Raw genomic sequence first — 57,671 nt, 5'->3', positions numbered from 1 at the left:
CAAGAATAATAATGACAATTCCCCAAATTCGCTTAATATGTAAACGCTGCAGGAGATTTACAATTGGATTTAACAAATAGTAAGCTATAAAGGCTAATATAACTGGCGGTAAAACAGTTGAGAAAACGATAAGTATTGGATTAAAAATGAATGAAACTTTGGTATAAATTAATATTGCAATACCTATCAGAATCAGCAGAATTAATCCGAAAAAAAGATCCCGTCCACCAATAAAATTCATAAATCGACTTTCTGACTTCATAGCACCCCTCCTTGATATACAAATTATAGATTATATTGTAGAAAAATTCCATATTGAGGGGCTATTAAACTTGCGACAACATATTTTTGAAACTTTTTTTAACGCTAATTGCTCTAACGTGTGAAAGGAGGTTACAACTTGGAAAACTTGGACCTTGTTGACAAAGCAATAAATGGGGACGGACAAGCATTTGAAACCCTAGTAAAAAATGAAAGTGAGAAATTGTACAAAACGGCTTTTCTTTATGTACGAAACAAAGAAGATGCATTAGATGTTCTGCAAGAGACGATTTATAAAGCTTTTGTATCTATAAAACAGGTAAAACAACCCCAGTATTTTCACACATGGCTAACTAAAATATTAATTCGTACAGCATACGACATAATAAGAAAGCGAAAAAAAGTTGTATTAGATGAAAATATTATTGATAATATGCCGGCCGAACCCAGTACAAATATTGAGGACAAACTGGACACATTAAACGCAGTAACCAGATTGAATAAGGACTATCAAACAGTAATCATCCTATTTTATTATCATGATCTCAATATATATCAAATATCGGAAATACTGGAAAAACCAGAAAACACCATTAAGACTTATCTGCGCCGGGCAAAGATTGAATTAAAAAAGATAATTGGGGGAGTGGATAACAATGTTCAAAGAGCAATTCAATAAAGAAATTAATGAAATAAATGTTGAAAAGAGTGAAATATTCGATGCAATTGACAAAGGAATAGAAAAGGGACGAAATGAAAAAACGCCAAAAAGAAAGTCAAAGGCTAAAATTTTCGGAACTATTGCATCAGTTGCTGCCAGTACATTCTTAGCATCCGGTTTGGTTTTTGCACCAATTACAAATGTATTAGCATCTGTACCTTTACTAGGCTCTATCTATGAGAACTTCAGCATGCAGATTGGATCGCAATTATCAAAAAGCGGTTTAGTCACAGAACTACACCAAGATGCAACAAGTAATAATGTAGATATTACAATCACAAGTGCTTACTATGATGGAAATGTTATTGGCATTACATTTAAGGCTCAAGGTGATCGTTTATCTTTAGATAATGTTGGTGGAGATAAAGGACCTGAAACTGGATATGGTTTCCACCTGTTTGGTGGCGATGAACAGGAACAATGGTCCTCATCTATGACTGGATTGGAAGAAACTGAAGATGGTTACGTTGCTGCTATGGAGTTTGAAAGTCCTGATGCTAAGTTACCTGAAGATTATAATCTCCCATTAACATTCACCTCCATAGCAGGAGTAAAGGGAAATTGGACATTCAATATACCGGTTCAGCAAATTCCTTCAGAAACAATTTATACTCAAGTAGAAAGTACATTTAAAGACTATTCGATTAAAATGGAGTCAGTTGAAAAAGGGAAAGCAACAACAATGTTGAATTATAAGGCCTCATTTCCTTTAGCTGGTAAAAATGACGATATAAGATTGACGGTTGTGGATAACGAGAAAAATGAATTATCAACTAGGCATGCAGCAGTCTTAGAAACCGAACAGAATGGTGAATTAGTTGAGAAAGAAACACGAGAGTTATTTGACAGCAAGATTAGTGACAAAGCAGAATACCTAACTGTTTACCCTGAAATAGTACAAAACGAAGAAGACACCGTTACATCAGTCGATCAGACTACCCCATTTATGGTGGAAAGTGAGAGATTTGATTATAGTATCAGAGTTAATAAAGTAGAACTAAACAAGGATAAACTTATATTGGATTACAATGTACAAAACATAGACACGGATACTATTAGAAAGGATATTGTTCAAGGCTTTGCTAATTTTATTATGTTAATTAAGTCCGACAATATCTATAGAGATGAAAATGGTGATCTGGAGATGGTAAAGATGCTCGAAAACAGGATTAGGAGTAAAACGGCGAAAATAATAGCCGAGAAAAAATTACATTTTAAATCAACTTATACAATAGAGAATCCTGATGAATTTAATATCAGAGACTTCTCAATAATGGTTCCATTTGGTACGCTAAGCGCAAATGATGAACCTATTAAAATGGACCCAATAAAAATCGACTTAAAGAAATAATAATTGTTCGTTCAGCAAAAGGCTTTGGGGATATTTTCCTCAAAGCCCTCTTAAGTCTATTTAAGCTAGTCCTCCCACTCCAGAAACTCCAGCCTATTTCCAAATGGATCAAACACATAAAAACGGTTTGCTCCAGGAAGCCGTTCATCTGTTTTAAATGCAACATCCTTCTCATCCAAATACTGTTTCATTGCTCCTATATTTTTTACTTGAAAAGCTGGGTGCGCTTTTTTAGCTGGAACAAATGGTTCTTCAATTCCAATATGTATATGAACATTCCCTGCCTGGAACCAAACACCACCATTCTTCTTTAATAGTGCTGGCTTTTCAACCTCTTCAAAGCCTAATTTATTCTGATAAAATTCACGCGCCTGATTTTCGCCGTCCCTAGGAGCTGCTAATTGGATATGATCAATTTTTTCATATATAAAAGACATGTAATCCCTCCTTACTAGTATTATACCGTCCCTCCTTTATTAAAGATAATACAATTTAGATATCACCCTTATAAAGTTTTACTTATCGTATAGAATCGTTAGGAAAAATGGTAATCGCCAAGCCCTAATGACGATTACCTTCGTTGCACTGATTTCAGTAAGAAATTATCTATACTTTTGTATGAAAATAACTCTGGTAAATAATTTTCACGATAGATGGTGGCTGCGCATTTGGCAGCCATGGTGGTTTCTTAACTGCCAAAAAAGGACCAGCTCCAATAGTAACTGATCCCACATTGTTACTCTATTAACTTTTCATCAAACGCCAACTCAACTGCATCATAGGCATTTACATAACCTGCTCCAACTTCCCAAGCTTTGTAGTCTGATATCGGTGTTGCTGACTGTTGGATGATATCTTTCACCTCTTCAGGCGTCAATTGCTGATTAGCATCAAGCATTAAAGCAACTATTCCAGCAACGTGTGGTGTAGCCATCGATGTTCCGCTCATTGTTGTGTAATATGGTAGATATTCCGTCTCAATATATTGGAGATCTTTATCCAATGCTAATGATGATACCGGTGCGATAACTCTTGAAGAAATAATATCAACTCCCGGTGCGGTAATCGATGGTTGGTCTTTCCATGTCCATGTTTCGCCATCAATCTCAATTGTTCCGCCTCCATCAGTAGTCCCACGCGACGAAAAGTCTGCTAGTTGACCGTCTTTTGTACCCGCTGCAACAGAAATGACCCATGGTGCTTTTGCATATGGGTTATGTGTATCTTCAGCGGGTCCTTCATTTCCAGCTGCGAATAATACCGTAATGCCACTATCATACGCTTCCTTACTAGCGATATTTATTGGATCATTCGGATCGAAATCTCCTGTTGATCCCCAGGAATTTGTAATTACACGAACTCCATATTCTTCCTGATGTTCGATTGCATAATCGAACCCACCAAGAGCATCTAAGATAGATAATGCCGCACCTGACCCATAGCCAATCAGATCGGCACCTGGAGCAACGCCTTCATGTTTTCCATCAGACATTTCCCCAGTACCGCCGACGGTTCCAGCTACGTGAGTTCCATGACCTGAGTTACTATCGGTATTTGGTACATTTTCCAGATAAGTGGCAGGCAATAACCCTGGTGCCAAATTACTTAAGTTTAAACTTCCCATAACGTTTTGTACTAAATTTTCACCAAACAGTAAATCCTGATGTGTTCCATCAACTCCACTATCATTAACAACAACACCTACCCCTTCACCGGTGACAGGTATTCCGCCATTCTGTACTGTCATTTGTTCATCAGAATGAACTTGATCAACACCCGTTAATTCCGTAGAGTCAGCATTGAAATATTCTAGATTTTGATTTAAATAAACAGAACGAACATCTTCCTTATTTTTCAAGTCCTCTACTTGATCTGCAGTAGCAATTGCAGCTATCATTGGCAGAGACTTAAGAGAAATTCCATCTGTAATTCCTATTCTTTCTAATAGATTCAAATTGGATGATGTAGGTTCTTTACCACCATCGAAGGTAACAATAACCTGAAAACTCCCTATACCGTCTGCAATTTCCTCTTCCAAAATTGGTCCAATCGCAACTGAATTCGTTGCAGCATCTGCTTTAGATTGCCCAATAATCAGTAGTGGGAAAAGTAAAAATGATAATAATGTAAAATAAATAAACTTTTTCATGAGCTTCTCTCCCTATTTTAATAGAATTTTCTTCCAATTATATTATCTATTAAAAGAGAATTGCTTACATCGTACAAATGGCATGAAAAAATTGGGAAAGTACAAGTTGATTCACACAAAAGTCCTGCGTCATAATCTGTAATCGTGTACATACTACTATTAATGTGAAAAAACCAGCCCCCTCTAAGAAAGCTGGTCTTAGTGACTCATATAATTGTAGATAGTAAAACTTAAATACACCTTCAATTATTTTGCTTAGTTAAAAAAAGCATTATAATAACGAGTCATTGCTACCGCAAAATCACCCCGTAATACATCTTGGTTTGGTGAGAAGCTGGCAGTTATAGTTGGTTCATGGTCATATGAACCCTGAACAACTGAGAAGTCTGCATTAATAATATTTAAATCCAGCGCCAATTGAACATAACCTTTTAATTCATCAGGTATATCTTCCGCATCTTCAATGGCAATGCGTTCATCCTTATACTGTACAGTCACATCTCCCGAAAATTCCTTAGCCTTCTCTTGAAGACCTAAACTTTGCACAAGTGAGTAAGCAAGATTGGCTCTAGTTACACTATTTTTTGCTTGAAAATCACCGTTAGTAGCTAACATTACACCATTCTGTATTTGTTGCTTATCCTTTAAGGTAGCCCCTTTTTGAAGAACAGCAGAAACAAAAGGAGATAAATCTGTTGCAGAACTAGATTGTCGGATTCCAGCACCCATCACTAAATATTGTGCTAGCTCATCTCTTGTTAAAGCATTATCCGGCTTGAACTTATCACTGGTATACCCGTCAAGTAACCTTTCTTTAACACCCATTTGGATAGCTGCTCCAGCGGGATGGCCATTAATATCATTTAATCCCGAAAAGCCGCTCACCTCCGTAAAGGCTAACGTTCCTTGTACAGTTTCAGGTAAAGCAGTTCCAACGGAATTCTCTTCAACACCACGAAGCCCACGAATTTCCGCCTTCCATGTTCCAGACATAGGAGCATTTACAGATACGGTTCTGTCCCAATATAAGGTAAATAAAACACTGATTCCTGAACTATACTCTGTACCATCTGGGGCAATGAGGACCAAATTAATTGGGTTCCCGGTTTCTTCCATTAACCCCTTACCGTTCACTTGTGCCACTAGGCTTCCTACTCCTTCTTCCACTTCAAAAGAATATTGATTGTCAGAAACAGCAGTTACCGGATTATAGTCCACTTCAAATTCTTTTCTGGTAGTAGTTGATTCCACATTGCTATTAAATGTTTGGTTCATATTTACGGTACTTCCATATTCCTTAGTTACATCAAAAGCTAAATCAACTGCCGCAAAAGCATTTACATACCCTGCTCCGACTTCCCATGCTTCATAACCTGGCATATTTGTAGCTGTCTGTTGTAAATAATTTTTTACTTCTGTCGGTGACAATTCCGGATTTGCTTCTAGCATTAATGCCACAATTCCCGCTACGTGCGGAGTCGCCATAGAAGTTCCACTCATCGTTGTATAATATGGCAAATAAGCAGGCTCTATTAACTCTGCATCCTTGTCTGCCGCTAACGAAGAAACAGGTGCAATTACCCGTGTTGAAATAATATCAACACCCGGTGCAGTAATAGTAGGCTCATCTTTCCATGTCCATGATTCCCCATCAACTTCAAATGTGCTGCCTGCACCTTTAGTTCCGCGAGATGAGAAATCTGCTAAAGTGCCGTCTTTTTCCCCTGCCGCGACAGAAATGACCCAAGGAGCTTTAGCATAAGGATTATGCGTATTTTCTCCAGGACCTGAATTCCCAGCAGCAAATAATACTGTTATTCCACGATCAAAAGCTTTCTTACTTGCTATATTAACTGGGTCATTTGGATCAAAATCACCCGAAGAACCCCATGAATTTGTAATGACTCGTATGTCATATTCAGTTTGATGTGTAATCGCATAGTCAAATCCACCTATAGCATCTAGTATAAATAATCCAGCACCAGATCCGTAACCAATCAAGTCTGCACCTGGGGCAACTCCTTCATGCTTTCCGCTAGACATTTCACCAGTACCTCCGACGGTCCCTGCCACATGTGTTCCATGACCTGAGTTTGTGTCTGTATTAATCACACCTTCTGCATAAGTAATTGGTAGTAGTTCTGGTGCCAAACTATTTAAATTGGCATTTGCCATTACATTTTGTACTAAATGATCTCCAAACTCGATATCCTGGTGGGTGCCATCCACACCACTATCGTTGACAACAACACCAATTCCATCACCAGTAACAGGAAACCCACCATTCTGTTTCCTCATTTGATCATCTGTACGCACTTTATTGACGCCTGTTAAGGCAGTAGAGTCTGCGTTAAAATACTCAAGTTTACGATTTAGATAAACTGAACGAACAGTGTCTTCCTTCTTTAATGCATCAATTTGTCCTTTAGTAGTAACTGTAGCTACCATTGGCAAAGATTTTAATGATAGTCCTTTGTTAATGCCAATATGTTCTAGTAGGTTTAGATTGTCTGAGGTAGGTTTTTTATCACCATAAAAAGTAATAATAACTTCAAATTCACTCTCACCTGAAGCAATTGCATTTTCAAGCTGTGGGCCAATTGCAACTTTTTTTGTAGCATCTACTGTAGTCAAACCCAAAAACAAAAGTGAAAGTAATAGCCCGGACACTAACGTTAAAGCAGTCAATTTCTTCATTTAATCTCCTCCTAATTTTTAAAAGAATTTTCATTCAATTCAATTATGAATTAGAGAAGACTTTATTTCTATCAAACATAGGTAATAAAACCAACTATAGACGAACTATTTACAGCTAGTACAAAAGTAGTATCCGTTTAATACTTTATATGTGGTGTTTAATAATTCTTATTCTTCTCCTTTACGAATGTGTGATATAGGTACAAGTTGATTTTGGACTGCATGAATAATAACTTGGGATCTACTCTTAACGTTAAATTTCTTAAATATTTTACTTACGTGTATTTTAACAGTTTTATCACTTATAAAAAGTTTTGTAGCAATCTCTTTATTACTTAATCCCTCAAGTAAACACATTAAAACTTCTTTTTCGCGTTCACTAAGTTCATTTGATTTATCGGGTTCTGCCTCGTTTTTTTGTTGGTGAAAAGATAGCAATTTTTTCGTCATAGAAGGCTGAATTACAGATTCACCGTTTGCAATTGTTTTTATCGCTTGAATTACTTGTTCAGATGGGGAATCCTTCAATAAATAACCGTCCGCACCTTCACGAATAGCTGCCATAAAGTACTCATCGTGACTATACATCGTTAAGATACAAACTTTTATAGATGGATAATTCTTTTTTATAATTCTAGTTACTTCAATCCCACTATGGCCTGGCAAATTAATATCCATTAAAACAATATCCGGATCTATTTGTTCAATTTTGTGTAGCGCATCTTCTTCAGAAATTGCCTCACCAACTACTTTTATATCACTTTCCAAGTCAATTATATTTTTTAATCCGTCACGCAAAACCGCATGGTCATCAACTAACATTATTTTTATCACACTGTTCTTCCCCCTTCTAAGTCCATTTTAGGTATTATAATCGATATTTCAGTTCCAGTTCCTTTTTTACTATTAATTTGCAATGATCCATTAATCTTTTCTATGGACTCATTCATATTTAAAATACCAAAATGAGAAGTGTTTTCAGCTTTAATCATTTCATCAAATAATGAGAATCCAACACCAAAGTCCTTAATACGCAACAATATTTGCTGCGACTGATAACTCAGTAAAACATCGATTTTTTCTGTTTTACTATGCTTTATACAATTTGTAATAGATTCTCGTAAAACATCAAACAGTACCTTTTCAGTCATAGAACTCAACCGTTCTTCTACACCCCTGACTTCAAAATTTATATCCATCTTGTATTCACTGCTAACCTCTTCTACCTTCTTTGTTATAGCTGACATTAAGCCTATTTTTTCTGTTGGGTATGGCCGTAACGCATAAATGGATTCTCGGACTTCTTTTAAGCTATTGCGTAACTTTAAAATACTGCCCGATATCATTGATAACGTCTCCTGTGGCTTGTTTGTGAACTTTCGCTCTGCTGTTTCCAAATTCATAATGGCTCCAGCAAGTGATTGAGCAACCCCATCATGGATTTCTCTAGCAATACGATTTCTTTCTTCAAGAAGTAACCGCTTTTCCTGCTCTTTAATAAGTGTTCTTGTTTTCATAACAATGGCCAATTGATTGGCAAAAGATGTTATCGAGCTTATATCATCTTCCACAAAGCTTTTTGTTCTGCTCCTAGCAACAATAAGAATACCAAAGACTTCCCTTTCAATTATAAGTGGAGCGTAGACAAATGACTTAAGGTTTTGATCAAAACAAGTAGATGCAATTCCAATATCATGTTTTCGGTTGTCATAAAGAACCGGTTTTTCCATATTCGCCATTATCCGGAAGTCCTCTTTGTTAAGGTCAATATTGCCTTTCACCGCCCCTTGCTCAAACCTTTTGCACCAACCATCACCTTCCTTAAACCATAATACACTTGCATCTACATCGATGAAGGCCTTAAAACTTGCCTTTAGTCCATCAAGCCAGTCTTCTGTTGGAACCATCGTATTTAACTCTGAAGTAATTGAAAATAATGCTTTCAACCTGCTTTTTTCCGTTCTTAAGCGAAAGATGACAGCACTTAATAGTGATAGTCCAACAAGGGGTGAAAAAAAGAAGAAGAATGAAAAGAAGTCAATTTCGCCTCTATTTTGGCTGCCAAGTAAAAACAACATAAAGCCATAGCCTAATGAAATAATAAAACTGGTACCCTCTGATAACGTTTTTTGTTTCCAGGAATTCAATGAATAGGTTTGTGGGCGTAACCACAACACAATATCAACTAATATATTATTTATTAGATGAAATAGAAGTAAAATCAATCCGTATTTAATAAATTCATCAATAAAGGAAGAATTAAGAAAAATAATATCATCAAAAAACTCAGTTAACTTCACAGCGATGTAAAAGCTTAAAATTAGTTGTGCGGGGTTAAAAAAAACAATACGAATTGGACGGCGACTAATCAGATTCACCAAAAGTACAACACTCGCTAAAACAATAACTGTATAACCTAGACCAAAAACCAGGTAAAGTGTAAACATGATTGGGAAATTGATTGCTGTATTTCCTTTCCAAACAGGTATAGGGTAATATTCACAAATCGCTAGAAACACTGCAAATAAAAGTAGAATGATTGGTTCTTTTGGGGATCCTTGCAACTGAAATATATGTATTAAAGCTAGTCCAAATCCTAAAACTGATATTCCAATCATAAATATTTTTGCATTTGCTTCCTTATTTTGTAATAGTTGCCGGAATTTCATTTTAGCCCCCCTCACGTACCAAAGTTTATTCAATTTTATACGATGTTACTACTTATGCCAAACTTAAAAATAATTAAAAAAGTCCAGACTAGTCTAATGAGTAACTCACTAACCAATCTAGACCCAAACCGCATTGGTTTGTATTGCTATTCTCCCAAATACTCAAATAAATTCCAATTCACTAAACGAAGTATTTAACTAATATTAAAGAACAATATTTTATTGAAGAAAAGTTAGAAAACTTGGCTAATCGTTAAAGGGACTCTTAGAAAACGTTTTTTGCTATCATAGAGTTCCTTATACTTTGGAGTGCAAGCCTTAGTTGCACTTATACAGTAAGCAAGTAATTATCCTTTCTAATATATCAAAAAGGCCAGCTCTCCATCTAGGAAACTGGCCTGTCATTTAAAAAGTTATCAGCCACAATTGCCGTATTTTCATAAAAAGTTTAAACCACCACTTCGCAAAGTGGGTGTTTGCAGAAACCTTCCTGTCTTCCACACGATCGAGGCACGACATTAGAGTTTCAATGTAAAACTCCCTATTCATATGTTAGAGGTTAAACTAAAATTAATACGCACATTGCAGCTTATAAATATATATTACACGATTACCCACCCAGATTCAATGGGAATTTTAACCTATTTTGAAAACGGTTTCAAAACAATAACTCATATACTTCTGTTAATTCCTTTACGCGAATATCGTTTTCTACATTCCTGGCATAGGCTAATTCCCTTTCCAATACGGAATCCAGATAGGCCATTTCTTCTTCATCCAGGTTTCTGACAAACTCTCCTTCATTCTTATAACCTTCCGTTTCAAGCTTTTTATCAATCTTTTGACACATATCATTTTCACTATAATTCGCTAATGACTCACGCAGATAATTCAATGTATTATCGATAACCCTCACCCTTTATTTCGTGTTCTTTTTCTTGGCACGTTGTTCGAGCTGCGATTTTGGCCGCTGATCAGCAGCATCTTCGGTTAACCCCTGTTGATTAACACTTGAATTCACTCTGCGCTTGCTTCTGTTATCCTCTTTTTCACTCATAACATAAACACCTCCACTTAATAGTGTTTCAAATTGTAGGGCTTTTATGCTTAAATAAGGTGCCCTGAAACCAGGACACATTTAGACTTTATCGTTTATTTATCAATACCGCATCGAACTTTATCGATTCGACAGTTTTGTCCGGCTAATCCTCCCTAAAGTCAGGCCATCCCAAGCACTACTTTTCCCCAAGCTTTTCATATTTATCACGTAATGACCGTTTCAGTACCTTTCCACTTGGGTTCTTTGGCAATTCGTCAGCGAAATCTACATACTTTGGAACCTTGAATTTTGAAAGTCTCTCCCTGCAAAATTCAGCAACACCTTCTTTTGTAAGATGAGCACCCTCTTTTGCCACAATTATTGCCGCTACAGCTTCAATCCAATAGGCATCAGGGATTCCAACTATAGCAACTTCGGAAACACCGTCCATTTGATAAATAGTCTCCTCCACTTCCCGGCTCGAGACGTTGACACCGCCTGTATTAATCATATCTTTCTTGCGATCAACAATCGTAATGTAGCCTTCCTCGTCCATTACACCTAAATCTCCACTGTGAAACCAGCCACCCCGAAATGCCTCGGCTGTTTTTTCCGGATCATGTAAATATCCCTTCATCGTATGTGGTGTCCGGTGAACAATCTCGCCTGTTTCACCGCGAGCAACTTCCTTGTCATTATCATCAACGATTTTTGTTTGTACATTTAAGGTTGCCACACCAGCTGATCCTAATTTCCGCAATTGATCTTCTGGCTGCAATGCTGTTGCAAGTGGCGCCACCTCAGTTTGTCCGTAAAAGTTCCAAAACTTCGCATTCGGTAAACGCTCGGCAAGCTCTTTTAAAATTTCCCGTGGCATAATTGCTGCACCATAGTAGCATTTTTCCAGCGTCGATAAATCACGTTTATCAAAATCCGGATGCCGCAGTAATGCAATCCAGACGGTTGGTGGCGCAAATAGCTGTGTTGCACCTTCCTCTTCAATTGTTTGTAAAATAACCTCAGGACTTGCCGCACCAAGGATTATTCCACTTGATCCAACATAAACACTCGGTCCTAAAAATACATGTAACTGTGCACTATGATATAACGGTAATGCATGAATCGCCACATCTTCAGCTGCCATTTTCCCATCTACAATGGAGCTTACATACTCACTAATTAAGCTCTTATGGGAAAGCATAACTCCTTTAGGCCGTGATTCCGTCCCACTTGTATACAATACATGAGCGAGATCATCATCATCAATATCAACATCTACAATATCATTAGGACGACCATCACGTGCATCGGACAACGATACCCAAGAGGAGAGTTCTCCTTCATATGTTCCTAAGGTATCCATCAAATAGCGCTGCCTGATATCCAGCCTTCCAGCAGATTTATTCAAAACCGGTGCATATTCCTCTGAGGCAATAAATGCACTAACCTCCGCATGTTCCAAAATATATGCCACATCTTCAGTTGAAAGCATATAGTTAATCGGAATCATAACTGCCCCAATTCTGGCTAAAGCAAAGTTTGCTATCACAAAGTCCAAACTATTTTTGGACATTACCGTCACCATATCACCTTTTTTCATTCCGTCAGCCAAAAAGGCATGCGCCGTTTGGTTCACTAAGTTATCCAGTTCCGCATAATTCAACCGTTGTCCCTCGTACGTAATTGCTAACTTCTCGGGCATTCGGTCACGCGTCCGAGCTAACAAATCTCCAAGCGTATTTCGTCTTGCCCGCTGCAACATCTTGCCAAGATCACCATGTACATTTGTTTCTGTGTTCATATTCCCACTCCTCAAATGATTTTTTCGATGACTTATGTGCTGAATATTCTTTGTTTTAGTTTAATTCAGATAAATATAAAGTGCAATAGGAAACTGTAGTTGCAACGCTCAGTAAGCTTATAACTTTACAATTGATCACCATTACGCAAAACAAAAAATCCACCTCTACATGAAGATGGATTTTTTCAGACGATTTAATTTCCTGCTTGCCAGGGTCTTGATGCGGTTGGTCTTCTATTCATGCTTTTAGGCAGACTATTTTTATTTACTATTCTAGGTTCCATTCCATTCTCAATCCGTCTCTTTATTAGGCCATCCATTTTAAAAGTTATCGGAGGTTTAAAAACCCGTTTTGCAATCCCACCGCATACAGGACATTCCGCCTGCTGTTTGTTCCCCTCCATGTGCTGATTCCACAATGTAAAATGACCACATGTTTCGCAACTAAATGAATAACTCGGCATGCCAGCTCCCCTCCGTTTAATTCGGCAAAATATTCTTATTGAAAATATCCTTTGGCAATGCAAGTGTACAGCATGTATTTGGAATATCTACTACCCCTGCCAAATTTCCTTGTACAGGTGCTGTACCAAGTAACATATAGGCTTGTTCACCTGTGAAACCATGTGTCTTTAAAAACTCAATTGCGTTCAAGCATGCGTTACGGTAAGCAACATTTGCATCTAAATACGTTTGCTTTCCGGTAAATTCATTAACAGATACGCCTTCAAATACTAGATATTCATTGTAATGCGGCATAACAGGACCTGGGCGAAATGCTGGATTCCTCTTAATTTGATATTTTTCCATACCACCTTTAATAACATCAACATGTAAATCAATCCAGCCTGGTATTTCGATTCCTCCACAAAATGTGATTTCGCCATCCCCCTGTGAAAAGTGCAAATCACCAACAGATAGTTTTGCACCATCAACGAACACTGGGAAGTATACTTTTGAACCTTTTGATAGGTTTTTAATATCACAGTTCCCACCATTTTCCCTTGGTGGCACCGTGCGCGCACCTTCTTTCGCAACCTTATCAAACTCTTCACCAGTCAACCCACCAAGTACAGCGCTATCTTTTGTTGGAAGATTTGCTAATGGAGGAACACGATTCGGATTCTTATCTACCAATTCTTTCTCCCGTTTATTCCATTCGCCAAGCATTTCTTCTGATGGAGCAACACCGATCAAACCAGGATGAATAATTCCTGCAAATTTAACATTCGGTACATGTCTTGAAGTTGCATATATCCCTTCAAAGTCCCAAATCGATTTTGCAGCTTCTGGATAGTGTTCGGTTAAAAAGCTCCCCCCATTTTCTTTTGCAAAAATACCATTAAAACCCCATTCATGTGCACTAAATGTACCAATATCCAGAATATCAACAACGAGTAAATCACCGGGCTCAACACCGTTGACATACACAGGTCCACTTAGTACGTGAACTCGATTCAAGTTGACGTCGCGTATATCAGAAGAATCATCATTATTACTTACTTGCCCATCTGTCCAGTCTAAACATTCCATTCTGAACGTCTCCCCAGAATCGACTGAAAATGCTGCTGGAATTTCCGGATGCCAGCGGTTGTGACCAGGAACATCCTGCTCATCCATTTTCTTGTTCAAATCTACCTTAAACAACTTTTTCGGCACAGCCTCATCCCCCTTTTTTAAAATAAATTGGACATGTCTTTATAATATATTTGTTTAAAAGAAGGCTTATGATAGTTCTTTAGAAAACTTCAAGTAATAGCTGATCCTTTAATTCCGAAATCCTTGGCTGAGGCAGTAAGAAAACATTTATACTTTCTGACTGCAAAAAAAATCAGGCCACCCAGCGATGACCTGATTCCTCCAAAATTTATTCTGCTGTTACCAATTGTAATTCTACTGGAATAAACTCATCCACTGATTCACCTGAAGCTACTTTTCCTGCAGCATCAATGGCTTTTTGTCCGATTAATTCTGGCTGTTGAGCAACTGTTGCATCCATACGGCCTTCTTTTACTGCTGCACGGGCATCATCGGTTGCGTCGAAGCCTACAACGACAACATCTTCCAACATGCCGTTTGATTCAAGTGCCTGTACTGCACCTAGTGCCATTTCGTCATTGTGAGCAAATACAGCATCAATCTGATCACTGCTTTGAATAATGTTTTCCATTACCGTTAAGCCTTCTGCACGGTCAAAGTTTGCTGATTGATTTGCAATAACCTCCAAGCCATCAATACCATCTACAATATTATGGAAGCCTTCACCACGCTCACGTGTAGCTGATGCACCCGGGATACCTTCAAGTTCTACAAGTTTACCGCTTTCACCTAACTGCTCAGCAATAAACTTACCAGCCATTTCACCACCTGCTACGTTATCAGAAGCAATATGTGTGACAACTTCACCACCATCAGCACTACGGTCAACGGTTATAACCGGAACACCTGAGTCATTGGCTGATTCAATAGCTGAAACAACTGCCTCTGAATCGGTTGGGTTTACTAAAAGAACATCAATATCCTGCTGCAATAAATCTTCAATATCACTTAACTGTGTTGATGCATCATTCTGCGCATCCGCTGTTACGATTTCATACCCAGCTTCTTCTGCAGCAGCTTCAGCACCATCACGTAATGATACGAAGAAAGGGTTGTTCAATGTTGAAACAGATAGTCCAATTTTAATGGAATCATCTGATCTGCCTTCTGAAGAATCACCTTCATTTTCATCTGATGAACCAGGTTTTTCAGTAGAACATGCACTAATTACAACCAACAATAATGTTAATAGTCCTAATCTTTTAATCCATTTACTCATTTTAATTCCTCCCAAAATTTTTTAATTATTTAGACCTTCTATCAAGTAATACGGCGAGTAATATAACACCACCTTTAACTATTTGCTGATAGAATGATGAAACATTCAATAAGTTCAAGCCGTTATCGATAACACCAATAATTAATGCACCAACCAATGTTCCAAAAATACGGCCGCGTCCACCCATAAGGCTTGTACCACCGATAACAACTGCAGCAATTGCATCCAGTTCAAACATCGAACCTGCTGTTGGCTGTGCTGAATTTAATCGGCTTGTTAAAATAATTCCAGCTAATACCGATAACATCCCAGTTAACGCGTAAACCCAAATCTTCACGCGATCCGCTTTAATTCCTGATAATGTAGAGGCTTCTTCATTTCCGCCCACAGCATATACTTGCCGGCCAAAAACTGTTTTACGAAGCACAAAGTATAAGATAAGGAATACGCCAAGCATCAGAATAACTGGAAATGGAATACCAAATACATACCCTCGACCAATCATCTCAAATGTGAAACTGTCAGAAAGCCCTGTAACTGGTTTACCGTCTGTATAAACGAGCGTTGCACCACGGAAAATGGTCATGGTTGCAAGTGTTGCAATAAACGGAGCCACTTTGCCTTTCGTAATAATAAGCCCATTCATTGCACCCAATGCCAACCCGATTAATAAACCAACCAATACAGCTAGTAACGGATCCATTCCGGTTGTTAACATCCCGGCTGTCAATACACTGCCTAATGCAAGCATCGACCCTACAGATAAGTCAATACCAGCAGTCAGGATAACAAATGTCATCCCAAACGCGATTAGCGCATTCACGGAAATTTGGCGAAGCAGATTAAGAATGTTATCTAATGTGAAGAAATTTTCACTCATAATCCCAAGTATTATCATTATTAGAATAAGCCCAATCAATGGACCAATCTTTGCAAAATTAGTAACTAATAATTTTTTCATCATGACTCCCCTCCTGTAGCTGCCGTCATTATTTTTTCCTGATCGGCTTCATGCCTGTCCATGGTTTGTGTGATCTTACCTTCGTGAATAACCATAATACGATCGCTTACACCTAAAATTTCCGGCAGTTCAGACGAAATCATGATAATTGCAACACCATTTTTGGTAAGTTCATTCATAATGTTATAGATTTCTTTTTTCGCTCCTACGTCCACACCGCGTGTTGGTTCATCCAAGATAAGCAGCTTCGGATTGATTCCAAGCCATTTCGCGATAACAATCTTTTGCTGATTACCGCCACTTAATGACTTGACTTCCTGTTCTCCACCAGTCGTTTTCACATGCAGGCGTTTTATTAAATCCGTCACAAGATCGCGTTCTTTTTTGGCTGAAACAATTCCATTTTTTGATACTGCTTTCATGTTGGGAAGGGAAATATTTTCGCGAATTGATGTATTAATCACCAACCCTTTCACTTTACGATCCTCTGATATAAAACCAATTCCAGCCCTCACAGCATCACGTGGGTGTTTTATTGCCAGCTTCTTTCCATCCAGAAAGACAGTCCCATTATTTTTCTTTTCGTAGCCAAATATAGCTTCCATAATTTCGGTTCTGCCTGCTCCCATTAATCCTGACACACCAAGAATTTCACCCTTATTTACATGAAAGCTAATATCGCTAAATAACCCTTTTCGCTCAAGATTCTTTACTTCAAAAATAACATCACCAACCGCGTTTGGACGTTCCGGAAAACGCTCACCAAGCTCACGTCCTACCATCATTTTTACAATTGCTTCAAAACTGGTATCCGAAATATTCTCCGTTCCGATATACGTCCCATCACGCAATATAGTGACCCTGTCACAAATCTTAAAAATTTCCTCCATCCGGTGTGAAATATAAATGATTGCAACGCCACGATTTTGCAGTGATTCGACAACTCGAAATAGATTATCAATCTCACGTTCAGTCAAAGCAGCGGTCGGCTCATCCATCACAATCAGCTCTGCATTAGTTGATAATGCCCGTGCAATCTCCACCATCTGCTGTTTACCAACTGACAAATCACCTGCTGTATCATCCGGATGAATGTTTGTTACACCCAATGCTTGTAAACTTGCTTCGGTTTGTTTTTTCATTTCTTTTGTATTTAAAATACCTGTCTTCGGATAAGTGATGTCTTTACCAAGAAACATGTTTTCTGTAACGGTAAGGTGTGGGATAATGTTAAGCTCCTGGTGGATAACAAGGATCCCTTCCTTCTCTGCCTGTTTCGGGTTTGAGAAATCCACTTCTTTACCATTCACTTTAATAACACCATTATCACGTTTATGAATTCCCGTTAACACTTTTATCAGCGTAGACTTTCCTGCACCATTCTCTCCCATTAATGCGTGAACTTCACCCTTCTGGACGTTAAAGTTGACTCCATTCAACACTTGGTTACCAGAGAAAGATTTATCGATTCCATTCATTTCCACTAAAGGTGTTTTTACCATGATTTTCACCTCCTTCGATTAAAAAATGACGCCTGACTTCAATATTACATTTGCAAAAGGGGTAGCTTCTCCTGTACGGATAATCACCCGTGTATTGCCAGTTTCCTTCTTTAAATTCTCATGCGTTATATAGTTCTTAGGGATGTCTTTATATTCCTCAGAAATTTCATCATGTAAAGCTTTATTATTATCTATTATTTCATTTGCGAACGTCATTTCCTCAATCATCATATCTGCTGACACAGCTTTAAATACTGTTGTGAATTTCGGTGTGCCAATCTCTAGCGATAAATCGATACATGGGACTTCGTTTGGAATTGGTAGCCCACAATCTCCGATAACGATTGTATCGGTGTGCCCTAACTTCGCAAGTACGGTTGCAATATCTCGATTTAAAATGCCTGCCTTTTTCATTCAGAACTCTTCCTTTCTAGCAAAAACTTTTCAACCTCATCTTTTGCTGGCATACCTCCTTGTGCACCAACTTTAGTAACAGATAATGCAGCAGCTGCATTCGCCAGCTGAATAGCTTTGCCGACAGCTGAGCCTCGTGCAAGCTCTGTTGCAAGCACACCATTAAATGTATCTCCGGCACCAGTTGTATCCTGAACATCAACAGAGTAGCTCTGCATATGCTTTTTCACACTATTTTCGAAAAATTGAACGCCCTGGTTGCCTTGTGTAACGATCACTTTTTCCTGAATCTTTTCAAATAAAGGATCTTTTTTCATCGATTCAACTTCCAATTCATTCGGTGTTAAATAGGATGCCTTCTCCAGCAGTGCATCTGGCAATGGCTGATATGGAGCGGGATTCACGATTACCGGAATGTTATACGTACTTGCTGCTTCCAGCGTATAGAGAACCGTTTCCATAGGGACTTCCAATTGAAGCAGAACCATGTCACTTTGTTTTATTTGATTAAGATTTCGCTCTACTAACTCCGGTGTAACAAGCAGATTTGCTCCAGAAGCCACAATAATTCGGTTATCATTTTCGGATAAAATTATGTTTGCAATGCCTGTTGCTGCACTATAAACGGTTGCAACACCATCTACGTTAATGCTTTCATTTTCAAGATGCTCTAATAGTGTTTTACCAAATGGGTCATCCCCAACTGCGCCTACAAAATTAACATTTGATCCAATTCTTGCCGCAGCAACTGCCTGATTTGCACCTTTTCCACCAGGATAGGTGAAGAAATTATCACCTAGTACGGTCTCGCCCTGCATCGGCATCGTTTTTGTCGTCACGGTTAGATCCATGTTAATACTTCCAACAACACAAACACTCGGTTGTTTAGCCATCTCATTACCTCCTTGCTCTTGTTGATTGTCTTTCTTTTAATACAACTTTAAATTCCTCTGATTTTATTATGGATTGGTTGTCGGTAATTTGTTGAATGAGCATTTCCGCAGCTTTCGATCCAATCTCATAAATAGGCTGCGCCATCGTTGTAAGTGCTGGTGTTGTTGTCTCACCTATAGCAATTCCATCAAATCCAATAATCGACAAATCTGCTGGAACATTGATTCCAAGATTAGCCGCTGCACTCAATGCCCCAGCACCCATCAAGTCATTCCCGGCAAATATCGCATCTATTTCAGGATGATCAGTAAGTAATTTAATCGTGGATTGTTTGGCGATTTCAAAGTTATATTCGCCGGGTACAATGTAGCTGGATAAAAACCATTTATCGTTCTTAACTTCATCAAGATAACCCTGCAAGCGTGTTTTCGTATTACCTGCATGATCTGGTCCACAAATATGAGCGATTCGCTTAGCTCCAGTTGACTTTAAATACTGTACAGCCTGTCTTGCACCCTCACGATTATTCACTGTTACCGAAGAAAGTTTAGAGCTCAAAATACGGTCCAATGCTACAATTGGAGCATTAATCTTATTTATGTGCTCTTCAGAAATTGTACTCGACACAATAATAAAGCCATCCACCGATTTTTGCTGTAAAGCGTTCAAATAGGTTAATTCTTTTTCAATGTCATCATCTGTATTACAAAGAACAAATGTATATTCATGATGATTCGTTACATCCTCAACAGCTCGTGCCAGCTCCGGAAAGTAAGGGTTCATAATATCCGGCACAAATAAGGCAATCATTTTCGAGCGTCCTTTAAAAAGGCTTCGCGCCACATCATTCGGTAAATAATTCAGTTGCTCAATCGCCTGCTTTACCCGCTCTTTTGTGGTTGGATTCACGTATCCATTACTATTCAGAACACGTGATACAGTAGCGGTCGACACATCCGCAAGCTTAGCAACATCCTTGATAGTTGTCATACACAATAACCACTCTCGTAATTTAGATTTTTTATACTTTTGTTGATACTGGTGTAGCTTCTGTCGATTCCGGCGTCTCTTCTGGTGATTCCGGCACTTCTTCTGGTCACATGCCTCACATGTAACCCGTTACATAAACGCAAAAATAAAAAACAGCTTTCATGTAACCCGTTACATATTATATTAAAACGTTTTCATTTACATGTCAATGCCAAATTATAAAAATCCTTCAATAACCCTTGCTGTTAGAAAACTTGTCTTATGAAAGCATATTATGAATTATTAGAGGCCCTTATACTCTGGAGCACAAGCCTTAATACACTCATCCAGTAAATACCAAAACAAACGAGCAGTGCACCCGGCACTGCTCGCATCCATCCTATTATTTTTTTCGAAGCTTTCTTATTTCATCTGCAACAAATTGTACTTGTGTCCCAACAACTACCTGTATATTATGCTTGCCGACAATATTGATGCCCGGCACTCCTGTTGCTTTAATTTTATCCTGATCGACTTTATCCATATCATTTACTTCAAGTCTTAAGCGGGATACGCAGTTATCAACCGTTGTAACGTTCTCATCTCCACCTAAACCTTCATAAATCTTTTCAGCCATTTCAGCTGTTTCGTCTTTCTTAGCTCCTTCTTGTCCATTAACATTTTCCATATCGTCCGCTTCATCACCTTGTACGTCATCATCGTCTTCACGACCTGGCGTTTTCAAGTCTAACTTAACGATTAGGAAACGGAATAGGAAGTAATAAATTACGGCAAAGACAAGACCTTGCACTATCAGCATAAGTGGCTGACTGGCAATTGGTACACCTAAACTCAGCGTATAGTCAACAAGACCAGCACTGAAACTGAATCCGGCTGTCCATTCAAACATTGCCGCAATAGCTAGCGATAGACCTGTTAATGCTGCGTGAACAACATATAGCAACGGTGCTAAGAACATGAATGAGAATTCAAGTGGCTCGGTAACACCGGTAAAGAATGAAGCAAACCCAGCAGCCATCATTAGTGATGCTGTCTGTTTTTTACGTTTCGTTTTTGCTGTATGATACATAGCTAATGCTGCTGCAGGCAGTCCGAACATCATGATTGGGAAAAATCCTCCAAGGTAGCGTCCGGTAACGCCTTTTTCACCTTCACTTGCCCAGAAATTAGCGATATCATTAATCCCAGCAACATCAAACCAGAAAACCGAGTTCAGCGCGTGATGTAATCCGGTTGGAATAAGTAATCTGTTAAAGAACCCGTATAAACCAGCACCAAATGCTCCCAATTCACTTATACCTGTACCGAATGAAACAAGTCCTGAATACACAACTGGCCATACGAAAAAGAGAATAGCTGATACAACCATCATAGCAGCCGCACTCATGATTGGAACAAGCCGCTTACCACTGAAGAAGGCAAGTGCGTCCGGTAGCCGAACCTCGCTAAATCGGTTATACATAACAGAGGCAACAATACCGGATAAAATACCAATAAACACATTCTCAATATTTCCAAAAGCTGCATTGACAGACCCTTCCTCAATACCCTGAAGGCCAGCAACACCGCTTACATTTAAAAGGTTTGTTACAACCAAATAAGCTACAAGGCCACTCAATCCGGCGGCACCATCTTGTTCTTTCGACATCCCTATTGCGACACCTACTGCAAACAAAATACCAAGACTGCCGATAATAGCTATACCGCCATTGGTAAGATATGTGGCAACAACACTACCTTCAGCGAAGTTTAAAATCCAATTTCCAATACCAATCAGAATCGCCGCAGCCGGTAATACCGCAACCGGAAGCATTAATGAGCGACCAAGATTCTGTAAATACTTCATCATGATAAATTCCTCCTTACATAGATTAATATTTCATAAATGTGAATTCTGATACATCTGCTTAAAATATGAATTCGTTTTCAAAGAATGAGTTCAGTTTCTTTCAATAAGCTGTTCAATTAATGTGTTCGTAACCGTTCAATATGGAGCGTGATGTATCCCAATTCTTCTTCAGGAAGCTCAATTTGATAGGTAGTATATAAATCCTGAGCAACTTTTTGTGCACATTGAAATGAATAACTGTACTTTTTCTTGATCATTTCAAACATCTCTTCGTCCATCACATGACTCTCATACCATTTCGCTCTGCTTAACGCAAACTGCAAATGTGTCACTAACCGTTCATAGGATATGTCAGCTTCATGAATCTCAATATTTAAATACTTTTTAATTGTCTGCACCATATCCTGAATTATAGTCGTTTGCTTAACCGTTTCGTGAATATCACCCCCTTGAAGTTTCATCGTATGAATATAGAGCGCAATAAACGCTGCTTCATCGGCAGGCATCTCTATGTGAAACTTTTCCTTAATGCGCTCAATTGCCCATAAACCGATTTCAAATTCTTCCCTGTACAAAATCTTAATTTCCTGCAACAACTTGTTTTTTAAATTGATGCCAGTCTGTTCCCGTTCAATTGCAAATGAAATATGGTCTGCCAGTTGCACACGGATATGCTCGCTTAACTCTATTCCCAAGCGCTTTTCCGTATAGTTAATTATTTCCTCTGATATGGTGAAATGCTCTTCTGGTATCCTAAGTAAGAGCTGCTGCAGCTTTTCATTCTCCTTTAGGACAAACAACTTCTCTACCTTGTTAGGAATTACAATGTCATTTTTTTGCTTACCAAAAGCCACACCAGCTCCAATAGCAATCTTTTCTTCTTGCTCATCGATAACAATTGCCGCATTGTTATTTAAGATTTTTCTTATTTTCACCTGAGTCCACATCCTTCATAGCAAGTTTTTCATTCAAAGATTACTGCTCAGAAGTTGTGATTATTACCGTTTCTCCAGCCGTACTTTCTTTTTCTTCAGTCATACTGAATGATTTACCAGTATCCTTTCCATTTGTAATCACAATTGGAGATATATCACTTGAAGCATTATTCCGAACATATTCCAGATCAAATTCCATCAGCGAATCACCAACTGACACTTTATCGCCAGTACTGACATTAATGGTGAAACCTTTCCCTTCCAGCGAGACTGTCTCTAGCCCTATATGAATAAGAATTTCGATTCCGTCCCCTGTCCGCAGTCCAATTGCATGCTTTGTTTCGGGTATCTGAACGACTTCACCTTCAACCGGAGAATAAACCTGTCCTTTATTTGGCTTAATCGCAATTCCTTCTCCCATCATCTTCTGACTGAAAACCGGATCTGGAACTTCCTCTAAAGATACAATTTCGCCGTTAATTGGTGCATATATTTTCGTGTTTGAACTTTCCTTCTTAAACAGATTTTTAAACATAACAACATTCCTCCTTTTAAGTTAAGTATGTGCAAAAGTCGCCTAAATTAAAAAGACATGGCGGTTTAGAGAGAGACCTATGTCCCTCTCAAAATACCACCATGCCTAATCAAGTCAGTAACATGTGATTCCTAATTATTTTTTCTAAGTCTATCGTATCATCATTCAAAAGGAAAAATCAATCATTCACTTTTAAAAATTATTTCGTCCTCCTTATCAATTGGTTCTCTATTTCTAAATAAAAAGAACTGAATTGGCATCGTAATCATAAATGTAACAATTACTAATACAAGTTGAAGCGTTTCATTTTTAGAATATCTTTTAATGATAAAGTAAAACCCATAAACTAATAGAATGTTTGAGGCAAGACCAACAAACGGTATAAACCAGGACAGGAAAAATGCACATGCCATCGTTACGCCATAAACCAATGTAAATTTACCACGCAGCGATTCATGTACATCATTCTCAACAAGCTGCGTAATTAAAAAGGTATTAACAATCGGTATCCATGCCATCCATGCCAGATCACTTTTGCCTTCCCGTTTAGCCATTTTAAATAGTCCAATCGCCATTAAAATATGAAATACAATTGCTACTACTAATAAAAAAAGAATCAAAAGCAAAAATCCGGCAAGGAACATTAATAAACCTTCATCACTATTCATATAAACCCTCCATTTTTAGTAAACTTGGCTTATCGCAAGCCTTATCTTCCTAAAAGTCCAGGCACTATCGCACCCGGACTTATTATTACTTATCAAACACAACCCGCGTATTGCCAATCATGTCATGTATTCCCTGTTTTTCCTGAGTAAAAGCAACGACAACATATAATACACCCGTAAGTAAAAATACACGATGAATAAACCTGCCGACAACTTCTCTAAACAGAAGATCCTTCCACATTAGCGACTGTGAATCTTCCCGAATAACGCGCAGGCCAAATATCATTTTGCCTAACGTCTGACCAAAATATTTCGTCATCAAAAGAAAGTACAAATACAGTACAATACCACTAGCGATACCAGCCATTGTCCAAAAACCTACGTCAATACCAGCCCCATCATTGATAAATTTAAACGGAGTAAGTAGGATGCCGTTAATGCTAAATACAATAATTAAATCAGCTAGATATGCCCAGAACCGCATCCAGAATCCAGCATATCTGTAATCAACACTCTCAGTATATTCCACTTCATTTTCACTCATGACGGCACCCCCTTATTTAGAATATAAGTACATAGCGCGTGGCCCATTGGATTCACGCAACAATTCCTTAATACCGAATAATTCTGTTTGTCCTTTAAACATTCCTTGTAATGTTCCACCTAAAAATTCGTTGATTTCAAGGCCTTTTTTATATTCAATCACTTTTGCATTACCCCAGCCATTATCTTCTTTCATCATGGCAATCGTATCGGTAAGCGATCCTAGCGCATCAACAAGGCCATTATTCTTAGCCTGTTCACCGGTATACACACGTCCATCACCCAATTTACGCACTTTTGATTCTGACATATCACGGCCATCCACAATCACTTCCACGAAATCACCGTATAAATTATCAATCATCGTCTGTAAAATTTTTCGTTCCTCATCAGTCATTTTACGTGACTGTGACATTATGTCTTTAAACTCACCGCTTTTGATCGTATTAAATTTAATACCATGTTTATCAGCAAATTCGGCAAAATTAAAGCTCTCCATAATAACACCAATCGAACCTGTTAATGTTGCAGAATGCGCAACGATTTTATCGGCAGGAGCAGAGACATAATAGCCGCCTGATGCCGCTGTATTCCCCATTGATACATAAACAGGCTTATCATGTTCTTCTTTTATCTGAACAATTTTGTCATGTATCTCATCGCTTTCTACAACACCCCCGCCAGGTGTATTCACACGTAGAATAATACCGTCAACAGTTGAGTCTTCTCCAGCTGCTTCAAGCATCTCCAGGAATCGCTCATGATTATATCCACCTGTATTAAGCAAGGAAGCTGTAGATGTATTTTGGATTACTCCATCCAATTCAAGTACTGCAATCTTGTTGCCTGTTCCTTCCTCAATTACCTCTTCCTGAAATTTCTGCGAATAATCTGGTAAGTTAAACATTTTTTCAAAATCAGCCGTAACTACACTTGTTACAGCCTGAAAACCTAGTGAAACGACAAATAAAACAACCGCTACACCAAGCGCAATCCAACGTTTTGTATTCAATTTCATGTCCTCCAATTCGTTCCTATTTTATGTATTACCGCTATTTTACATTATTGTTAACATTTATGCAGAAAACTTGTACGTTTGTTACGCAAATTAGCGAGTCCAAAACAAGAAGATTGCTTTGGACCCAGTGCCATACACAATATTGCGTGAAATCAATCGAGTTCAGATAATGCAGCTTTCAATTTGTATAATTCGTCTTCCGTCAATGTAACCCCTTTTCCCATTTTCTCTTTGTCTGGTGACCAATCCCTCAGGTCATACTTGGGATCACGCCCATTCCAGCTTACTAAGTTAAGCTCTTTTGTCCATCCTTTTGGCGACTCTGATAGAACAGCTACTGTTTCGATTACCTCATATTTAAGATCTGCCACATTGATTCCTCCTAATAGACTTCATAATTATTACCGGTTTGCATACCATCAACACTTTTAACAAATGCACGAGCCACACGACCTGCAGGAACTGGATCAAACCCTGCAAAGAATTTACCAAGCTTTTCCCATGATTCCTGCACAATATTAGGACTTACACTATTTATGCGAATTTCTCTAGGCATTTCAATTGATGATGCTTTAACGAACGCCTTGACACCACCATTTGCCATTGCTGCAGACGCACCCAGTGGAATCGGATCATCCATCATCACACCTGTTGTTAGCGTAAAACTGCCACCGTCATTCACATATTCCATACCTAGCAGGACAAGATTTATTTGCCCTTTAAGTTTACTTTCAATTCCTTTTTCATTTAATTCCGGTGTTAATTCAGAAACAGCTGTAAAATTTGCACCACCAGATGCATTGACTACAGCATCCACTTTACCAATCTGTTTATACATTTCTCTGATGCTATCCTCGGAAGTAATATCAACAGAAACATCTGCCCCATTTCGTCCAGCACGAATTATTGAGTGATTCTCTCCTAGTTCTCTTACAATCTCTTTGCCAATTGTCCCAGCTGCACCTACAACAAGTATCTTCATATGCAATCCAACTCCCCTTGATATATTTTAGAAATAAAGCTTTCTACTCTTTTTCGTCCGCTTCACTTTCGGCGGAAAGTAACCCCGTTCATAAATTCTCCCTTTCGAAATACTGCACCTCTTAAGAAATATATCCATTTCATCTGTCTCGTATGTCTCAAAAGCCTTCATTAAAATTTTGGCAGCAACTCTAGCATCCTCAAGTGCATGGTGATGCTCAAAAGTAATGCCGTGATAACCAGCTACCGTATTTAACTTATGATTCTTTAACTCGGGCCAAATTCTTTTTGAAATATTCACCGTACAAAGATAATCCATTTCAGGATATGTAAGGTTAAAGTAATCCAATGTATTTCGAATGACACTCATATCAAAACTGGCGTTATGCGCAATAACTATGTTATGAGATAAATAATCACTGAGCGTCGGCCACAATTCTGCGAACGTCGGCGCATCTGCCACATCTTCCTCTCGTATCCCATGAATACGCGTATTAAACGAACTAAAATGCATCATTGGATTTATTAAACTATAAAATTCATCAACAATTCCATTTTCATTGGCGACAACAACACCGATCGCACAGGGACTGTTTCTTTTTTCATTCGCCGTCTCAAAGTCAATGGATACGACATTCATGGATTGGCCTCCTCTACAACAACTCTCTAACGCAATTTTAACATATACCACGTTCAAACAACCCTGAAAAAGGATTTAAATTTTGATGGTGTTTATTTTCGCTGATCCTGAGGCGAATTCTACTGATTTCGAGCTCTCATCTAGTCCAATCCAATTCCGATCCTATTATGTTGATTATTAGAGAGGTAGTGGCAGAAATGAGAAGAAAGGTTATCGGAATGTGAATCTCAAAGTAATGAAGCGGATCGTGGTTCCGTTAAATGGGTGAAAAACCGTCCTGTTAGGCTTGAAGCGGATCCTCGTTCCGTTATTTACCCAATATCAGTTAAAAATATGGCTAAAAAGGGTAAATAGCGGAATGAGGATCCGGCAAATCCGTGGGCACAATTGTGTTTAGTGTTATACATTTAAACGACCGGAAGCTTTAGTTAGAGAAGTTGAAAATATATAAGCTTGGACAAATGTGTTTTATCAAAAGGAAAATCGCTCATTCAAAGTACTTTTATCATTGATTGAAACGGAGGGCGGCAACTCCTGCGGGAATAGCAAATGTATTTGCGATTGAACCAAGCGGAATGAGCATGAGCCTTGAGACCCCGCAGTGCGACTAAATGAAAAACCGTCCTTTGCGGACGACGCCGGCATACCTCTTGCCGGGGCAAGGAGGCTCAAGCCATGCCCATGGAAAGCGTCCGCCTGCAGTGGAAATCAACAGGGATAGCAAATTACAAATAGTTTGGATTTACTGTTTTATTATTGAATGATGAAATTAATTCAAATGCTAAAAATATTCTTGACATTCATTTGCAAGAGTTGTATTGTATTCAATAATACAAAATTGAATAATTTTCTTATCCAGAGAGGTGGAGGGACTGGCCCGTTGAAACCTCAGCAACAGATTTTAAATACTGTGCTAATTCCAGAAGCTGAAATGCTTAAAGCTTGAAGATAAGGAGAGTGATACTTAACGGTAACAAACCCTCTTCTATTTTCAGAAGTGGGCTTTTTTATTTTATTTAAGAGGAGGAAAACGATTGAAGCGTAATTTAGAAGAACGTTTAAAAGATGGAACTGTTATTGTTGGAGAAGGGTATTTATTTGAATTAGAACGTAGAGGGTATTTGCAAGCAGGATCATTTGTTCCAGAGGTTGCACTTGATAACCCAGAAGCGCTTAAACAGGCATATAGAGATTATATGTACGCAGGCTCAGACGTTGTATTAGCCTTTACGTATAATGCACACAGGGAAAAAATGCGTATTATTGGCAAAGAAGATCTACTAGAGCCATTAAACCGAAATGCTGTCCGCTTAGCAAAAGAGGTTGCTAAAGAACATCCCAGCGAAGAAGCGTTGGTGGCTGGAAATATCTCAAATACCAATATTTTCGATCCCGAAGACCCTGAATCCAAGACTAAAGTCAGAGGTATTTTTGCCGAAATGATAAAATGGTGCAAGGAAGAGGGCGTCGATTTCATTAATGGGGAAACATTCTATTACCATGAAGAGGCACAAATAGCCCTGGAAGAAATTTTGAAACAGGACCTACCAGCAGTCATCACGTTCGGACTAATGGGAGAAAATGTATTAAGGGATGGCTACACTGTAGAAGAATCATGTAAAATTCTTTCTGAAAATGGCGCACTGGTTGTGGGCATGAATTGTTTCCGGGGTCCTGAAACAATGCAGCCTTACCTTGCTGACATACGTAACAATGTAGATGGCTATGTGGGTGGACTTCCTATCCCATACCGCACTACTGATGAAAACCCGACATTCTTTAATTTACCGGATGGAGGATGCAGCTGCCATCTGCCTTTAGAAACAACTTTTCCGACTGCACTTGACCCGCTTTACCATAACCGATACGAACTGGCAGCCTGGGCAAAAGAGGCAAACGACATCGGGATAAATTATATTGGCCTTTGTTGCGGTGCCTCACCAGCAATGCTGCGTTCAGTAGCTGAAGCTGTAGGAGTTAAAACAGTAAACTCGAAATATTCCCCAGACATGGAAAAGCATTTCTTGTTCGGGACAGATAAAACACTCCAAGAACATAATCAGAACTACCGGTTAAAAGCGTAAAGATTTTAACTAATACAAATTAATTTTTAAAATCAGAAAGAAGGAATTTGCATGTCAGTATCATTAACAAAAGCACCACCATTCAGAGCAGAGCACGTCGGAAGCTTACTACGCCCGGATAATTTACACAAAGCAAGACTAGAATACAAGGAAGGCAAACTTACAGCAGAACAATTACGAGAGGTCGAGACAAAAGAAATCAAGCGTGTTGTTGATAAGCAAATTGAACTTGGCTTAGAAGTTGTTACAGACGGGGAGTTTCGCCGTACATGGTTTCACTTGGACTTTCTAGAGCATCTAAACGGAATTGAAGGATATGTACCTGAGCAAGGATACCAATTCGAGGGATTGGAAACAGAGAAATATGACGTACGGAATACTGGTAAGGTTTCATTTAATCCGGACCACCCATTCCTAAAAGATTTCACTGATTTAAACGAAATTGTTGATGGACGGGCACTCGTAAAGCAAGCTATTCCTAGTCCTAACCAGCTCTTTAACGCTCGCATTCATAATACAGATATCTATCCAAACATCGAAGACTATGCAAGTGATATTATTAAAACCTACCAGGATGCGATCAAAGCATTTTACGATGCCGGTGTACGATACCTGCAATTAGATGATGTATACATCGCTGGACTATCCGCTCCAGATATCCCATTTAATGAGGGGAAATATTCAAGAGAAGATTTAATTGACCTGGCGTTACGAGTAGTTAATGGCGCTTTAGAGAATAAGCCTGAGGACTTAATTGTCACAACACACTTATGCCGAGGAAACTACCAATCTACCTGGGCATTTGAAGGAAGTTATTCCCTAATCGCTCCTACATTATTGGCAAAAGAAAAAGTAGACGGCTTCTTCCTGGAATATGATGACGATCGCTCAGGTGACTTCAAACCACTAGAACATATTCCAAACGGCGGTGCGCAAGTCGTATTAGGTCTTGTAACATCAAAGAACGGAGAACTTGAAGACAAAGAAACAATTAAAGCACGAATCAAGGAAGCATCACAATATGTACCACTCGAGCAACTATCTTTAAGCCCACAATGCGGCTTTGCTTCAACACATCACGGCAATAAGTTAACGGAAGAGCAGCAATGGAATAAACTGAAATATATTGTTAATCTGAGTGAAGAAGTCTGGGGAACTTATAACAAGTAATAAATAAAGAAGCTTGCAGAGAATCGATTTCTCTGCAAGCTTCTTTTGATCTAATGACAATTTTTTGCTGGACTTTTCTCCGTATACTTAAATGTATAGGTGAACAGACTAACCAAAAATAGTAATTCAACTACCCTAGTTAATAGACTAATCGTAATCTGCACATCCCTACCTAACAATACTAATGATTGGTTCGTATTTAAATCAAATAAAATATGACAAAAACAATAAATGCCAGTAATCCAAATAATTGTAATTAACGTATTTTTCATCACTCTGTCCCCCCACTTTTGATTGCGTCATTCCACTTAGCATATACTAACAGAAAAAGTCATAAAAAGGGAGACTTTTATATAAAATTTTTTTGCGCTATTCATTTACTTCCATTACATACGATGTTAACTCCTTTACTTTTGGATCTTTGAACCTATTAAGCCGATAAATATCACAAAAGGCATATAGCTTAAGACTGCCAGATTCATCAATAACTCTTACTGTGCCTTCCACAGCAGCAGTAATCCCATGTGTAATAATATTGCTTATTTTTAACTCCTGTGTTCCACCTGGTTACATCATCTCAAAAGCCTTCGTGAAATCACTTTTCCCCTGTATTGGTGACTCTCCTACAATAGTCCATTGAATATCATCTGTAATATTCGCAACAACATAATCCATATTGCCATTTAAGAATGCTTCATTGAATTCTTCCAGAAACTTTCCTTTTTTTGTGGATATTATAAAATCTCCTCTTATTTAGATATATTTAAATGTTGGTTACCATGAAAATTTTTGAGAATATCATCTCCAGCTGGAACATTCAACTTTTCATATCCAAGTAAAAATTCCTTGTTATCATAGGATACTTCAATAAAAGAAACATTAATTTGACCAAATTCCCCAACCTGCAATTTAGCATATGGTGCAAGGGGTTTAGGGGTACAACCTAATGAACTCGGGTTAAGGTAAAGTCTTTCTTTAGACTTAAAATGATGAACTGTATGATGGTGTCCAAAACAAATAACATCCGCATCAGTTAATTCATAAATATCATCAAGTCTTTTTGAAGTTGGCTGATTATCAATTGGCAAAAATTCATCTTGTGCATTCAAGTGATAATGTATAAACAAAAAGTTCTCTCCGTTTATTCTTGCATTTTGTCTCATTGGAATACTTTTGAGCCTAGAGATAAGTTTCTCATCCAGCCCTGAGGCAATCCATTTATGATGCTCCCTCTCATCTCCAACACTCCCTGGCTCATTTCCATCAAGTATTTTTAAAACTGCTTCATCATGATTTCCCATCACAAAAGATATATCGTTACGGGAAAATAACAACTCAAGAACTTCATTTGTTTCATGACCAATACCGATTAAATCCCCAAGACAATAAATGTGTTTAATTTGTTCATCTTTATCAATATCATCCAAAACAGCCTTCAAAGCCGCACTATTTCCATGAATATCCGCAACGATTGCTACTTTCTCTCCTGCATTCATTATATCCCCCGCTTAATCTGGTTAATTTCAAGAAGAAGTACTTTAAATAAAGGAACCTGGATGAACCATTTCTTTCCCCTCATTAGTAAAAGAAATGGCTGATGAATTCCCTATTACTTTTATACCTTCATCACTAACAGCGACACCAGTTCCATCTCTTAATGCAATAACAGACTTCTTATAATCTTTGATAAAGCTCGATATCAAACTTTCATTTCCAGCTTCATAGTGACACCAAATGGAATAGTCACTTATAAGATTAAGCCCATTAATGCTTTGTAAATCTGTGTTGTTTGGATCCATATGAGCACAGGTCATAATGTTTGAACCCAATATTATCGCTCCAGCACTCCCTCCATAGACAATACCCTCAGTCACTATGTATTCCTTTAAAAGGATATCAAATTGAGATATCCTAAACTCCCTTAATAAGTTAAACGTATTTCCGCCACCGATATAAATTGCCGAGAACTGTTTAAGATCATCAAAAGATTTATTATCTACATTGGTCCACATAGTGATATCTATTCCTAGTGGGTTAAAAACACTATACGCCCATTTGAAACATTCTTCATAAGGGATAACACCATTCATTGCGATAGGAATATATAACATTGGTTTTTTCGGATTAATGTGTTTTATAAAATACAAATCAATTTCCTTCGATTGCTCCTTATCTCCACCACCAGAAAGAATTAAATGTCCCATTAAATCCCACCCCTACAATTAAATTAACTCAAGTGCCTTTCTAACATCCAAATCCACGTCTATATGTTCAGGTGTCCAGGGAATATAAATATCAGGTTGGATTCCAACGCCTCTCATACCCTTTCCTTTATCAACGGTGGATAATTTTGACGTAGGATACGATAGTTTGAATTTGTTCTCCCAACTCATAATGGCAAGATTAGAATAATCATTTAAACCTAATGTTGGTCTTCCAATTACAGTGACCTTTGAAGAATTTTTGCAAAGCTCAACAAATGAATCGCCTGAACTTCCGCAATAGACATCAGTCAAAAGAATAACTTGTTCTGGACCAGATTTGGTTTTAATTGAAAAACTACCATCCATTTCTCCAAAATCAAGTTCAACAAAGCCCTTATCCTTGTTCTCCTCTAATTGTTTAATGAAAGCATTTATTTGATTTCGTGTTACCTCGTCTTCAATAGAAGAAAAAGCACTTTTAAGCAAATGTGTTCTCAGTTCTACATTTCGACTTGTACAGTTGGTTAACATAGAACCCTCATCAAATCCATTTAAATCTATTTCTTTTCCTTCTCCTTCAAAAAGAAAAGGAAGTAAATCAAAATAAGCTAAGTCACTTCCACCTCTGTTTACACGAACATCAATGATCAGGTTTTTACGAGAAGTTAAAAGTGAACGATTTTCATCGATTAACTTTGAGATAGCATTATGATTCATAAAGTCTGTTAATGTTAAAAATAATGTATCCTCCGAGATTTCTTTTATTGAATACTCTGGCTGGAAGCTTTCTTTTGGAGACTTCTTGAGTTCAAAAGTAAAAGATTTCCCTGATTCACTTATAACCTCAGCATTTTTGTATTGCGGAAGAATCGCACTCCAATTTTCCCGTTCTGCCTCCGTTTCCATCAATCTTCTTTTATGAATATTTACTAATTCTGGAACTGTTGAGCCATCTAACGCTGTTATAGCATAACCTTTTTTCACTCTATCTTCCTTTGCACTAGACACAACATAAAGTAAATCGTCATACCTTCTAACGGCAAACCTAACTTCATCTTCCATTTCAGTTGATTGTGCGGTATATTTAAACGCCATATGTAAATCTTTAAAATCCAGTAAATAATCTTGAACAATTCCCTCAAACTTTTCATCATTCATATTGCCTGATCCCCGTATTTTGTCACGGTAAAAATCTGGATTATCCCAACCCCTCTTATCCAAACAACCCGCATAATCGTTTTGTAAAATACTAATAATGTCCTCAAATATTTTTAAGTACATTTTGACCTCCCTTTTCCTACTAAGAATTCGTTAGACGTCTATAATAAACATCTTCAGGTTGCTAAATATGACTGATCCCGAACAACAACAGTTTCAGGTGTGAAACGAATCAAGACGTTACTTTTATTTAAATTTTTAAAACGTGGATCCCAATTGTTTTCATCCTGCCCCAAATAACGTGAAAGCAGCCGATTTGCAATTATATTATCAAACGGCATAACTGCTGCAGTTCCTCTAAACCCAGCATGTAAAACCAATCCCGTTTCAGGGTCAAAGTCGACAATCCCTATCGCGCATTTTGGATTATTCTTTATCCGCTTTGGGAAGGTATCTGAAGGTGTACCAATTATCCAAAGCTGCTGTTTCTCCCAGTGAAACCAAACTGGTGTATCTCTCGGGGCATCCTTATCGACCGTGGCTAAATGAGCAAATAGAGGTTTAGCGAGTAACTTTTCTAAATCAAAACTTCTATCTCCATTAGTAATAATCTTCATAATACGACCTCCATTTTATTGTTCACCATTACAAAGATGCTGTTATTTTTTAATATCTTTTAGTAGAGAAATAACCTCTTCATTCTGTTCAATTATCGTCTGATTTTGCTTTCTTAGTTTCGTGAAATCAAATAAATATATTAACAAGATTGCAACTATCAAAAAACTCATATGTACTTTTCCCTCTATTTTAAATAACTTCGATGGACAGCCTATCCTTTATAATATCTATAATATTGGAGACCTCAACATTCTCAGTATCGATGTACTCCTCAAAATTGTTTTCCTTAAAAGATTTTAAACATTGATCAGTTTGCCGGAAACACCAATTCCCATCTTCCTCTCCCCAATCCCGTAGCCTTTCAAAAATAGTACCCTTACTTGCTGTCAAACAAAAATGGTACGTTTGTTGATCGATACCTTTAAATCCATTTATAATGTAATCCAAGTATTCTGGTTTTTGAATCGTCATAGGCACTATAAGGTTAACTTTACATTTGGTTATTAATGATTCTGCTACATTAACAGTTAACTCCTTCCATAAAAGCAAGTCTTGAAAATCACCTGTCTTAGCCTCAAGTTGCTTTACATCCTCGGGGATGACATTTCGTAACATAAACCCAACCTCTTCAGGGTCAAAAATCATACTACCTTCGACATCTTTAACAAGTTCATTAGAGATAGTGGTTTTCCCTACACCAAATGCTCCGTTTATCATTATAATCAATAGAATTTATTCCCCATTTCCAATCTTTGAAGCAAAAATTAATTTAAAGGTATATCTACATACTTTATATATTTATTTGGTTCAATTTCTTGATAAACCCTTACAAATCTAACCTCAAAGGTTGGAAATGGACTAAGTTCAGTTTCTGCCGTGCTTTTCATATTTCTAAGTTCCATTTGTGATAAACCATGATTCGTTTTACCTAAGGTCATATGTGGTACAAAGTCCTTAAGTTCAAAGTATTTCTTTATTAAATCACTGGAAGGTGAAATCACTCGAACTATACTGTTATGTAATTTATATAACTCACAGGAAGCAGCACTTAAGTAAAGAATTTCATCACCAAAAAACATTGGTTTATCAATTGTTATTTCAAAAGGGTGAAAGTTATAACATACTTCTTTAACCTTCTGTAACCACTTTTCATCTGAGGTTAATCCACCTTGTGCCTTCAGAGTTATATGTGGTTCAACAACATCAGGTAGCCGATTATTTTTCCATTTATGCTGAAAATCTATTAATTTCATTTTGTATTCATCTGAAGGTACAATTCCAATAAAAAATTGCAATTAATAACCCCCACCCGTCTATTTAATATTAATTATTAATAAAAGACTAATCTTTCTAAGAATTAGCCCTTTCCACCTAAACTTTAGCCTTCCTGATTTCTCTTCATATGCTGACGAATTAGCCTGATTTGTCCGCGATGATTCAGTTCATCCTCAAATACATGAAACCAGCGGAAATAGTTATTAGCTACATTATTAGGGCCGAAGGGTGATACTTCATCTAACCAACTGTCCTCTTTTTCCCTGAACCTTTCTAACGTGTGTTCCCGGACGCGGTTTAACTGCTCTCTGTAGAATTCAATTTCTTTATTATGAATTATTTGATGGGCCTTATCACCAAGATTCAAGCCTACCTCAAGCTTTTGTAATTCCTTTTCAGTAGGATCCCTTTCCTCAAATGTGATAATTTGATAAACTTCTTCTACACATGCCATATGGTATAAAAGACAACCTATTGAATTTCCTTTCACATCTATACGATAATCAAGCTCTTTAGCTGTTAAATTATTTACTGCTTCTAGCGTAGTCATTCGTGTGTAATCCATCATGGATAATAATCTTCCTATTATTGAGTTATAGCCTGATTTTTCCTCAATGATAAATCTTTTGTCTTCTGTTGTTTTCATTTTTAATCTCCCTTTTACCCAGCTAATCCAATTAATTCAAATTAACTGGAAAATTATCAATTACTATTTCAAATAATTGCTTCAATAAAGGCGTCTTGTTTAACCAAGTACCTGTTAGTTCAATAAATTTATTACCTTTTCTATCACCTTAAGTTGTTTACTAATTAAATTATGAAAATTAAGTAGAAGTAAACCACTAACTCCACAACGCTGTCACTGATAATGGATAAGGTTTCTAACATACTCATTCTCCCAACATTTATCAATTCATTTTGACTTCTATTTAAGCTAAATAGTTACTTCTAAAAATAAGAGAATCATGTAACAGCTACTTAAAGTTCTTCTTGTACCTGCTAATTTAGTAAGATTTCTTAAATAAACTGGGCAGATTGGCTAATCGCACCAATAGATAACTAATCAAATAAGCAATGCTTGTGATTCCAAACAAGGCAAAAATTCCAGGTGAAAAGACTACGTATAAACTTACTGGTAATGACCACAAAAATCCGATTAACATTAGGATATTCTTTGACGTTAAAGAAGCAACTATCGCTAAACAAGCAGGAAGCAACAACATGAAGAATGTGTTTACTACAGGAGCTAATTCAGTTGGATTCGAATAAGGGTTGTAAAAGTTTAGGACAAACCATAGGACAATACTGGAGATACCGGCTGTTATTCCCAAAACTACCGAAACTTTTCTGATGTTCATCACTCCTCAATTTTCTTATCTGTTCTTCTCTAAACGATTAACTTTTTTAAATAAAATTATAATTGATATGATGACCGCAATTGGTAACCCCCATGTAATAACTATACCTAATACCATTGCAAAAATTGCTGACAAACTCATGGAACCACCCCCATTATTTCTATTAAATAGCCTGTATTAGCTTCACCCTTTAACCACAATATGTTTCGGGTTCATTGGGATATCTTTTATTTCTTCCTTTAAGAATTCGGGTTGTAAAGAGAGTTCATCAAGGTCATCTATCGGAAACCATTTATATACTAAATGACCAACCTCTATTCCGTAGAATTCTTCCGTACTAAGTTTATAATCATCCTTAAATGACACCTGATAGTAAAATCCTATTTCATGAAAGTCATTTCCATTAAATTTAAAAAAATTCTCAACTGACCAAAGCAACCTTTCTACTTTAACATCAATCCCCAGTTCCTCTTGGAATTCCCTATTTAGACCTTTCTGAGATTCTTCTGTGATTTCCACTCTCCCACCAGGAAGAGCCCAATGATTATCAGTTACACTTTTGTGTAAAAGAACATGACCATCCTGGATCCAAACACCAGCTACACGATAATTAAATACTGCCTTGTCCGTTTCAAATACTGCATCCATATACAAATTACCCCCAACCATATTTTATTTCATATTCTGTTCCGTTATTGAAGAGGACAGTAATAACTGATTATATCCATAAGCTGTTCCGATTCTTCTGAAGACACGTTTTCAGATAATCTTGCTCCGGCAATAATTGGAGCCCACTGGAAAATTTCTTCTTTTGACAAATCGCTTTTCTCACAATACAGTCGCAAATACATTTCCGCTAACTCCATTGAAAACTGTGAGTACAAAAGATACGTACGATATATGTCCGCACGAATGTCTCCTGCACTGGAATCAACCCAGTCTATAATTGCCACTTTATTATCTAACATAATCAAATTAAAAAGATGGAAGTCTCCATGACAAAGCCTCTTCTCATATGCCATTGAATCCAATTTGTGTATTAATGTAGACTTATGTCTTTCGTCTAATTCTGGAGCCAAATCAATTTGACGCCTTAATTTTCCAGCCATCGGCTCAAGTGGACCATCAGCAGTAATTATATGAATTTTTTGTTGTATTTCAATGGATAGTTTCATGTAATACTCTGCTTCCTGCCTATTCTTAAATAGGATATCACCTATTGTACTCCCTTTAATATATTCCATAATGATGGCTTGCTTCCCATCAATTTGTGTGACATCGAATATTTCAGGCACAAACAGTCCGCACGAATAAGCAAATTTCTGCTTATTTGCTTCATAAAGAGATTCTGATTTCGGTAAATAGTCGTTAAATATTTTGATAATCTTATTTTCCCAAAGGTATATAATTGCTGTATTCCCTTTTGCTATTGGTTTACCTAAATCCAATTGTAATCTCTCCCTGATCTGCTTCTGACTAAATATCAACTAATTTCACTTATCTCAAGATCCAGCATAATATTCCAATTATTGATGGAGAAAATCGGTTAGCCACACCCCAATATGGCTTTACTGCTTTTCTGAAATAAATTCTACTGCTTCAATAAGTTGATTAGTTAAGTCATCAGGCAAACTATGTCCCATACCTTTTTTAACAATTAACTTACAAGGAACCCCATTTTCTCTTAAGATATCCACTGTTTTTAGAGTCTTATCATAAAACGGATCTTTATCTCCTGTGATAACACAACCTCTTACATTTATTTCACTATTTAATTGCAGGATTTCTTCTATTTCTTCTGAATTTTCAAATGAAGGAACTATTGCTATAAATCCTTTAAATTTTGCTATATTATTCTTAAAACTTAGCTCAATTGCTGTCTTACCTCCCTGCGATGCTCCTGCTATTATATTCTCTTTTGCTGCAAGGTCGTATTTTCTCTTAAATTGATTGAATGTATCAGTAACATCTTTTTCTGCAACATCTTGATTATCCCAGGAATAACACTCATAACTAAACAACTGAGAAGATTGGGGAAATCCCAATAAATATTTTGATAAAATGGCTGATTCACTCCACTGTTCAGTGAAATCTTTGGCGTTTGAACCTTTCCAGTGTAATGCAAAAATAGAAGTGTTAGCTTGAGGGTTACCCACCACTTGCAATGAAGCTTTGGCATTTTTCTTTTCTGCTTCATATTTCTCGTTGCACAGTTCTAAAACTTTTTGAAATTCTACCTTTTCTTTGAGTGGTTGTAACTCAGCGTCATTCGTTAGCAGTTCTGGATTCCACCAAAATCCTTGATCTAATACTTCGCATAGTTCTGATATTGCTTTATCGTTGTTTCCTTGCAACATACAAATACCAGCTTTCCAATGCCCTAATCGATCTAGTTTCTCTGGAAATTGTTCCTTAGCCTTTTCTAAAAGCATAGCCGCTTCTGTAAAACTTTCCTCTTGCACCAGGTTAACTGCCTTTTGTTGAATTTTTGTAAATTCATTATTTGGTTTTGTGACTCCCATAAAAAATCTCTCCCTATCCAATAAGCCTTAATAAAGCGTACAAAATAAATCCTATACCAATAAATATAATGATAAATCTAATGATAAATCTAATTAACCAATACAGTTTAGAACGAATGAAAAAATCAATAATACCAACGGCTAAGAACACAACCCCTATAATAAAAATGATTGAAATTTCCAACAAACTTACTTCCCTGCATAAAATCATATATTTATTTACGATTACTGATCTTTCTACATTTGAATTATCCTCCAGTTAGCAAGTAAGTATAACCGTTCACAATATCTGTATTTATTTTAACACAAATATTCAGAATACCTCGTAAAATCAAGTAAAAACTAAAACAACTCACAAGCTTATTAGTAAATTTATGTATATGAATTTGTAGGACGGAATGTAGATTTGCACTAGCCATTGTTACTAACAATTTGGTGTACAAGTCACACTATAATTTCAATGGGTCTTATACTGAAACTCCAAATTACCAATAAAAAATAACCATCAATCAGTATACAAATTGATGGTCACTTCACATTACATTATTAATATTAGCGATAGGTAACGGAACCCGTAAATCTTCTTCGCACTTTCACCTAGTACTTTCCCAGATGCTCTTATCTAAATAAATCGAATAACCGGTCCCAGAATCCTTTTTTCTCTTCTTTCTGTTCTTGTGTTTCTTGCTTGTCACCATCTTTTTTTATACTTTCTGTTTTAATGACAAATTGTACGGAATTGACCTTTTTATTTTTCGATGAAACAAATGAAACGGGATTAAAATCGGATTTATCGTATTCATTAATCATTTGATCGATTTCAGTTTGCATTTGATCAGGTAAATCGTTTGTTGATTCAGCTAACTCAGTTGTACCTTCATGAAGGTCATTCACGCCATTTTCCAATTCACTTGTTCCATCTGTCAGGTCTGTGATGCCTCCATGCAGATCGCCGTATGATTTTGATACTTCGGATACGCCACCAGTATAGTCAACCAACCCAGAATGGAACGATTGATAATTGGATGATAGCTTGCTTAAACCTTGCTGTAATTTTTTCATCGATTCATCGACATTCATATTTTCTAAGCTCTTGCCCAAATTATCTGCCATCGTTTCAACTTTTGTTTTCATTGTTTGCAGTGATCCTATCACTCCATCTAATGTTGGGTTCACGGCTTTGAAGGCTTTTTTGACACTGAAATAGGTACTTTTCGCTGTACCCGCTGCTTTATGAGTTTTAATCAGTTTTTCAATAACCTGAGGATCTGCATTGCTAGCCTTTAATTTCTTTATTTCCTCATCAGAAATATCACTCGCAGGAATCGCTGCCATCGATTTATCCAGGGCATCATAAGCTTTAGCATATTGTTCCTTTAAATCAGACAAACCTTTCTTCGTTTCCCCTAAGCCATTTGCAATTTCAGTGAGCCCTTTTTGTAATTTCTTTAATTCACTTACATTCGACTTATTAGAACCGCTTCCTACTGACTGACTCATTTCTTCCAAGGCCTTATCAATTTCCTTAGAACCTTTAATAAGTTCAGAGGATCGATTAGCGAGTTTATTAATTCCATTTTTATACGATGCAGAACCTTCCTGTAAGCTTGCGGCGCCATTATTTAATTCGGCTATCCCTTCATTCAGTTCACCAACGCCTGCATTTATTTCTTCTGTTGCATCTGACAGGGACTTCATATCTTTGGTCATGTCTCCAGCGTCTGGCGATTCAATGGACATAGATGATGTTACTGCCGAAATTTCAATACTTTCCATTTCTAAATCTTTTACATCAGCCTTTACCACAAAGCTTTCTTCTTTTTCCGGCATAACAGTAAAGGTGACCTGTTTATTTTTCCCTGCATTGGCAATCGTGCCATTTTCAGCTTTGATATTTTGATAGATTTCCGAATTTAAAGGGAGTGATATCTGTAACATATAATTCTCGAAAAAATTGGAATTGGCCTTTTGATTTGCCTTTGTATCAATATGAATTTCAAACTGGCCATCTTTGCCTAACAGTTCATCAGGTGACACAGTTTCACCGTTCAATTTATAGGAAACATTGATATCCCATGGTAAGGCTTTGTTCTTAATATTTCCCTGATAATAAAACTCATCTTCTGTTGCTTTAAACGATACTTGATTATCGTTTAGTTTCATATTTGTTAAATTAGTTAAATTTTCAACACTGTTATATGGTCCAAAGTCAACCATTTTTCCAGGCTTATCAACCGTAAAGCTGTTGACGACGTACATCTCTTTCTGATCACCATTGGCATTTAGTGTGGCATATACGACTTCACTCTTCTCTGAATACGATCCATCTGCGGAAGATTCATTTGTCGCAGCTGATACCAAATGAGTTGGGATCATAAGAAGACATACCGTAAATATAGCGGTTATCCGTTTAAATCTCATTATCATTTCCCTTTCCCTTTATAGAAGTTTGCTCTTAGTGTTGTTTTTTCAATTATTCGATCGAAAATAACCAGCATAGCCGGCAGGACAAATACGACCATAACAAATGCGAGTAACGCACCTCTGCCTAGTAATAAACCGATCGAAGACACAATTGGGTTTGAAGACGTTAATGATAAAATAAATCCAACACTCGATAAGATCGAAGCGGAAATAAATATCGCAAAAATCTTATCATCGATCGTTTTCTTAATTGCCTCCATTGCTGGCATTTCTTTACGAAGGTTTTGGTATGTCTCCGTAAATAAGATGCCGTAATCCACTGTCGCGGCAAGTTGCACCGTACTGATAATTAAATAACCAACATACACCAACGACGAATCCATAAAGTATGGAACCGACAAGTTAAACCAAACTGCAGATTGAATCGTCAATAATAAAACAGCAGGTATGGAGATTGATCGGAATGTAATTAAAAGCACGATAGCAATTGCAATAACCGTTAGCAAATTCACGACTGTGTTATCTTCTTCAACGATTCTTTTCATATCATACAACGTTACACTCTCACCGAGTAGATGGGTGTCATCATAATAGGTTTCAGCAGTATCTCGAACATTCTCAATTAGCGAAAAAGCTGCTTCCCCTTCCGAACCTGTATCAGTGTTCAGTGTGATTCGCGTGTAGTTCTCTGAATAAAATTGTTCCGTCGTCGATTCCTCTAAATAGTCAGGGGGAATGGCCGAACTGACGACATTCACATAAGAAATTACACTCGACACATTAGGCAGGTTCTCTAACTGTTGAACGAGCTCTTCTTCCTGAGCCATATCACCATTAGGAACAAGTAAGGCCATTGGCGTGTTTTCCCCAAATTCTTCCTGTATAGCTGCTGCATCTGCACCAGCACGTGTTGTCTCCGGCTGTTCTCCTGTACCATATATAAAGGATGTTTCGCATTGTGCTAGAAATGCCGGCACGATTAATAGTAAAACTAATAATAAACTTGGAATCCTAAATTTCATTACGTGCTTCCCGATATTCTTAATACTCGGGACAAGTGGTCTGTGTTGTGTACGATCAATCCACTTGTAAAACATCAGTGTTAAAGCAGGTAAGAAGACGATGACACTAATAAAGCTCAGAACAATTCCTTTCACAAGGTTAAGACCTAGGTCTGCTCCAATGCCAAAGTCCATAAATGTGAGTGCCATAAAACCGAAAAACGTTGTTGATGCACTCGCTGCAATAGCTGGAAATGATCGTTTAATAGCTAGTTGCATCGCTTCTTTCGGATCTAAAACTTGCTTTCGATAATCGGAGAAACTATGCAGTAAAAAGATGGCATAATCCAGCGATACTGCCAGCTGCAGTATCGGTGCCACCGATTGAGTAACATACGATATTTCGCCGATAAAAATATTTGTACCTAAATTAATGATTACAGAAACCCCTATAGCCGTTAAAAAGAATAACGGTTCCATCCAGGAGCTAGTGGATAGAATTAAAATGATGATAATGATTGGAACCAATAATAAGGCTGCATTTAAAGACTCTTTACCAGCCATTTTTTGTGATGTCGCCGTGTCTACTGCCTCACCTGAAATGGCATTTCCCTCACCAATCAAATTATAAATTTTTTCAGTAGCTTCGACTTCTTCACCTTCACGAATATTTATGGAAAATAAGGCTGATTTATCCTGATAATAAGATTCTACAGTATCCGGATTAGCCATTTCGACTGGCGTTTTTATATCCATAACATCATCTAACCAAGTCACTGAAGTTACACCATCGATTGCTGCTAATTTATCTTTGAATGCTGAGGCTTCGGTAATCGAGACATCCCTAACCATCACCCTCGCATTCGCAATCGGCTCATCGAATTCTTTTTCCATTAAATCCATAGCCACTATTGATGGTGCATCATCTGGCAGATAATCAACCATATTGTAATTGACTGAAACAGCAAATTGCGCAATTGTACTAACTAGCGCAATGATGATAAATGTGATCACAATGGGTTTTTTATGTTTGATAATTCTTGCTGATTGGTCAATAGGACTTCATCCTTTCTTGCAATAGTACCTTAACACACTTTATCATTGTAATAGACACTGTGTTGGATAATCAACAAACAGTTTTATAAATACCGTCAGCTATTCAACACATTATTAAATTGTGTTGGATTTCCATTAGAAAAACATACGAAAGTAGTTATACTTTTAAGGAGGAGATTCATATTGAGTCAGAAATTAGACCGGCGTAAAAAATACACCCGCAAAATATTAAAGGAAAGTCTTATTGCATTACTGGCCGAAAAACCTATATCTGCCATAACCGTAAAGGAAATTTGTGAAATGGCAGATATAAATCGTTCAACTTTTTACACACACTATGCAGATCACTACGATTTACTGGATAAAATAGAAGCGGAAATTTCGGAGGATATGATTAAGTATCTAAGCAGTTACAGCTTTACAATTGAAGAAGAGTCACAAAAGATGACTCAAAAATTATTAGAATACATTACAAATAATAAATTTATGTTCCAAACATTATTAATGAAAAATGGTGACCCCACTTTTGAGCAGCGGCTGATGAACATCGCTCAACGGTTTATGATGAAGAATTGGATGACTGTCAATCATATAGATGTGGTAAAATCAAGGTACCTAAGTACATTCGTTGTAAGTGGAGCCATAAATGTTATTAAGGATTGGATTGAAAATGAAATGGACCAGTCCCCGAAAGAAATGGCGGTTATAATTAATAATTTTGCAAACTACGGGATGTCTTATTTAGATTGATTATCGATGTCTCAATAGAACGTCTGTTAGTATATAAAAAATATAGGAAATTATAAACAAACAGAATTGAATCAGGAATAGATCAAAGTCGAACGTGTTATGCTCTGAAATCATAACATCATCCACTTCAGGTATTTGGAAAAGTAATGACCTCAAGAGGTACATGCTTATCAGAAAGAATATAGTTCCTATGATTAGAAAACTTGGCATTCGTTAAAGGGATTCTTATGAAAGCGTATTTTGCTTTCTTAGAACCCCTTATACTCTGGAGTGCAAGCCTTTGGGCGAATTGCCTTAGTTGCACTTATGCAGTAAGAAAGTAGTTATACTTTCTTATCTGCCAAGAAAAGCATTTCTTTTCGCCTTCCTAAGTCCAATGAAAGAAATAATGAACAAAGCCAATCCCAGTGGAAAAACAGTATAAGAAATAATCTCACTTTCGAATGGCATTAAAATCACCCTTTCTGTTCTGCAATGAACGGAGACAGACTTGAAATCACCTTATTTAACCAACCCCAAAACCAGGATCTGATATAACAAACGCAATGTTATTCGCAATCTCTGGAGTTATTTTACCACAAATATTCTGAATTCACTAAATCAGTTTTTACGAAATACCATTAAAAAGACCATCAAATCAGCTTAAGATTTGATGGTCTTTATTAATATAACGCACTTCACTTTATTAAATTAATCTACAACTCCGGGTCGTGAATTTTTGATAAAGAATGATAAGCCAAAACCTACGATAGAAATAAATCCAGCAACAATAAATGACACATTTACACCATGAATAAGGCCTGGGATACCTTCATCAGGAATAGTATTATTGGTCATAACTGAAATAAGCAAGGCTGTTCCAACTGCACCTGCTATTTGTCGCATTGTATTATTCATTGCCGTACCATGCGGTATGACGTCTGTTGGGATCTGATTTAAACCAGCAGTTGTTACTGGCATCATGACCATTGCAACACCAAACATTCGCACAGCATTTACTACAGCCAGGTAGGTGAATGTGGTTTCGGTTGTTAAATTGGTGAACATGAACGTCGTAACTGTAAGAATGAACAATCCTATAATCGCCAGCCATCTAGCACCAAACTTATCAAACAACCGCCCGGTAATCGGGTTCATTAATCCCATTAAAACAGCACCCGGCAACAGCATTAACCCTGACTCAAATGCTGTATAGCCCAGCATGTCCTGCATTAGTAATGGTAAAACTACTGCCGATCCAATCATTGCCATAAACACAATCATGCCAAGCCCCGTTGTTAAGGTGAACATTTTGTGTTTAAATATCCGGAACTCAAGTATTGGCTGTTCCAGTTTGAATTGTCTAAGAATAAACAGTGTAAGGGCAATAGCACCAACAACCATTGAGATAATTACCTCATTACTGGTCCAGCCTCCACTGCCGGCTGTACTAAATCCAAATAGCAATCCGCCAAATCCTAATGTTGAAAGGACTATTGATACGATATCAACCTTTGGAAATGTCTGCTTCGTCACATTTTTAAGAATGAAATAAGCAACAATAATATCGATAATGATTATTGGTAAAATTACATAGAATAAGCTTCTCCATGGAAAGTTTTCCACTAGATAACCCGATAGAGTCGGGCCTATCGCTGGTGCAAATGCTATCACTAATCCAAACATCCCCATCGCTGTCCCCCGTTTTTCAACAGGAAAAATAAGAAATAGGATCGTCTGCATAAGTGGCATTATAATACCAGCACCACCTGCCTGGGCAATTCGCCCAACCATTAATACTGCAAAGTTCGGTGCTATAGCACAAATTATTGTACCTACACCAAATATCCCCATTGCTGTTAAAAACAGTCCTCTTGTCGTATAGCGTTGAATTAGAAAAGCTGTAATTGGTATCATGATGCCATTAACTAGCATAAAAATGGACTGCAACCACTGGGCAGTATTATAGTCCAGTTGCAGATCCTTCATTATATGAGGTAATGCTGTAGCTAATAGAGTTTGGTTTAGAATGGCAGCAAAAGCCCCTGATATTAATACTAGCATGAGTGGTACTTTATTAATTTTTTCTCCTGATTGTGATGATCCCTGACTTTCTGCCATTATCTTTCTTCCTTCTTTCTTTATATTAAACTTTGTTGCCCCTAAAATTAATTTTTATTTCAAGATCATTATTTACGAACAACATTATACTCTAACACAACTAATAAAAGACTGAAAGGAATATACAATACTCATCCAATTTCCCTACTTATAGCATAATGAATATAGGTCAATCTAATCGTTTTAGATTATTAAAAAGAGGTATATATATTGAATAAGACAAGGAGGGAATAAACGATGGGAAAAATTCACTTGATTCCTTATCAGATCGAGGAAATTAACGACACGGCGACCGATATCCCAGAAGGTGTTTCCATGATACAAGCGCCTGATGCCTGGGAGGAAGCTGAGAAAGGCCACGGAAATGTTGTCGCAATTATCGATACAGGCTGCCAAGTAGACCACCCGAACCTGAAAGAACGAATAATTGATGGAAGGAACTTCACTTCCGATTACAGCGGGGATAAAGATAATTACAATGACAATAACGGGCACGGCACACATGTAGCAGGAACAATTGCCGCCTCATCTGCTCGAGAAGAAGGAATTTCTGGTGTCGCTCCAAATGCCAAGCTTTTGATTATAAAAGTTTTAAGTGGAGAAGGCAGTGGGGATTATCAATGGATTATCGACGGGATAAATTATGCCGTGAATTGGGAAGGATCTAATGGTGAAAAAGTAAGAGTTATATCCATGTCACTCGGGGGACCAAAGGATGTACCCGAACTTTATGAATCTGTTAAACAAGCAGTTGATTCCGGCATCCCAGTAGTATGCGCCGCCGGTAATGCAGGTGATGGCAGACCAGCGACTGATGAGTTCGCATACCCCGGGGCTTACAACGAAGTAACACAAGTTGGAGCCATTAACTTTAACAGAGAAATTGCACCATTCAGCAATACCAATGATGAAATCGACCTTGTCGCTCCAGGAGTCAAAATATTATCTACTTATACTGATAGCAAGTATGCCCGGTTATCAGGCACATCCATGGCTACACCACATATATCTGGCGCGCTTGCCTTAGTTATCAACATTGCAGAAAAGCAATTTGACAGACGTTTATCCGAAACAGAAATTTATGCCCAGCTTGTTAGACGTACTGTACCTCTGGGCTATCCAAAATCTGCAGAAGGAAACGGACTCATAGCACTAGCAATCCTAGACCAATTCGAACAGCTTTTCCAAACCTTCAATAGACATTATACTAGTAACTAGTTGATTGGGGGCATCGGGGCGGTGGCTCGGGATGGAGGGCATTATGCTGGTAGTCTAAGGTCAGCGGCTCGAGTCAGCTATTCTCCATCTTTGGCGATAACGGAATATGGATCCGCCCAGTTCTGGTAAGTAATCGTGGCGGATCCTTATTCCGTTATATGTTACAAAAGCTGCTCAAAAGATACTGAAGTGAATCCTCATTCCGTTATTAGTCCAAAAAGATGGGTAAATGATGGCTGAAAGGACGAATAGCGGAACGAGGATCCGGATCACATGCTAAAAGTCATTATTTGAGGTGAATAGCGGAATGAGGATCCGCCCAGTTCTGGTAAGTAATCGTGGCGGATCCTTATTCCGTTATATGTTACAAAAGCTGCTCAAAAGATACTGAAGTGAATCCTCATTCCGTTATTAGCCCAAAAAGATGGGTGAATGATGGTGAAAAGGGCAAATAGCGGAACGAGGATCCGGATCACATGCTAAAAGTCATTATTTGAGGTGAATAGCGGAATGAGGATCCGCATGGTAGTCCTGTCTCAGAACCAAGTCACTGCAACTACAACTAGTCACATAATTATCGTCTTATTTTATAGGTTCGGGCGCGTTCTTTGCCACTTGCAACAATTAATATCTGCTGTTCTACTAGTCTATGTAAAATTTTTCGAGCATGGCGATCGCTGATGTGAAGATGGTGAGCAAGTTCAACTGGAGTAAAATACCTTAGCAACCGTCGTGCATAACGCACAACCTCCGCCTCGAGCCAAGATAATTCAGTTGAAACTTCAGTGGAGGTGAATTTGCCAATAAATGCAAGAACAAGCTGTTGGCAGCGTTGAGGTTCGTCCTGAATCGATAAATATGCGATTGGTAAGAGGGTCCATCCATCGAGGGCTAATAATGAGTGTCGCCAGCATAAATCCTTAAATCGCCTAACATCGAGGTCTCTCGCATGAGGGCCATACCCTTGAATTTCAATACATCCCTTCGCATCATGTCCTGGTCTGTAAGCGAGGTCAAGATAACGGAAACCATTGTTGAAATCCCGCACTTCCCATTCAGGGTATAAATGATTAAAATTTCCCACAGTCGGAAACCAAATTGAACGAAGAAATTGAACCGTACCGTGACCTAAACCCTTTTTCAGAAGTTCACGTCTCCTATGGTTCTTCTCCTCGGTAATTTGTACTTGAATCCATTCCTCATACTTTTGTTCGAATCCTGGCATCGTTCACTTTCCTTTCCGGTATTATATTTTTATTTGAGTAGACAAGGTGATTTTTTCTATGATTGGGTTGGTTAAAGACTTACTTCCGGGGCAAATAAAAGGTTTTCTTACAACAGGGCTTTACGTAGAAATTATGGGTGTTTAATAGGACTTCTTAATTATACTGTATTTTTAGATTATAGGAAACTATTCTTTTGTTGCCCCCGCATTAGAAAACTCCGCTACGCTTATGAGCGACGTCCTCTCCCTCAATCTTATTCTTATGAATTCAACGTTTTAAATGGTACATTATTTATAAACCGAAACAATAAGGAGTCTTCTCAAAATGTCAAAGGATAAATGGGATAGCAGGTTTTCAGAAGAAGGTTATGTGTACGGGACAACCGAAAATGAATTCATTAGAGAGATGAGTAAAGAGATTCTGGCCCAATCAAATGTTGGTTGCTTTGCAGAAGGTGAGGGCCGTAATGCTGTTTATTTAGCAAGTCTTGGACATCATGTAACAATGTACGACCAGTCAACAGCTGGCATTGAAAAAGCGCAGAAACTGGCAGAACAGCATCATGTATCCATCAAAACTGCTGCTATGGATCTAACAAAAGAAAAAGTGGATTCCAGCCAATACGATGCTGCTATTATGGTATTTGGCCATATGCCAAAGCCAGATCAGCAATTTTTTATCGAAAATATAATTCAATCCGTTAAAACTGGCGGGCAGATTATGTTTGAAGTGTACTCAGAAAATCAAATTAATTATAAATCCGGTGGTCCTCCTACTGTAGAACATCTTTATAATCCGTCAGATATCCTCAGCTGGATCAAACCATACAAGTGCATCCATTTTTATTATGGGGAAGCAACACGTTACGAAGGAAGCCGCCATACCGGATTGGGGCATGTCGTTCAGGTGGTTATTCAAAAGTAAATTAGATAGTTATTGTTTTACGTTTATAGTTAATCCGTTAACTAATTCAGGGTTCTTCTTTATAGCCTTATTTAATGTTGAATCAATGGCCTTCTTTACTTTATACCGCTCATCGTGTAAAAGTATTTTTATTATACTTTCTGCTTCACATATATATTTCATACCCTCGGCTGATGAAAAAATCTTTGCTATATTCCACCGTGCATTTTCATCACTTATCTCAATCCATTTATCTAACCTTCTCAAAACTTTTGATGGATAATACCTTAGCAGACCATCCCCGATTGCAAATTGCCCTAAATTTTTCTTTACATACGTACTACTATCAGTTAACAATAACTCCACAATATCAAGCAATGGCTCTCCATATTCCTCTTTACGTTTTTTACCTGCATACATCGCAGCTATAGAAGCAGCGCGTCTGACATTCTCTGAGTTGTCACGAGTCCAACTTTTTATATCTTCATAGAATAATTCAAAATGATTCGTAAGTATTTCTCCGCAAGCACCAGCAACCCACTCTCTGACTTCCCAATTTTCATCATTAGCAAGTGACCTTAAAACATTTGGAACCTGACGAGGATATTCATCATAAACAGACGTAAGTAAATGGGCAGCGATTTCCTTTGCGGTAGCATCATCAACTTCAGAAAGTTTAATAGCCATGTCCTTTAATCGTGATTTATCTTGAACAGTAGAAATAACGTACTTTATTGCTTTATTTTTCACAGGTGATTTTGGTGTATTACGCGCCCCAGTTCCAAGCTTCTTTAGAGTTTCAATGGACCCTCTGAAATTATCATCTCCAAGCTGATAAACAAATGATTCTAAAATTTTCTTTGTTTCGACCATTTCTAATCCCCCCAAGATGTATCAGAACAAGTTATTTTGCTAGACTAGTTGAAACTTTATCTCCAGATAAAAATACCTTTGCCATAAAATAAGCATTTGCTGTGAACAGCTGTGTTTTTATCTGATTTGTTGTAATTAGATGTCCCATTTCCTCAAAATCAATCAATTTAGTATTTATCTCTTCGGTATCATCTAAATCTTTCTCGAATTCTTTAACGGCATCCATTATTAGATACGTTACCACCTTATTGTTTTGTGTAGCAGGATTAACCATAAACTCTCCTAATTTAATAGGTTTCTTCTTTGAAGTAAATCCTGTTTCTTCTCTAATCTCTCTGAGTAATCCTTCCTCGTATGACTCGTTTTCTTCTATTTTACCGGCAGGAACCTCCAAATAGAAATCCTCTACAGCATGTCTGTATTGTTCAACAAGTACAATTTGATTTTCTTTCGTAATCACAATAGCATTAACCCAATCAGCGTATTCATTAACATAATAATCATCTATCACCATTCCATTTGGCAGCTTACATTTATCTTTTCTTATATTTCCAAATGGTGACTTTAATAAATACACTGAATCTAACGTTTTCCACTTTTTCATATGTAATCCTCCGTTCATTCTTCAAACGTTTTCCTGAAACCATAGAAAGCCCGATAACCTTGCTCTTCATAATAAGTACGGGATGTACTCGTGGCAAGCATCTCTATTCTTGTTTTGGGATATAGGCTATGTACATATTTAAGTAACCCTTGTCCAACTCCTAACCCGCGATAGTCGTTACTAACCACTAATTCAGAAATAAATAGAGTTATAAACTTATCTGTAATTCCTCGAATATACCCTACAAATTCCCCTTTATCGATTACAACAAATGCAATATTCGAATGGTCCCACGCTTGCTTTGTATCATCTTTTTTCTCTACAAGATTTGTCCAGCCTTCGTTTTTATTTAACCTTTGAATATTTATAAAATCACTTTCCGTGTATTCCCGAACATTAACTGTTTTTCCGTTCCTTAATAGTAGTTCCATACATATCCCCTTTTCCACGCAAAATATCAGCAGTAATAAACCATTTTCAAAAATTCAAAGCTGCTGCAATTTGTATCCTGCATAAATGTTTCGACATCTTTAAACCCAATTTTTCGATAGACTTTTATCGCTCTTTGATTAAATGTTGCTACTGATAGTGTTATTTTATCAGGTGAATAGGTTGATTTAGCAAACTCCATACCTGCCTTGATAAATTCCGACCCACTTCCGCCGCCAGTTAAATCTGGCCTCATTCCCAGTCCAATATCTATGGTGTTGTTTTCAGTTCTATTAAAACTAAAAAAGCCGACAACTTCACTGTCTTTAGTAACAACATATGTATAATTTCGTTTATTTGCGTCTAAAAATGCAGCAAGATCCTCCTCATCAGCCTCCATATCATAAAAAGAATATATCCCATCATAATGCCAGTTATATGCAATATCTTCTGCCTGTTCCTGCGTCATAATTTCAAACGCATAATCCATAAAAATTCCCCCTCTAATAGTGACACTCCAATTCATTTATACTTAAACTTATCTTCGTCGCTATGTTTCTTTTTAACTATATGACTAAATATTTTGCTAATTAATTTAAAAGCAATATGCAATTGAATCCCCCTTGATGCAGCTATTCTATACGTTGACGTGCTATTATTCTACCACTTTTTTAAAATTCATCCAGTTTTGAAGTTTAATATCATGGGTATAGATTAGAAAACGTGGCTTATCTCCAAGCCTTTATATAGATAAGCCTTAGTTGCACTTATGCAGTAAGAAAGGATTTATACTTTCTTAACTGCCAAAGAAGAATTATATTTTCTAATAGGAGGCTTTGGTAATGGCTAATGAAATTTTTGGACCATTTCACTCAAAGGAGGATGCTATCAAGAAGGTGTCGGTATTGGAACTGAAAGGTCTTAAAGCAGAAAATATTACCGTCTTTACAAATAAGGAAAATACAGATGAACTGGAAGAACGTACGGATGTCTACGTGGAAAACAATGCAACAGAAGATGATAGGAACGATTCTTTTACAGATAAAATAAAGAAAGTAATCCTTAATTCTCAAGATTCAGGCCTTAATATACATGAAAAATTAGTGCAACTCGGTGTATCTGACAAACAAGCATCAATATATGTGGATGCTATTGAATCCGGTGAGATTTTGGTGATAGCTGATGATGAATTAAAAATGGGAAATGACCCAACCAGCGACACCGTCACCTTAAAGGAAGAGGTCATTCATCGTAATAGTTAACAGCGGTTAAGCGAACAGTACCTAGTGCTGTTCGCTTAAACTTTTTTTATTGCTAAACATCCTTTTTTACGTATAATGAATAAAAAAGGAGCGATTCTGCGATGTGCTTAATCAATTTTCAATTTCATGAGCATCCAAACTATAAATTAATAGTTGCGGCAAATAGGGATGAGTTTTACGGTAGACCAACGGCGCAAGCTCGCTTTTGGGATGATGAACCGAACATTCTGGCTGGACGTGATTTAGTCCAGAAGGGGACATGGCTTGGCATCACAAAACAAGGAAGATTTGCAGCATTAACGAATTACCGCGACCCTGAACAACCAGCTACTGGTGAGCAATCACGTGGTGACATAGTCAGGAGCTATTTAGCGGAAGATACAACGCCACAAAATTTTCTGGAGTCATTAAAGGTAAATAAGCATAATTATGCAGGATTTAATATAATTATTGGAGACACAGAGCAAATTTTATATTACAATAACATACAAGATGAAGTTAAAGAAATCAATCCAGGTACACATGGACTTAGCAATCATTATTTAAATACACCATGGCCGAAAGTCACAAAAGGAAAGACTAATTTACATAAATATACAATGAGTCAAGAAACAGTCCAAACAGATAAGTTGTTTGAGATCATTTCTGATGCTGAAGAAGCACAGGATAAACACTTACCGGAAACAGGTGTAGGATTAGACCTCGAACGAAAACTCTCACCATTATTCATTAAGACACCTGAATATGGCACCCGCTCCTCCACTGCTTTGCTAGTAGACAATAATAATGAAGTGACCTTTGTTGAACGTACATACGATAAAGGAGAGTTTGCAAAAGAAAATCACTATAATTTCCAGCTACAGGAAGGAGAAAATTGATGTTAACAGATCAGCAATTATTAAGAATTCCCGGACCAACTCCAATCCCCCCAAGCGTACAGCGTGCCATGAGCCAGCCAATGATTGGACATCGGGGCCAGGAAACCAAGGAATTACTCAAAAAGATTAAACCAAAACTAAAACCCATCTTTGGAACCGAACAAGATGTTGCGATTATCACCGGAAGCGGAACAGCAGGTTTAGAAGCAGCAGTTGTCAATACGGTTAGCACCGGGGATGAAGTGCTAGTCATCGCAACCGGCGCTTTTGGTGAACGTTTCGTCAAAATTACTGATGCTTATCAAATAAAAACGCATCATTACGATGTTGAATGGGGTGAAGCCGTTACACCTGGCGCTATTAAGGAATACCTTACAAAATATCCAGCGATAAAAGCTGTGTTTGCCACATTTTGCGAGACATCCACAGGTGTCCTTAATCCAGTACAAGAACTTGCCCAAGTAGTACATTCACATTCAGATGCATTATTCATTGTAGATGGAGTGTCCTGCATTGGCGGCGTTGAATGCAAAATGGATGAATGGGGAATCGACCTATTGGTAACAGGCTCTCAAAAAGCAATGATGCTTCCTGCTGGTCTAACATTTATAGCTGCAAGTGATCGCGCATGGAAAACAATCGAGCAGAATGAGCAGCCAAGCTTCTACTTAGACCTGAAAAAATACCGTGACAACCTGGAGAAGGATTCAACACCATTCACCCCTGCCTTATCACTTTTATTAGGGCTTGAACAGGTTTTAACGCTCATGAATGAAGAAGGCCTGGAACAAATTCACGAACGACACCGGTTAATGATGGAAATGACCAGAGCCGCATTCCGTGCCCTGGATATCCCTCTTTTAACGAGTGATGACGCAGCTTCCCCTACCGTAACAGCGGTTAAACCCGCTGATTTTGAAACGGAGGCATTGCGAAATGTTCTTAAAGAAGAATTCAGCTTAGCTGTTGCAGGTGGCCAGCAGCATATGAAAAATGAAATCTTCCGGATTGGCCATATGGGCTACTGCTCTCCAGCAGACGTTCTGCAAACAATTAGTCTAGTAGAAATCAGCTTACGAAAAATAGGTAAAGACATTGAACTAGGTAAAGGAACACAAGCTGCACAAGAAATATACTTAGGTTAGGGGTTTTAACATGTCATTTAATATATTAATTGCAGATCCACTAAGCGAGGAAGGTTTACAGCCTCTCCGTGAAGCGGAAAATATCAATCTTGTAATTGAAACAAATCTATCACCAGAAGAATTAGAGAGTAAAATTGGTGATTTCGATGCCTTGCTAGTAAGAAGTCAAACACAAGTAACACGCAATATCATCCAGAAGGCTAAGAACCTGAAAATTATCGGTCGTGCAGGTGTCGGCGTTGATAATATTGACCTTGATGCAGCAACGGAAAATGGTGTTATCGTTGTCAACGCTCCGAATGGGAATACCAATTCTGCTGCCGAGCATACGATGGCTATGATAATGTCGTTATCCAGAAAAATCCCGCAAGCCTATTATGCACTTAAAAATCATCAATGGGACCGGAAAAAGTATGTCGGTGTCGAGCTAAAGAATAAAACACTAGGGGTCGTCGGGCTTGGCAGGATTGGTACAGAAGTTGCTTCCAGAGCCAAAGGTCAACGGATGGACGTTATGGCATATGATCCATTTTTAACTGAGGAAAAAGCAGATAAAATGGGAATTCGCTACGGGTCAATTGAAGATGTTTTAAAAGAAGCAGACTTCATCACCGTACATACACCTTTGTTAAAGGAGACAAAGCATTTAATTAATGCTGAAGCGTTCCAGCAAATGAAGCCTGGAGTGCAAATTGTTAACTGTGCCCGTGGTGGAATTATTGACGAAGAAGCTTTATATGACGCTATTGTTAATAAAAAAGTAGCTGGTGCCGCACTGGACGTTTTTGAAGAAGAACCGTTCCATGATAATAAGCTCTTAGAGTTACCCGAAGTATTTGCTACACCACACCTTGGGGCTAGCACAGTCGAAGCACAGGAAAATGTTGCTATCGATGTCTGCCAGGATGTTATCGGCTTTTTAACGGGAGATTTAGTCAGAAATCCAGTTAACCTGCCATCCGTTCCAAATGAAATTATGAGCAAAATCGAGCCTTACTTCAACTTAGCAGAAAAACTCGGTTCATTCCTCATTCACTTAACTGACGAGGTTGTTGAAGAAGTAAACATCTATTATGCTGGCGATTTATCTGAAGTGGAAGTTGCACCATTAACACGAAATACAGTAAAAGGGCTGCTGACTCGCCATCTTGGCGACCATGTTAACGATGTGAATGCTATCTACCTTGCAAAAAGAAAAGGAATTAACATTAACGAAAACAAAACATCCCGTACCAGAGGCTTTACAAACCTGCTGACAGTAGAAGTAAAGACAGCAACAGAAACAAGAAGCGTAGCAGGAACTCTATTAAATGGCTTAGGACCAAGAATCGTCAAAGTGGATAAATACAGTGTCGATGTGACACCAGAGGATCACATTGTTGTCATTTATCACCAGGACCAACCAGGTGTTATCGGCAGAATGGGAAGTATCCTTGCCGAGCATCAAATCAATATTGCAACAATGCAAGTGGACCGGGTGGACATCGGCGGAGAAGCAATTATGATGCTTAAAGTTGACAGACATATGGAACAAGCTGAATTAGACGAGTTAAAATCCCTGGAGGAGATTCAAGAGGTTACAGCAATAGATTTATAGAATTACAATTAGAAAAAATTTAACAGGGTTCGTTACCTACTTCAATTGCACCGTAATTTTACGGTGCTTTTTGTTTGTATAAATCAACCTGACCTTGAATAGTCTGCTTCAAGTAAGTACGGTACATATACTTCTTAATGAGTAATGTGCAAATATCCCGGATTTCCAGTATTAGCGGAATGAAGATCCGTTTACTGATTGATATGAATCCTCATTCCGCTATTCGCCCCAAACTCCCCTGTTTGAGCTTGGTTTCGGATCCTCGTTCCGCTGATATGAACAAAACTGTCAAGTCCCAAGCTGTTTTTCCCTTTTTTGGGCATACTTAATACAAGAAGCCGTTTTTACTTCTTTTTATGGGTTAACCGTTTTGGTTAGAC

General features: G+C 37.7%; 61 protein-coding genes, 1 other RNA gene and 1 riboswitch (1 of these 63 running past the window's edge). Of the genes, 12 read left to right on the top strand and 50 right to left on the bottom strand.

Going from position 1 to position 57,671, the window contains the following annotated elements; genetic code table 11:
- Nucleotides 1-262, bottom strand: partial view of an AI-2E family transporter gene (locus tag ACTWQM_RS05345; protein WP_443257154.1) — the start only. It extends 887 nt beyond the left edge of the window; only the first 262 of its 1,149 coding nucleotides appear in the window; it begins with the start codon at nt 260-262; its stop codon lies beyond the left edge, outside the window.
- A 138-nt stretch (nt 263-400) separates the two neighbouring features.
- On the opposite strand from ACTWQM_RS05345, the gene ACTWQM_RS05340 reads away from it, so the two are divergent.
- On the top strand, nt 401-940 hold the full coding sequence (locus ACTWQM_RS05340; protein WP_443257153.1) for a sigma-70 family RNA polymerase sigma factor: 540 nt from the start codon (nt 401-403) through the stop codon (nt 938-940).
- Nucleotides 918-2,333 carry a DUF4179 domain-containing protein gene (locus ACTWQM_RS05335; protein WP_443257152.1) on the top strand — a complete coding sequence of 472 codons (1,416 nt, stop codon included), beginning with the start codon at nt 918-920 and terminating at the stop codon, nt 2,331-2,333. The genes ACTWQM_RS05340 and ACTWQM_RS05335 overlap by 23 nt, the downstream gene beginning before the upstream one ends.
- A gap of 65 nt (nt 2,334-2,398) precedes the next feature.
- Here ACTWQM_RS05335 and ACTWQM_RS05330 read toward each other — a convergent pair whose 3' ends face one another.
- From ACTWQM_RS05330 to ACTWQM_RS05200, 27 genes are all read right to left on the bottom strand, one after another.
- Nucleotides 2,399-2,770: a VOC family protein gene (locus ACTWQM_RS05330; protein ID WP_443257151.1), complete on the bottom strand. Its 372-nt coding sequence runs from the start codon at nt 2,768-2,770 to the stop codon at nt 2,399-2,401.
- A gap of 169 nt (nt 2,771-2,939) precedes the next feature.
- Nucleotides 2,940-3,065 carry a hypothetical protein gene (locus ACTWQM_RS05325; RefSeq protein ID WP_443257150.1) on the bottom strand — a complete coding sequence of 42 codons (126 nt, stop codon included), beginning with the start codon at nt 3,063-3,065 and terminating at the stop codon, nt 2,940-2,942.
- Between the two features lie 4 nt (nt 3,066-3,069).
- A complete protein-coding gene (locus ACTWQM_RS05320; protein WP_443257149.1) occupies nt 3,070-4,482 on the bottom strand; it encodes a S8 family serine peptidase in 1,413 nt (470 codons plus the stop codon).
- Nucleotides 4,483-4,737: 255 nt separating this feature from the next.
- Nucleotides 4,738-7,179 (bottom strand): S8 family serine peptidase, encoded by a 2,442-nt coding sequence (locus tag ACTWQM_RS05315; protein WP_443257148.1) that lies wholly within the window; start codon nt 7,177-7,179, stop codon nt 4,738-4,740.
- A gap of 168 nt (nt 7,180-7,347) precedes the next feature.
- Complete coding sequence (locus tag ACTWQM_RS05310) at nt 7,348-8,013, bottom strand: response regulator (protein WP_443257147.1); 666 nt, start codon at nt 8,011-8,013, stop codon at nt 7,348-7,350.
- Nucleotides 8,010-9,848 carry a GAF domain-containing sensor histidine kinase gene (locus ACTWQM_RS05305; RefSeq protein ID WP_443257146.1) on the bottom strand — a complete coding sequence of 613 codons (1,839 nt, stop codon included), beginning with the start codon at nt 9,846-9,848 and terminating at the stop codon, nt 8,010-8,012. Before ACTWQM_RS05305 ends, ACTWQM_RS05310 begins: the two co-directional genes overlap by 4 nt.
- A 413-nt stretch (nt 9,849-10,261) precedes the next feature.
- Nucleotides 10,262-10,442, bottom strand: a non-coding RNA gene (gene ssrS, locus ACTWQM_RS05300) — 6S RNA.
- A 64-nt stretch (nt 10,443-10,506) separates the two neighbouring features.
- Nucleotides 10,507-10,743 (bottom strand): sporulation protein, encoded by a 237-nt coding sequence (locus tag ACTWQM_RS05295; protein WP_443257145.1) that lies wholly within the window; start codon nt 10,741-10,743, stop codon nt 10,507-10,509.
- A gap of 24 nt (nt 10,744-10,767) precedes the next feature.
- Nucleotides 10,768-10,905: a small, acid-soluble spore protein L gene (gene sspL, locus ACTWQM_RS05290; RefSeq protein WP_375050941.1), complete on the bottom strand. Its 138-nt coding sequence runs from the start codon at nt 10,903-10,905 to the stop codon at nt 10,768-10,770.
- A gap of 178 nt (nt 10,906-11,083) precedes the next feature.
- On the bottom strand, nt 11,084-12,688 hold the full coding sequence (locus ACTWQM_RS05285; RefSeq protein ID WP_443257144.1) for a fatty acyl-CoA synthetase: 1,605 nt from the start codon (nt 12,686-12,688) through the stop codon (nt 11,084-11,086).
- Between the two features lie 194 nt (nt 12,689-12,882).
- The gene (locus tag ACTWQM_RS05280) at nt 12,883-13,152 is read right to left on the bottom strand and encodes an FmdB family zinc ribbon protein (RefSeq protein WP_443257143.1); all 270 of its coding nucleotides are present in this window, start codon (nt 13,150-13,152) and stop codon (nt 12,883-12,885) included.
- A 16-nt stretch (nt 13,153-13,168) separates the two neighbouring features.
- Nucleotides 13,169-14,347, bottom strand: coding sequence for a formamidase (gene fmdA, locus ACTWQM_RS05275; RefSeq protein ID WP_443257142.1), 1,179 nt, complete (start codon nt 14,345-14,347; stop codon nt 13,169-13,171).
- Between the two features lie 208 nt (nt 14,348-14,555).
- On the bottom strand, nt 14,556-15,506 hold the full coding sequence (rbsB, locus tag ACTWQM_RS05270) for a ribose ABC transporter substrate-binding protein RbsB (RefSeq protein WP_443257141.1): 951 nt from the start codon (nt 15,504-15,506) through the stop codon (nt 14,556-14,558).
- Between the two features lie 25 nt (nt 15,507-15,531).
- The gene (locus tag ACTWQM_RS05265) at nt 15,532-16,467 is read right to left on the bottom strand and encodes an ABC transporter permease subunit (protein WP_443257140.1); all 936 of its coding nucleotides are present in this window, start codon (nt 16,465-16,467) and stop codon (nt 15,532-15,534) included.
- Nucleotides 16,467-17,969 (bottom strand): sugar ABC transporter ATP-binding protein, encoded by a 1,503-nt coding sequence (locus ACTWQM_RS05260; protein WP_443257139.1) that lies wholly within the window; start codon nt 17,967-17,969, stop codon nt 16,467-16,469. The genes ACTWQM_RS05265 and ACTWQM_RS05260 overlap by 1 nt, the downstream gene beginning before the upstream one ends.
- Nucleotides 17,970-17,987: 18 nt before the next feature.
- The gene (gene rbsD, locus ACTWQM_RS05255) at nt 17,988-18,383 is read right to left on the bottom strand and encodes a D-ribose pyranase (protein WP_443257138.1); all 396 of its coding nucleotides are present in this window, start codon (nt 18,381-18,383) and stop codon (nt 17,988-17,990) included.
- A complete protein-coding gene (gene rbsK / locus ACTWQM_RS05250) occupies nt 18,380-19,276 on the bottom strand; it encodes a ribokinase (RefSeq protein ID WP_443257137.1) in 897 nt (298 codons plus the stop codon). Before rbsK ends, rbsD begins: the two co-directional genes overlap by 4 nt.
- A 4-nt stretch (nt 19,277-19,280) precedes the next feature.
- Nucleotides 19,281-20,267 (bottom strand): LacI family DNA-binding transcriptional regulator, encoded by a 987-nt coding sequence (locus ACTWQM_RS05245; protein ID WP_443257136.1) that lies wholly within the window; start codon nt 20,265-20,267, stop codon nt 19,281-19,283.
- Between the two features lie 382 nt (nt 20,268-20,649).
- Entirely contained in the window at nt 20,650-22,116 is a 1,467-nt protein-coding gene (gene nagE / locus ACTWQM_RS05240; protein WP_443257135.1) for an N-acetylglucosamine-specific PTS transporter subunit IIBC, read from the bottom strand.
- 116 nt (nt 22,117-22,232) lie between these two features.
- Nucleotides 22,233-23,051: a PRD domain-containing protein gene (locus tag ACTWQM_RS05235; protein ID WP_443257134.1), complete on the bottom strand. Its 819-nt coding sequence runs from the start codon at nt 23,049-23,051 to the stop codon at nt 22,233-22,235.
- A 40-nt stretch (nt 23,052-23,091) separates the two neighbouring features.
- Nucleotides 23,092-23,586 (bottom strand): PTS sugar transporter subunit IIA, encoded by a 495-nt coding sequence (locus tag ACTWQM_RS05230; protein WP_443257133.1) that lies wholly within the window; start codon nt 23,584-23,586, stop codon nt 23,092-23,094.
- A 182-nt stretch (nt 23,587-23,768) separates the two neighbouring features.
- Entirely contained in the window at nt 23,769-24,254 is a 486-nt protein-coding gene (locus ACTWQM_RS05225) for a hypothetical protein (protein ID WP_443257132.1), read from the bottom strand.
- A gap of 85 nt (nt 24,255-24,339) precedes the next feature.
- Nucleotides 24,340-24,798, bottom strand: coding sequence for an RDD family protein (locus ACTWQM_RS05220; RefSeq protein ID WP_443257131.1), 459 nt, complete (start codon nt 24,796-24,798; stop codon nt 24,340-24,342).
- A 12-nt stretch (nt 24,799-24,810) separates the two neighbouring features.
- Nucleotides 24,811-25,809 (bottom strand): signal peptide peptidase SppA, encoded by a 999-nt coding sequence (sppA, locus tag ACTWQM_RS05215; RefSeq protein WP_443257130.1) that lies wholly within the window; start codon nt 25,807-25,809, stop codon nt 24,811-24,813.
- Between the two features lie 158 nt (nt 25,810-25,967).
- Complete coding sequence (locus ACTWQM_RS05210; RefSeq protein WP_443257129.1) at nt 25,968-26,186, bottom strand: YdbC family protein; 219 nt, start codon at nt 26,184-26,186, stop codon at nt 25,968-25,970.
- An 11-nt stretch (nt 26,187-26,197) separates the two neighbouring features.
- Nucleotides 26,198-26,797: a short chain dehydrogenase gene (locus tag ACTWQM_RS05205; protein WP_443257128.1), complete on the bottom strand. Its 600-nt coding sequence runs from the start codon at nt 26,795-26,797 to the stop codon at nt 26,198-26,200.
- Nucleotides 26,798-26,824: 27 nt separating this feature from the next.
- Nucleotides 26,825-27,436: a 3'-5' exonuclease gene (locus ACTWQM_RS05200; protein ID WP_443257127.1), complete on the bottom strand. Its 612-nt coding sequence runs from the start codon at nt 27,434-27,436 to the stop codon at nt 26,825-26,827.
- 848 nt (nt 27,437-28,284) lie between these two features.
- Nucleotides 28,285-28,391, top strand: a riboswitch (SAM riboswitch).
- Nucleotides 28,392-28,470: 79 nt separating this feature from the next.
- Here ACTWQM_RS05200 and ACTWQM_RS05195 point away from each other — a divergent pair.
- Together ACTWQM_RS05195 and ACTWQM_RS05190 are read left to right on the top strand one after the other, a co-directional pair.
- Nucleotides 28,471-29,520, top strand: a complete 1,050-nt coding sequence (locus ACTWQM_RS05195) for a homocysteine S-methyltransferase family protein (protein ID WP_443257126.1) — start codon at nt 28,471-28,473, stop codon at nt 29,518-29,520.
- Between the two features lie 51 nt (nt 29,521-29,571).
- Nucleotides 29,572-30,690: a 5-methyltetrahydropteroyltriglutamate--homocysteine S-methyltransferase gene (locus ACTWQM_RS05190; protein ID WP_443257125.1), complete on the top strand. Its 1,119-nt coding sequence runs from the start codon at nt 29,572-29,574 to the stop codon at nt 30,688-30,690.
- Between the two features lie 50 nt (nt 30,691-30,740).
- Here ACTWQM_RS05190 and ACTWQM_RS05185 read toward each other — a convergent pair whose 3' ends face one another.
- The 10 genes from ACTWQM_RS05185 to ACTWQM_RS05140 form a co-directional block, all read right to left on the bottom strand.
- Nucleotides 30,741-30,962, bottom strand: a complete 222-nt coding sequence (locus ACTWQM_RS05185) for a hypothetical protein (protein WP_443257124.1) — start codon at nt 30,960-30,962, stop codon at nt 30,741-30,743.
- A 97-nt stretch (nt 30,963-31,059) separates the two neighbouring features.
- On the bottom strand, nt 31,060-31,197 hold the full coding sequence (locus ACTWQM_RS05180; protein WP_443257123.1) for a hypothetical protein: 138 nt from the start codon (nt 31,195-31,197) through the stop codon (nt 31,060-31,062).
- Between the two features lie 242 nt (nt 31,198-31,439).
- On the bottom strand, nt 31,440-32,186 hold the full coding sequence (locus ACTWQM_RS05175; protein WP_443257122.1) for a metallophosphoesterase family protein: 747 nt from the start codon (nt 32,184-32,186) through the stop codon (nt 31,440-31,442).
- Nucleotides 32,187-32,228: 42 nt separating this feature from the next.
- On the bottom strand, nt 32,229-32,894 hold the full coding sequence (locus ACTWQM_RS05170; protein WP_443257121.1) for a Type 1 glutamine amidotransferase-like domain-containing protein: 666 nt from the start codon (nt 32,892-32,894) through the stop codon (nt 32,229-32,231).
- An 18-nt stretch (nt 32,895-32,912) separates the two neighbouring features.
- On the bottom strand, nt 32,913-34,175 hold the full coding sequence (locus ACTWQM_RS05165) for a S41 family peptidase (RefSeq protein ID WP_443257120.1): 1,263 nt from the start codon (nt 34,173-34,175) through the stop codon (nt 32,913-32,915).
- A 53-nt stretch (nt 34,176-34,228) separates the two neighbouring features.
- Nucleotides 34,229-34,669, bottom strand: a complete 441-nt coding sequence (locus ACTWQM_RS05160; RefSeq protein ID WP_443257119.1) for a pyridoxamine 5'-phosphate oxidase family protein — start codon at nt 34,667-34,669, stop codon at nt 34,229-34,231.
- Between the two features lie 42 nt (nt 34,670-34,711).
- Nucleotides 34,712-34,840 (bottom strand): hypothetical protein, encoded by a 129-nt coding sequence (locus ACTWQM_RS05155; protein ID WP_280922960.1) that lies wholly within the window; start codon nt 34,838-34,840, stop codon nt 34,712-34,714.
- A gap of 19 nt (nt 34,841-34,859) precedes the next feature.
- Nucleotides 34,860-35,387 (bottom strand): AAA family ATPase, encoded by a 528-nt coding sequence (locus tag ACTWQM_RS05150; protein ID WP_443257477.1) that lies wholly within the window; start codon nt 35,385-35,387, stop codon nt 34,860-34,862.
- Nucleotides 35,388-35,434: 47 nt separating this feature from the next.
- Entirely contained in the window at nt 35,435-35,965 is a 531-nt protein-coding gene (locus tag ACTWQM_RS05145) for a 2'-5' RNA ligase family protein (protein WP_443257118.1), read from the bottom strand.
- Nucleotides 35,966-36,048: 83 nt separating this feature from the next.
- The gene (locus ACTWQM_RS05140; protein ID WP_443257117.1) at nt 36,049-36,591 is read right to left on the bottom strand and encodes a DinB family protein; all 543 of its coding nucleotides are present in this window, start codon (nt 36,589-36,591) and stop codon (nt 36,049-36,051) included.
- A 428-nt stretch (nt 36,592-37,019) separates the two neighbouring features.
- On the opposite strand from ACTWQM_RS05140, the gene ACTWQM_RS05135 reads away from it, so the two are divergent.
- A complete protein-coding gene (locus ACTWQM_RS05135) occupies nt 37,020-37,214 on the top strand; it encodes a hypothetical protein (protein WP_443257116.1) in 195 nt (64 codons plus the stop codon).
- A gap of 104 nt (nt 37,215-37,318) precedes the next feature.
- Here ACTWQM_RS05135 and ACTWQM_RS05130 read toward each other — a convergent pair whose 3' ends face one another.
- The 6 genes from ACTWQM_RS05130 to ACTWQM_RS05105 all read right to left on the bottom strand — a co-directional run bounded on the left by ACTWQM_RS05130 (nt 37,319) and on the right by ACTWQM_RS05105 (nt 44,195).
- Nucleotides 37,319-37,444, bottom strand: coding sequence for a hypothetical protein (locus ACTWQM_RS05130; protein ID WP_443257115.1), 126 nt, complete (start codon nt 37,442-37,444; stop codon nt 37,319-37,321).
- Between the two features lie 42 nt (nt 37,445-37,486).
- Nucleotides 37,487-37,951, bottom strand: coding sequence for an NUDIX hydrolase (locus ACTWQM_RS05125; protein WP_443257114.1), 465 nt, complete (start codon nt 37,949-37,951; stop codon nt 37,487-37,489).
- A gap of 44 nt (nt 37,952-37,995) precedes the next feature.
- The gene (locus ACTWQM_RS05120) at nt 37,996-38,751 is read right to left on the bottom strand and encodes an aminoglycoside phosphotransferase family protein (protein ID WP_443257113.1); all 756 of its coding nucleotides are present in this window, start codon (nt 38,749-38,751) and stop codon (nt 37,996-37,998) included.
- A gap of 120 nt (nt 38,752-38,871) precedes the next feature.
- Nucleotides 38,872-39,825 (bottom strand): alpha/beta hydrolase, encoded by a 954-nt coding sequence (locus ACTWQM_RS05115; protein WP_443257112.1) that lies wholly within the window; start codon nt 39,823-39,825, stop codon nt 38,872-38,874.
- Between the two features lie 618 nt (nt 39,826-40,443).
- Nucleotides 40,444-42,246 carry a YhgE/Pip domain-containing protein gene (locus ACTWQM_RS05110; protein WP_443257111.1) on the bottom strand — a complete coding sequence of 601 codons (1,803 nt, stop codon included), beginning with the start codon at nt 42,244-42,246 and terminating at the stop codon, nt 40,444-40,446.
- Between the two features lie 2 nt (nt 42,247-42,248).
- The gene (locus ACTWQM_RS05105) at nt 42,249-44,195 is read right to left on the bottom strand and encodes an efflux RND transporter permease subunit (RefSeq protein WP_443257476.1); all 1,947 of its coding nucleotides are present in this window, start codon (nt 44,193-44,195) and stop codon (nt 42,249-42,251) included.
- Nucleotides 44,196-44,489: 294 nt separating this feature from the next.
- On the opposite strand from ACTWQM_RS05105, the gene ACTWQM_RS05100 reads away from it, so the two are divergent.
- A complete protein-coding gene (locus ACTWQM_RS05100) occupies nt 44,490-45,056 on the top strand; it encodes a TetR/AcrR family transcriptional regulator (RefSeq protein WP_443257110.1) in 567 nt (188 codons plus the stop codon).
- A 690-nt stretch (nt 45,057-45,746) separates the two neighbouring features.
- On the opposite strand, the gene ACTWQM_RS05095 is transcribed toward ACTWQM_RS05100, so the two are convergent.
- Nucleotides 45,747-47,156 (bottom strand): MDR family MFS transporter, encoded by a 1,410-nt coding sequence (locus ACTWQM_RS05095; protein WP_443257109.1) that lies wholly within the window; start codon nt 47,154-47,156, stop codon nt 45,747-45,749.
- A gap of 237 nt (nt 47,157-47,393) precedes the next feature.
- On the opposite strand from ACTWQM_RS05095, the gene ACTWQM_RS05090 reads away from it, so the two are divergent.
- Complete coding sequence (locus ACTWQM_RS05090) at nt 47,394-48,374, top strand: S8 family peptidase (RefSeq protein WP_443257108.1); 981 nt, start codon at nt 47,394-47,396, stop codon at nt 48,372-48,374.
- A gap of 574 nt (nt 48,375-48,948) precedes the next feature.
- Here ACTWQM_RS05090 and ACTWQM_RS05085 read toward each other — a convergent pair.
- On the bottom strand, nt 48,949-49,599 hold the full coding sequence (locus ACTWQM_RS05085) for a transcriptional regulator (RefSeq protein WP_443257107.1): 651 nt from the start codon (nt 49,597-49,599) through the stop codon (nt 48,949-48,951).
- 325 nt (nt 49,600-49,924) lie between these two features.
- On the opposite strand from ACTWQM_RS05085, the gene ACTWQM_RS05080 reads away from it, so the two are divergent.
- Nucleotides 49,925-50,524: a class I SAM-dependent methyltransferase gene (locus ACTWQM_RS05080; RefSeq protein ID WP_443257106.1), complete on the top strand. Its 600-nt coding sequence runs from the start codon at nt 49,925-49,927 to the stop codon at nt 50,522-50,524.
- A gap of 9 nt (nt 50,525-50,533) precedes the next feature.
- On the opposite strand, the gene ACTWQM_RS05075 is transcribed toward ACTWQM_RS05080, so the two are convergent.
- From ACTWQM_RS05075 to ACTWQM_RS05060, 4 genes are read right to left on the bottom strand one after another with little or no spacing between them, the layout of a single operon-like run.
- Nucleotides 50,534-51,376, bottom strand: a complete 843-nt coding sequence (locus ACTWQM_RS05075; protein WP_443257105.1) for a DNA alkylation repair protein — start codon at nt 51,374-51,376, stop codon at nt 50,534-50,536.
- A 31-nt stretch (nt 51,377-51,407) separates the two neighbouring features.
- The gene (locus ACTWQM_RS05070) at nt 51,408-51,980 is read right to left on the bottom strand and encodes an NUDIX hydrolase (RefSeq protein ID WP_443257104.1); all 573 of its coding nucleotides are present in this window, start codon (nt 51,978-51,980) and stop codon (nt 51,408-51,410) included.
- Nucleotides 51,981-51,994: 14 nt separating this feature from the next.
- Nucleotides 51,995-52,411: a GNAT family N-acetyltransferase gene (locus tag ACTWQM_RS05065; RefSeq protein WP_443257103.1), complete on the bottom strand. Its 417-nt coding sequence runs from the start codon at nt 52,409-52,411 to the stop codon at nt 51,995-51,997.
- A 26-nt stretch (nt 52,412-52,437) separates the two neighbouring features.
- Entirely contained in the window at nt 52,438-52,899 is a 462-nt protein-coding gene (locus ACTWQM_RS05060; protein ID WP_443257102.1) for a GNAT family N-acetyltransferase, read from the bottom strand.
- Between the two features lie 352 nt (nt 52,900-53,251).
- On the opposite strand from ACTWQM_RS05060, the gene ACTWQM_RS05055 reads away from it, so the two are divergent.
- The 4 genes from ACTWQM_RS05055 (at nt 53,252) to serA (ending at nt 57,291) form a co-directional block, all read left to right on the top strand.
- Complete coding sequence (locus tag ACTWQM_RS05055; protein WP_443257101.1) at nt 53,252-53,671, top strand: general stress protein; 420 nt, start codon at nt 53,252-53,254, stop codon at nt 53,669-53,671.
- 101 nt (nt 53,672-53,772) lie between these two features.
- Nucleotides 53,773-54,549, top strand: coding sequence for an NRDE family protein (locus tag ACTWQM_RS05050; protein WP_443257100.1), 777 nt, complete (start codon nt 53,773-53,775; stop codon nt 54,547-54,549).
- Complete coding sequence (locus ACTWQM_RS05045; RefSeq protein ID WP_443257099.1) at nt 54,549-55,694, top strand: pyridoxal-phosphate-dependent aminotransferase family protein; 1,146 nt, start codon at nt 54,549-54,551, stop codon at nt 55,692-55,694. The genes ACTWQM_RS05050 and ACTWQM_RS05045 overlap by 1 nt, the downstream gene beginning before the upstream one ends.
- A 10-nt stretch (nt 55,695-55,704) precedes the next feature.
- On the top strand, nt 55,705-57,291 hold the full coding sequence (serA, locus tag ACTWQM_RS05040; protein ID WP_443257098.1) for a phosphoglycerate dehydrogenase: 1,587 nt from the start codon (nt 55,705-55,707) through the stop codon (nt 57,289-57,291).
- Nucleotides 57,292-57,671: the final 380 nt, after the last annotated feature.

It is taken from the genome of Virgibacillus sp. L01 (assembly GCF_052246775.1).
Lineage (GTDB): Bacteria > Bacillota > Bacilli > Bacillales > Amphibacillaceae > Lentibacillus.
The sequence above is the reverse complement of the archived record's forward strand: the minus strand, read 5'-3'. Positions and strand labels throughout refer to the sequence as shown.

Bases quoted from the DNA above. Each gene is read 5' to 3' on its own strand.
- ACTWQM_RS05335 (WP_443257152.1), top strand. From the start codon at position 918: ATGTTCAAAGAGCAATTCAATAAAGAAATTAATGAAATAAATGTTGAA.
- ACTWQM_RS05330 (WP_443257151.1), bottom strand. From the start codon at position 2,770: ATGTCTTTTATATATGAAAAAATTGATCATATCCAATTAGCAGCTCCT.
- ACTWQM_RS05320 (WP_443257149.1), bottom strand. From the start codon at position 4,482: ATGAAAAAGTTTATTTATTTTACATTATTATCATTTTTACTTTTCCCA.
- ACTWQM_RS05315 (WP_443257148.1), bottom strand. From the start codon at position 7,179: ATGAAGAAATTGACTGCTTTAACGTTAGTGTCCGGGCTATTACTTTCA.
- ACTWQM_RS05305 (WP_443257146.1), bottom strand. From the start codon at position 9,848: ATGAAATTCCGGCAACTATTACAAAATAAGGAAGCAAATGCAAAAATA.
- sspL (WP_375050941.1), bottom strand. From the start codon at position 10,905: ATGAGTGAAAAAGAGGATAACAGAAGCAAGCGCAGAGTGAATTCAAGT.
- ACTWQM_RS05285 (WP_443257144.1), bottom strand. From the start codon at position 12,688: ATGAACACAGAAACAAATGTACATGGTGATCTTGGCAAGATGTTGCAG.
- ACTWQM_RS05280 (WP_443257143.1), bottom strand. From the start codon at position 13,152: ATGCCGAGTTATTCATTTAGTTGCGAAACATGTGGTCATTTTACATTG.
- rbsB (WP_443257141.1), bottom strand. From the start codon at position 15,506: ATGAGTAAATGGATTAAAAGATTAGGACTATTAACATTATTGTTGGTT.
- ACTWQM_RS05265 (WP_443257140.1), bottom strand. From the start codon at position 16,467: ATGAAAAAATTATTAGTTACTAATTTTGCAAAGATTGGTCCATTGATT.
- ACTWQM_RS05260 (WP_443257139.1), bottom strand. From the start codon at position 17,969: ATGGTAAAAACACCTTTAGTGGAAATGAATGGAATCGATAAATCTTTC.
- rbsD (WP_443257138.1), bottom strand. From the start codon at position 18,383: ATGAAAAAGGCAGGCATTTTAAATCGAGATATTGCAACCGTACTTGCG.
- rbsK (WP_443257137.1), bottom strand. From the start codon at position 19,276: ATGGCTAAACAACCGAGTGTTTGTGTTGTTGGAAGTATTAACATGGAT.
- ACTWQM_RS05245 (WP_443257136.1), bottom strand. From the start codon at position 20,267: ATGACAACTATCAAGGATGTTGCTAAGCTTGCGGATGTGTCGACCGCT.
- nagE (WP_443257135.1), bottom strand. From the start codon at position 22,116: ATGATGAAGTATTTACAGAATCTTGGTCGCTCATTAATGCTTCCGGTT.
- ACTWQM_RS05230 (WP_443257133.1), bottom strand. From the start codon at position 23,586: ATGTTTAAAAATCTGTTTAAGAAGGAAAGTTCAAACACGAAAATATAT.
- ACTWQM_RS05225 (WP_443257132.1), bottom strand. From the start codon at position 24,254: ATGAATAGTGATGAAGGTTTATTAATGTTCCTTGCCGGATTTTTGCTT.
- ACTWQM_RS05220 (WP_443257131.1), bottom strand. From the start codon at position 24,798: ATGAGTGAAAATGAAGTGGAATATACTGAGAGTGTTGATTACAGATAT.
- ACTWQM_RS05205 (WP_443257128.1), bottom strand. From the start codon at position 26,797: ATGAAGATACTTGTTGTAGGTGCAGCTGGGACAATTGGCAAAGAGATT.
- ACTWQM_RS05200 (WP_443257127.1), bottom strand. From the start codon at position 27,436: ATGAATGTCGTATCCATTGACTTTGAGACGGCGAATGAAAAAAGAAAC.
- ACTWQM_RS05190 (WP_443257125.1), top strand. From the start codon at position 29,572: ATGTCAGTATCATTAACAAAAGCACCACCATTCAGAGCAGAGCACGTC.
- ACTWQM_RS05185 (WP_443257124.1), bottom strand. From the start codon at position 30,962: ATGAAAAATACGTTAATTACAATTATTTGGATTACTGGCATTTATTGT.
- ACTWQM_RS05175 (WP_443257122.1), bottom strand. From the start codon at position 32,186: ATGAATGCAGGAGAGAAAGTAGCAATCGTTGCGGATATTCATGGAAAT.
- ACTWQM_RS05170 (WP_443257121.1), bottom strand. From the start codon at position 32,894: ATGGGACATTTAATTCTTTCTGGTGGTGGAGATAAGGAGCAATCGAAG.
- ACTWQM_RS05165 (WP_443257120.1), bottom strand. From the start codon at position 34,175: ATGTACTTAAAAATATTTGAGGACATTATTAGTATTTTACAAAACGAT.
- ACTWQM_RS05160 (WP_443257119.1), bottom strand. From the start codon at position 34,669: ATGAAGATTATTACTAATGGAGATAGAAGTTTTGATTTAGAAAAGTTA.
- ACTWQM_RS05155 (WP_280922960.1), bottom strand. From the start codon at position 34,840: ATGAGTTTTTTGATAGTTGCAATCTTGTTAATATATTTATTTGATTTC.
- ACTWQM_RS05150 (WP_443257477.1), bottom strand. From the start codon at position 35,387: ATGATAAACGGAGCATTTGGTGTAGGGAAAACCACTATCTCTAATGAA.
- ACTWQM_RS05140 (WP_443257117.1), bottom strand. From the start codon at position 36,591: ATGAAAACAACAGAAGACAAAAGATTTATCATTGAGGAAAAATCAGGC.
- ACTWQM_RS05135 (WP_443257116.1), top strand. From the start codon at position 37,020: ATGCTTGTGATTCCAAACAAGGCAAAAATTCCAGGTGAAAAGACTACG.
- ACTWQM_RS05130 (WP_443257115.1), bottom strand. From the start codon at position 37,444: ATGAGTTTGTCAGCAATTTTTGCAATGGTATTAGGTATAGTTATTACA.
- ACTWQM_RS05125 (WP_443257114.1), bottom strand. From the start codon at position 37,951: ATGGATGCAGTATTTGAAACGGACAAGGCAGTATTTAATTATCGTGTA.
- ACTWQM_RS05115 (WP_443257112.1), bottom strand. From the start codon at position 39,825: ATGGGAGTCACAAAACCAAATAATGAATTTACAAAAATTCAACAAAAG.
- ACTWQM_RS05110 (WP_443257111.1), bottom strand. From the start codon at position 42,246: ATGAGATTTAAACGGATAACCGCTATATTTACGGTATGTCTTCTTATG.
- ACTWQM_RS05105 (WP_443257476.1), bottom strand. From the start codon at position 44,195: ATGGTTGATTATCTGCCAGATGATGCACCATCAATAGTGGCTATGGAT.
- ACTWQM_RS05095 (WP_443257109.1), bottom strand. From the start codon at position 47,156: ATGGCAGAAAGTCAGGGATCATCACAATCAGGAGAAAAAATTAATAAA.
- ACTWQM_RS05090 (WP_443257108.1), top strand. From the start codon at position 47,394: ATGGGAAAAATTCACTTGATTCCTTATCAGATCGAGGAAATTAACGAC.
- ACTWQM_RS05085 (WP_443257107.1), bottom strand. From the start codon at position 49,599: ATGCCAGGATTCGAACAAAAGTATGAGGAATGGATTCAAGTACAAATT.
- ACTWQM_RS05080 (WP_443257106.1), top strand. From the start codon at position 49,925: ATGTCAAAGGATAAATGGGATAGCAGGTTTTCAGAAGAAGGTTATGTG.
- ACTWQM_RS05075 (WP_443257105.1), bottom strand. From the start codon at position 51,376: ATGGTCGAAACAAAGAAAATTTTAGAATCATTTGTTTATCAGCTTGGA.
- ACTWQM_RS05070 (WP_443257104.1), bottom strand. From the start codon at position 51,980: ATGAAAAAGTGGAAAACGTTAGATTCAGTGTATTTATTAAAGTCACCA.
- ACTWQM_RS05065 (WP_443257103.1), bottom strand. From the start codon at position 52,411: ATGGAACTACTATTAAGGAACGGAAAAACAGTTAATGTTCGGGAATAC.
- ACTWQM_RS05060 (WP_443257102.1), bottom strand. From the start codon at position 52,899: ATGGATTATGCGTTTGAAATTATGACGCAGGAACAGGCAGAAGATATT.
- ACTWQM_RS05055 (WP_443257101.1), top strand. From the start codon at position 53,252: ATGGCTAATGAAATTTTTGGACCATTTCACTCAAAGGAGGATGCTATC.
- ACTWQM_RS05050 (WP_443257100.1), top strand. From the start codon at position 53,773: ATGTGCTTAATCAATTTTCAATTTCATGAGCATCCAAACTATAAATTA.
- ACTWQM_RS05045 (WP_443257099.1), top strand. From the start codon at position 54,549: ATGTTAACAGATCAGCAATTATTAAGAATTCCCGGACCAACTCCAATC.
- serA (WP_443257098.1), top strand. From the start codon at position 55,705: ATGTCATTTAATATATTAATTGCAGATCCACTAAGCGAGGAAGGTTTA.